Origin of the sequence: Hoylesella timonensis S9-PR14 (assembly GCF_000762405.1) — a bacterium.
Classification (GTDB): Bacteria; Bacteroidota; Bacteroidia; order Bacteroidales; family Bacteroidaceae; genus Prevotella; species Prevotella timonensis_A.
Genome location: NZ_JRPQ01000068.1, coordinates 1 through 43,890, shown reverse-complemented (window position 1 = coordinate 43,890; position 43,890 = coordinate 1). Strand labels below are relative to the sequence as shown.

Sequence of the window (43,890 nt, the reverse complement as noted above, 5' to 3'; positions counted from 1 at the left end):
AAAAAGAAGCCAAAAGATAACAAAACGTATTTCATAAACATTTAATGACTATGTGCGGCGGTAATTCATAGAACCAGCCTTTAATGAAAGAGCCATGTGTTATTTGATGTATTTGCGCATTTTCAATATTAAAATACGCAAATACGTATCTACCTTCAATAGAAAAGTACTAATTTCGCAACATTGAACCGAAGGTCTTAAAATCTAATAAGAAGTTTTCAACAATAAAAGAGAAATACAAGCAACTCATTTATCACGAATAGATTACAAAACTATGAAAAGAACAAGAACCGTATCTATTTTTACCCACTTATGCTAAAAATATAAGCTACGCTAATTATCTTTGCATGGCAAAAAGAGAAATCTAAATCAATTATACTATCACTATTAATTTCAACTGCATGAAGAAGTTTATTTTTTTAGTAGGCAACAAAAACAAGTTGTTCAAAGTCACCGCTTTAACAGCCCTGACACTGTGTTTGCCTACAATGGCATCTGCATATAATGCAAATGCAAACAAGGTAGAGATGAGTCAGCAGAAAGCTGACCACATTACAGGAACCGTAACCGATACTAATGGAGAACCAGTTATTGGTGCTACCATTAAAATTGTAGGTAGCAGCAACGGTACAGTCACAGACGTGAATGGTAAATTTACATTAAACGCCACTCAGAACACAATACTACACGTCTCATCTGTCGGCTTTTCCCCAAAAGAGGTGAAAGTTGTTGGTAGTTCACTGAATATCGTATTGAAAGAAGATACCAACATGTTGTCTGAGGTGGTCGCCATAGGCTACGGAAACCAACGTAAACAAGACCTCTCAACAGCTGTCGCATCTGTAAAGATAGATCAATCCATGAAGAGTCGTCCTTCAAATTTGGCATCCATGTTACAGGGAGCAATGCCTGGAGTAATGGTCCAGAATAATGGTGGAGACCCTCTCTCGGAAGCTTCTCTATCTATTCGAGGACGAGGGTCACGAGGCACTGACCATAGCTATAACAGTGGTGATGGCGTATTATACATTGTAGACGGAGTTCCTGGTGCACCTTACAACATTGAAGATATTGAAACCATCACAGTGTTAAAAGACGCAGCATCAGCAGCCATCTATGGCGCAAGTGTAGGTTCGGGCGGTGTTGTCGTTATCACAACAAAGCAAGCTAAAGAGGGAAAGATAAAGGTGAACTTTAATATATCGAAAAGTATAAAAAGTGCCATCAACCTACCAACTACACTTACAGCCGAACAATACAATAAAGTATGGGCTGATGCTGTTAAAATTTATGGTGGCAAACTTCCCTCTACTGCTAACCCTGCCATATATCCATATGGAAATGTAACACGAACAGATTGGGTAGATGCTATCTTTAGAAAAGGGTACCTTGAGCACTATGCCATCTCTTTTTCAGGAGGAGCAGGCAATCTAAAAGGATTTGCATCAATTAGTTATGACAAGGATACAGGCATTCTGAATAATACATTCGCCAATAAATTGGGAAGCAAGGGAAACATAGACTTTCAAATAAACAAATGGCTAAAACTTAGTGAGCAAGTTACATACCAGCTAACGAATGGACAAGGAAACATAGGAACAGGACACGAAGGAGTTTTACCAAATGCTATTTTCTTTCCACGTTCTGCTACGCTCTATGACACCGATGAAGAAGGTAACATCCTCTACGATGAATATAAGCATCCTCTTTATCATGGAACCACACCAAGATGGGCTGCAGCAAAAGGTATCAGTGGCTACGGTGAATTTAGAAATCCTTTAGCCATGCTGCAAAGGTTAGACCAAAAACGTCCAACACATAAATTATTTTCCACCACATCACTGGAACTCAAACCTATCACTGCATTGACATTAAAATCTCAGTTTACATCTGGACTTATAGACACTGAATTTGATGAATTTATACACAAAATACCCGAGCCAGGAAACCAATCGGAAGAGAATAGACACAACATCGAGCATAGCCGTCTGAGCAACTGGCTATGGGAGAATACAGCCACCTATGCAGAGGTATTCGGCAAACACCATTTAAGTGTCATGGCCGGCTTCACCATGAAATATGACAAATATAAATCTTATGGCATTTACACTACGGGATACGATCAAGAAGACCGTCACTCTTCGACACTCGGACAAGCAAGTGATTGGAGTAAATATAAACCTTCTGAAAACTTATGGGAAGAATCAATGATGTCTTTCTTTGGGAGAATAGGTTACTCGTGGAAAGACAGATATTTTGCGACTACCAGCGTGAGAAGAGATGCCACGTCTAAACTATATAAAAACAATAACTCTGGTATATTCCCTGCTTTGTCAGGATCATGGAAAATCTCATCCGAACCTTTCTTCGCACCGATAAAAAACATTGTTAGTCTCTTTAAGTTACGAGCAAGCTGGGGGCAGGTGGGTAATGTTGCATTAGTACCCAGATATTCATGGAATGTCCCGTTAGGAACAACAGAATGGCCGATTATCTATGGCAAAAATTTGGACAATATCGTATACGGAACTTACGCAGAATCTATAGGAACCAAAAACTTAAAATGGGAAACTACTGAACAATGGGGTGTAGGACTGGACTTAGGCCTATTCAACAACGAGCTGAGCTTAACCATTGACTATTTCAACAAGCATACCAAAGACTTAATTGAGAAAGTGCCAGTCACCTCTGTTGCAGGTATTGCCGTGGAACCATACGGAAACGTAGGTAATGTTGTTAATAAGGGTTGGGAATTCGGTGCCAACTACCAAAAGAAAATACACGGCTTTACATTTGGCCTCAATGCCAACCTTGCTACCGTCCATAACGAAGTGCTTGACTTAGGAGCAAGAAGCACATTGGAACACGATGTCGTGATAAACAGCCAACGTCCACTTCGTTCTACAGTTGGCCATCCTTGGTATTCGTTTTATGTTTTGAAAACAAATGGTATTTTCCAGACGCAAGATGAAATAAACAATTACAAATGGACAGACCCAAAAACAGGCATAAGTAACATTATACAGCCTAACGCTAAACCTGGAGATTTGAAATATGTTGATTTCAATAACGATGGAAAAATTAATGCAGATGACAACCAATATATGGGGAGTTATATGCCAAAAATAACTTTTGGCTTTGGAGGTAATGCATCCTACAAAGGCGTAGATTTCAGTATCCAATTCCAAGGAGTAGGACTATCTACAATTTATAACGGATTCAAGCAAATGACACTCACGGGAAGACAGCAAGGAGGGAACATGTTGAGTTCTATATTAAATGCATGGGATTACGATAAGACTTCAGGCATTCCACGTTTGGCATTAATAAGTGACCCTAATGGTAACTTCACCAATCCATCGGACTTTTATTTGGAAAATGGAAGCTATCTAAGATTGAAGAACATAACTGTAGGCTATACTTGTCCAAAGTCTGTCACACAACTATTGGGTTTCACAAATACCACTATCAGATTCTATCTAAATTGCGAAAATCTCTTAACCATTACAGATTACACTGGTATAGATCCTGAAGTTGGAAACTTTGGCATTGACGCGGGTACATATCCTATTTCACGATCATTTAATTTCGGGCTTAATTTTAATTTCTAACCTTACTAAAATCATCTATAAAATGAATATAAGAAACATCACATTTGCAATATTACTTACTGTACTTGCAAGTAGTTGCAATGACTTTTTAGAATTCGAGCCTTATGGACTGCAGGGTTCTGTCAACTTTTGGAAAACAGAATCAGATGTAGACAAAGCTCTTAATGCGTTCCACGAATTTACATACAAAGAAGGAGTCACTGGACGTGGATTTATGTGGTTTGAAAATTGCAGCGACAATATAGTGACAGGACGTCCCCAAGCAGAAGCCGCACAAATAAAAAACTTTCAAATGTCTGCATCTAATGGTCGCGATGCAAAAGACAACTGGCCCTATATGTATCAATTAATAGCAAAGGCAAACGATGTCTTACGTAATGTTCCCGAGATGAATATATCCAATACGAAAAAAGACAACGCTATTGGACAAGCCCTTTTCTACCGTGCTTTTGCATATTTGTGGTTGGCTCCCTTCTATGGAGACAATGGTCCTAATGGTGGAATTCCTATTGTTACAGAAAAAACGCCAACGGCAGAATTAGACCAACCTCGACCTTCTTCCGTATTGGCAAACTACGACATGATAATTCAGGATATGGAGCAGGCAGCAAGCCTTCTACCCTATTTCTCTGAGCTACCTGAATCAGAATACGGTCGCCCACACAAAGCTGCGGCATGGGCCTTTGCTGCACGTGCGGCACTATATGCGGCACAATTCAATTCTAAGTATTATGATAAAGTAATCGCACTGTGTGACAAAGTCATTAACATGAGCGGAAAAGACAAACGAGGTTTATATCCTAACTATGCTCAGCTATTTCGACCAGAAAACAATTTTTGCCAAGAATACATATTCTCATTGTTGGGCAATGCCAAAGAAGGACCTAAATTCCATGGAATGTCTTTCCAAAACGGAGGTTGGGGATATTTCAACACATGGGGGTACTTTCAGCCAACCTTAGAATTGTATAAAGCTTACGAAAAGAACGACCAGCGGAGAGATGCTACAATATTATACCCTGGACAACACATTCAATTTATTGGTCATAACATACAGTTAGGCGTTAATCCACGTGAGATATCAAGCACCTCTGGTATGCTCTTCAAAAAATTTATGGCACCTTTTGAATCGGCTGACTGTATTGGAAAGACACTTAATCCAAGTGGCAACAATGCCAGCAATACTCTGGGCATGACACTTATACGCTATGCAGATATTATTCTGATGAAAGCAGAGGCACTTATTTGGACTAAAGGAGAAGGAAATTCCGAGGCCATTGGGTTAATAAACCAAATACGTCAACGAGCAGGACTACCTCTTAACTCGCATGCAACAAAAGCCCAATTGAAAAATGAAAGAAGATGTGAACTTGCTTTTGAATTCCAGCCAAGTCGCCATCTCGACCTTGTAAGATGGGGAGATGCGAAGACAGCATACGCCAAGCCTTTACATGGCATCATCTCATCTACTGATGGAATGAAAATTACAAGTATTCAAGAATGCGAAATATGGCCTGCCAGAAACTTCGACCCCGTCAAGAACCAAGTCTTCCCTATTCCAGATTCGGAAGTAAAGAAAAGCAATGGAGGAAATTTAAAGCAAAATAAAGGTTATTAATACATACTGACATGAAAAAGATACTATTAGGAATATTATTACTGTGCGTCATTCCTATTTACGCGCAAGAGACAGTAAAGGTAATCACATTCAACGTCAGGTCATTTGAACCTGATTTTGATACAAAACCTTACGCTGATTTACTAAAAGGAGAACAAGCCGACTTCATCTGTTTAAACGAAGTGGAAAACCGTAGCTCTCGACAACAAAAGAATGGTAAATTCAGGGATGTTGTTCAAGAACTCGCATTAAATCTTCATATGTTTGGAACGTTCGGTTATTCTTATAATCTTTCTAACAAACAAGGTGAATATCCTGAAGCAAATTACAAGTATTGTATGAACGAATTGTATGGCAACGCCATTCTCAGCCGTTATCCCATCATGAACGTCATAAGTAAACAGTTACCTCGCCCTAAAGGTTCTGCCGACCAACGTAGCGTTATCGCTGCAGACGTATTGTTACCATCGGGCAAAACAATCCGCATTATTTCAACTCACCTTGACCATATTGGCGGGCAATTGGAACAAGCAAAAGTAATCACTTCTGACGAAATAACGAGTTCTAACCTCCCAACCATCTTAACTGGCGATATGAATCAGGGAGTTGGTTCTTCAGTCATCAATCAATATCTCACTCGTTACGAAAGAATGGATAACGACAATGGTACATATATGGGAGTGTCCAAAATAGATTTTATCTTTGGTTCGAAAGGACAATGGTATTTACAATCATGCAAAGTTCTTGAGAGATTTCTAAACCAAAAAGAATTATCAGACCACTGTCCTGTATTGTCTATTTTACAACTTAAATAATCATGTCTTATGAAAATTCAATATATCGCAATTGCTTTCGGTTGTCTACTTTTATCCTCATGCCTAAAAGAAGAATGGGGAGTAATACCCAACAATCAGTCCATAGAAGAAAAGAAGGAATGGGACAAGAACAAAACTGTTGATTTTTATTTCATTTCTGAACTTAAAGATAAACCCATAGAAAATTATGGAGAAGTGTCAAACTATATAAACTCCAACGGCAAGAAGATATCCATCGCTGTCGTTGACCGTTCAGACGTCATAAACTACCCACAAGTCTATAATGCTCAGGTAGGTACGACAATACTCGCTGTAAATACTAACCGTTTTAGCAGCTTTGCTTTCCAAAAATATGCAGGAATGAACATAGAGGGGAGTACAATTCTTTTCAACCATAAGATTAATGAAGAAAAAAGCATCCATATTTCAAGTGAATGCAACCTGAAGTATCTTCCTATCATGACAAAAACAAATGTTGAAAAACCTCTTGACATATTGGTGCCATTCTCAACCATACGTTTCAATACCTCTAAACAGATTCGGACAGCTGCTCCTATTCTCAACAGTTTCGCCTCAAAAGAAAAGAATATTATTATAGGAACAGTAAAGAGCAATATTGTTGACGAGTTAAATGGATTGGCAAAAGACATAGTGGGATACAATCTGTCAATTGCTTGCAAAAATACGGATTATGCCATTTTCGTCCTTGCCCCTGCATCCTGGGTCTTAAGAGAAACCGTTCCTGAGAGCATTGGGAAGTTGACTGCATACAAAATTTCTATAGAAGCGAGTGTAGAGTAAAAACCTTAGGACAACTTGACTACTACAAATGTACGTACGGTCAAGTTGTCCTTTCTTATTTGAAAAAAATGAAGATACAACTATCAATTATATTATATTTACTCCTTGGAAGCATCCATTATGGATTTGCACAAAATACCAACATGCAAACATACACCATGGAGCACCCATACAAGGTTGAAAAGCTCAAAGCTCCCAAAGGTAAGAAAGTAAAAAATGTTATCTTAATGATAGGCGACGGCATGTCGCTGATGGATGTCTATGCCGCTTGGGTGTGCAATCGAGGACGTTTATGGCTCGACAACGCACAATACATTGGACTGTCGGCTACTCATTGCACCGATAAGCTCATCACCGACTCGGGCGCAGGTGGCACAGCATTGGCAACAGGACACAAAACGAAATACCATGCTGTAGGGGTTGACCCAGAAGGGAAACCGCTTACAACAATCATAGATCTTGCAAAACGAAAAGGCAAAGATGCGGGAATTGCTGTGACATGTCGCTTATGGGATGCCACGCCTGCCGATTTCTGCTGCCATAACATCAACAGGGATAACGAACAGGAAATCGTAGCTGACTATCCAACCAGTGGCGTTGACTTTGCTTTTGGTGGTGGAGCCAAGTATTTCACGAACAGGAAAGATGGTCGTAACATCTTCGAAGAGTTGAAAAATCAAGGCTACTACATTGCCAGGACGTGGGAGGAATTAGAAAAATGGGAAAGCGGAAAGGTATTCTGCGTGCCTTACGAGGTGGACACTCCCCTTCCTGATGAGCGTGGCGACTTACTTGCTCGCGCTACCATGAAAGGTATCAGCTTAATGAATCAAAACAAGAATGGCTTTTTCATGATGGTTGAAGGGTCACAATTAGACGACTATGGACATTTTAATCAACTGGATATGCTCATGAAAGAACTGCACGACTTTGACCGTACCATTGGTGAAGTCATGAAATGGGCTGCCAAAGATGGTGAAACGTTAGTTGTCGTAACTGCTGACCATGAAACGGGAGGTCTTACTTTACACGGGGGTGACTTAGCAACTGGACGCATTGAAGCAAAATTTGCAAGCACTGGTCACACTGGCGTTATGGTTCCCGTATACGCTTTCGGCCCTGGTGCAGAAGAATTTACTGGATTCATGGACAATACGGAAATCTTCTGGAAGATTAAAAAACTGATGCGACTATAATTGTGGATTGCTCTATTCGTCTCAAAAATCGTCAATACTCTAAATTACACTTACCAGTCACACATAAGATACAAACAAAAAACTGGAATGTACTATAAAGAAATCCTATCGCAAGATAACTTATCAAAGCTTACATCATCAATTATGCTGAAAAAACTTAATCAACTTCTTCTCTTCCTCGGTATCATGTTGCCACTGAACATGATGGCACAAAACCTAATATCGTCGGGGTCACCTTTGTACAAACTTCCTTACAAGAACACCTACGTCATGGAAACGTTAGTGGCAGAGAACAGTTTTCGTACGGCTAAGGTTGAGAAGACCCAACCGGGAACCTTTGCACAAGCCAAAAAAGTGTTGCCATCTCCCTATTGGGAAGGGCACAACAAGGAAATAGAGATGTACTGGAAGGCATGGGAAATAGGGATTAAAAACATCTGTCAGCCGTTAGATGACTCTGGATTTGTAACCAGTTATATCGCTCCAGCCTACAATGGAAACATCTTTATGTGGGACAATGCCTTTATCACGATGTTCTGCCGATATGGTAAAAACTTCTTCCCATTTCAAAAAAGCTTAGACAACTTTTATGCCAAGCAACATCCCGACGGCTTTATTTGTAGAGAGATACGTGCCGATGGTAGCGATTGTTTCGGCAGATACGACCCTACCAGCACGGGTCCCAATATTCTGCCATGGTCCGAATGGCTGTATTATACACAGTTTGGCGATGACAATCGGCTCAACAAGGTCTTCCCTGTACTGGCAGCATACTACAAATGGTTAAAGCTAAATCGTACTTGGCGCAATGGTACTTATTGGTCGAGTGGCTGGGGAACGGGCATGGATAACATGCCACGAGTACAAGACGGATACAACACCATCTACAGTCATGGACACATGATATGGTTAGATGCCTGCTTGCAACAAATTATGGTGGCTAAGATTTTGTTGAAAATGGGCTTCTACTTGGAACGTTGGCAAGAGATAGAAACCTTCGAAGATGACATAAAGCACCTTTCACAATACATTAACGACAACATGTGGAGCGACAAAGATGGCTTTCTCTATGACCAATATGCAGACAACAGTCTTAGCACTACACAAGGTATCTATGCCTATTGGGCGCTACATACCGACGTGTTGTCCAAAGAACGGTTGGACAAACTGGTTGCTCACTTGACCGATACCACGAAGTTTAATCGTCCGCATCGCATCCCTTCCCTCTCGCATAGTCATCCTAAATACAAGGCTAATGGGCGTTATTGGGTTGGAGGCGTATGGCCAGGCACCAATTACATGATCATCTCCGGGCTCGTAGACAAAGGATATCGGCAGTTGGCATGGGATATTACCATGAATCATTATAACAACGTGCTGGAGGTATACAAGAAGACTGGTACTTTCTTTGAATATTATGCACCCGAAAGTAGCAATCCCGGCTTCATGGCTCGCAAGGACTTTGTGGGTTGGACAGGGCTTCCTCCCATTGCCGAGCTCATCGAATACATCTTTGGCATTAGAGCTAACCATGAACAGAACACCATTACCATGGATGTCAACCTGTTAGATGCTTATGGCATTGATAAGTATCCTTATGGTCAGGATGGACTTATTTCCTTCAAAGTACAAAAACGCAACTCTAAAGAGGAGAAGCCTAAGGTCACTATTCAAACGAACGTACCCTTTAAAGTCATCTTACTTTGGAGTGACAAAAAATTAGAACAACAGGTTGGGGTTGGTAAACATTCCCTCTAACACTTTTATTGATAAAAAAAACAAACATGTATCAAACAACGACAACATGTATAGCCATCGACCTTGGTGGCACCAATCTTAGAGCTGCGAGAGTAAGAAATGGGCAAATTGAAGCCTCCTTGCAAGAGCCATGCCTTGCCAACGGAACTCAAAATGAAGTGTTAGAGCAAATCGCACAAATGATAACACGGCTCAACCAATCATCAGTTGAACGCATAGGCATAGCAGTACCCTCCATTGTAGATTACAAGAAGGGCATTGTGTACCATGTTCAAAACATACCTTCGTGGACAGAGGTACATCTAAAGGAAATTCTTGAACAACGCTTTAACTTGGAAACAAGGGTAGACAATGACGTGAATTGCTTTGTTGCCGCAGAGAATGTGCTGGGAGCGGGGCAACCTTTCAGAGACTTTGTAGGCATCACCTTGGGAACAGGTGTCGGTGCCGGCATCGTTATCAACAAAGAGGTGTACCGAGGAGTTCATACTGGTGCTGGCGAAATCGGCTGTATTCCTTATTTGGATAGCATCTACGAAGACTACACCAGCAGTCAGTTGTTCAACAAATGGCATACAACGGGGCAGCAAGAAGCATTGAAAGCCGCACAAGGAGACCAAGCCGCACTCGAAAAATGGAAAGAATTAGGCTTCCATTTAGGAAAATTATTGCAAGTAATTCTGTACGCATACAACCCAGAAGCCATCATCATCGGAGGCGGAATCTCTTTGTCGCACTCTCTCTTTGAGCAATCAATGTATGAGTCGATGCACGAAAATTTCTTGTTCCCGAAAGAAGCCGAAGGCGTTCAAATCATCTTTTCTAAGCTCAAAGACAGTAATATTTTAGGCGCTGCCCAATTATAAAATTTATTCATTTATCCATTCTTACAAATAATGAAAAAGTCACTTTTCTTGTCATTGCTATTGACATTCCTAACCACCTTTAATGTATGGAGTCAACACACGTTCCGTTTCCATGACGGAAAGTTTAGGATAGCTCAATTTACAGACATTCACTGGGATGCGAAATCAGCTAATTGTAAGCAAACTTCAGCAATCATTCAGGAGGTCATACAAACTGAAAAGCCCGACATCGCCATTCTTACAGGCGACATTGTAACCGAACAACCTGCCGCAGAAGGTTGGAAATCAATCATCCAAATCTTTGAAAATTCTCATCTGCCCTTTGTGGTTGTAATGGGAAATCATGATGCCGAGGTGAGGAGTAAAAAAGAAATATACCAACAGCTTACAGCCTCTCCCTATTACGCAGGATGTATAGGGGCAACCAACATCACGGGGTATGGCAACTGTTCTATTCCTATTTATTCTTCAAATAAGAGCAGCGACAAACCAGCAGCCTTGATTTATTGCATTGACTCCAACGACTATCAGCCAATCAAAGAGTATGGTGCATACGATTGGATACACTTTGACCAAATACAATGGTATCGGACAGAAAGTAAGAAATATACCCAAGCCAACAGTAATAAGCCACTCCCAGCACTTGCTTTCTTTCATATACCGCTGGTAGAGTTCAAGCATGTCGTGGCTCGCAACGATTACTTGGGGAACTATGGAGACGGTGAGGTCTGTTCATCCAATATCAATTCGGGCATGTTTGCTTCCTTCATCGACATGAAAGATGTAATGGGCGTGTTTTGCGGACACGACCACGACAACGATTTTATCGGCATGGAATATAATATTGCCTTAGGTTATGGTCGTGCGAGTGGTCTTGATGCGTATGGAAAAGTAGACCGTGGCGGTAGAATCATCGAGCTATACGAAGGTCAGCGCAAATTTGACACATGGGTACGGACAGCCAAGAAGAAAGAAGACACTTTCTACTATCCGTCTGCACTCACATCGAAAGATGAACGAACGATGAACTATCTGCCAGCAAAACCTGTGAAGCCATCCAAGCAGGGGGTAGCATACACGTATTTTGAAGGTAAGATTAAGCACACCAAAGACATTCACACGTTGAAAAAGGTAGAGAGTGGAACAATGAAAAACTTCTTTATCAGCAACGCAAAGCAAAACGACCATTTTGCTTATATCTTCCGTGCATACATCCAAATAAAAGAACGTGGCGTATATCGCTTCTACACCTACTCAGACGACGGTAGCAAATTATTGATTGATAACCAATTGGTTGTTGACAACGATGGCGGACACAGTGCACGAAGAGCTGAAGGAAAAGTGGCACTCGAGCCAGGTTTTCATGAAATTGAGGTTCGATACTTTGAAGACTACATGGGACAGGAATTGCAGGTAGGCTATGCCAGTCGCAATATCACGGAGCGTCCATTACCCGACAACATCCTTTTCTTGCCACAACCGTAAAGCAAACCATATCCCTCAAGAAAAATGCGTATGAACAAAAATCCCACCGTTTCGGTTTGTTCATACGCATTGCATTTTTGTAATGTTACAGGCAAACAAGTCTATTTTGCAATCTTCTTTGCCGAATTGCTCTTCTGTATATACACGCCATGCACAGGTGCTTTATCCAAATGCCTGCCATGCAAATCATAAAAAACAGGTTGCCCCACACTATCTGTTTCCACCTGTTCAATGTCAGTTAAGTCATTCTCAACCTGCAAGATAGCATCCACTATCACACCTCCATTGGTCAGTATGCCATTGTACCCCGTACAAGTGCCGTCAACTGCCTTGCGTCCACCAGCATCTACACTGTTCCAGTCAATCTTGAACCGCATGCGATAGTCGCCAGTCTTCTTGGGAGCCGTGAACGATGGTGGATTAAGAATGTTACGCGCATTGCCACTAATGTTCTCTCCTAAGGAATTTACTCCCGATTCATCTTGAAACGCATTGCCCGAGTAAAAGCTAAAAGCACGTAGCTCGCTGCCTTGCTGATTGGTATTTTCCTCTAAGAAGGAGAACTGCTTGTCATGGTCTTCATCAACATACACATAGCCATGCATCCAAGTACCAGCATAATCAAATTTTACCGTCAGTGTCGCTCCAGTCTTGCAAACAAAACGCTTGGCGTCGTCGGCAGTAAGGTCTACATAAGGCATCCTACTGCCAATCGTCACCAGTTGCGCCGTGTTGTTGTCCGCTGTGAGTGAGATTGCGTTCAAATGCCTTTGTGTATTTACTGGCTGTGTCTGTTTGTCAAAGTTCACGGCATATGGTTGCTGCTCACCTATCGTCGCCTTCACTACTTCTATCTCGATTTCTGTCTCCACGCCCGAGCCGTCCAATGCCATCGCTTTTATCATTACTTTTCCTGGCTTCAGTCCTTTTACACAACCGTTGTACACAGTTGCCGTCCCTGTGTCGCTCGATGTCCACGCACAGACGGGATAAGTAGCATCGGTGGGCAACACATTGGTTCGCAGCACAAAGGTCTTGCCAACTTCTACCTGTCTATTGTCACGCTCAGCGACAAGGGCGATGGATGTCACATTTACGGCAGACACCGAAGCATCCAAGCCTTCGAAACTATACACGCTGCTGCCTGGTAATTTTACGATAAGGGAGCGGTCTATGTCAATGGATACACCCTCCTTCAGCCCATTCAAAGCAGCTTGTTCGCCAAACGATTTGCGCAATACTACACTTCCATTCACGTTGGCAGGAATGTTAAGCGCCTCACGAAGTGTAAACTGGTATGTTTGCTCGTCATTTCCACCATTGCGAAGCGTCAACACCGACTTTGTTCCATTCCATGCAGCCCAACCATAAACCGCTGTCTTGACGCCATTCCAAGGATTGTCACCAACCCAATGTATATCGGGCAAGACATCGGCATTGCGTTTCTGCCATTGTATGCACTCTGCTAAGTCGCTCCACAATTTGCCGTCAGCGATATTGTTCATCAAGGCATAGTCGTTGTACAGTTCCACCATACCCGATCCACAGGCAAAGGCGCAACGCAACTCACGTCTGCATGCCTCATAGTCCATATTCTTGCTCACCTGTCCAAAGCGGGTGAGAATGAACCCATGAGTCATCAAGGTATTGATAGGACACAGCGGTGAACTCGCCACATAGTTTTGGTACACCAGTCTGTCGCGATAAGTAATCCAGTTTTCTCGATCAATAGCGTTGTTGCCAATGGTTCCATAATCGCCCTCCTGTCGCCAAGTAGCATCCGTAAAATGATACCAAAAAGGACTGGCCCAGGTACCTACCGTAGTGTTGAAAAAGATATCGCGCTTGAGTCTTTCACGCACATAACGCTCCAAACGGATGATACCTTCAGCATTTTCATTGCCCACATCACCCTTGTCTGGACCTGTTGCAGAGAACTGTGCGGAGATGCCATCAAACTTGAAAAAGTTGAAGTTTCCGTTGTTTTGAGTGAGATTGGTAGCCGCATCCAAGAACACTTTGTAGTAGGCAGGGTTTGAAAGCACCATGCCACCCTTGCTTTTCCAATAGTTTCTGCGGTATTCTCCGCTTTGTCCATATCCGCCAACGGGTCCTAACCATGCACCAACACCTGCACCCATTGTAGCTGCTTTGGCTGCAATGTCACGCATTTCGTTAGGAAAGCCTGCATGAAACGTCCACGTTCCGTAGTTATCCCATCCATCATCAATCACAAAACTATTGGGGGCTACGCCATAACGGTCGTAGAGTTTTTCTTTCCATTGATTAAGTATGTTCAGCACCTGACTGGCTTTCATGTTGCCTGTGGGGTCCAAAGCGTTGTTGCGATCAATGTTCAGTTCGTACCATGAGATGTAAACTGGGTTAGAATGCCATGGTACTGCGCGCTCACGTTCGGAGTAAGCAAGGAACGAACGGCGTTTCTGTGTCTTATTTATGTCGTTATTGGCTTGTTGCCCATCTTGCGCAACTAATCCCACAACACTTGATATTTTCCACGTTTCTCCATTTTTCAAGGTAGTGTTTCTACTCCAAAGTCCCTGTATTGGCACCAAGTCTTGTTGCACTACGATGTTTTCCTTGGGCGAGAAAATATCTACTGTCAGTTTGCTGGTAGCCGTTATCGTCTCGGTCTTTGTCTCCGCAAAGACACGCAAGTTAAATGTCCCGTCGTAAGGAGCAATGAAAGAAAACGCATTATCTTTCTCGGTAGAACCCGTATATCCCTTGTGATAATCGCTGGCAGCAACGTCACCGTGAGCATCCAGCAAGTCGGCTCCACCTAAGTTTAGCCGATGCGAACCGCCAGTATAGCTAACCGTTACCGACACCTTTTGATTCTTCTTCAATACAAAGTCGTGCATGGTATAGGCATTAACCTGCGGATAAGCTGCACCTGTAGCTTCAATTACTCGCATGGGCAGACGAGCCTCATCTACCTGCAACCATGATGCCACCTGCAAATTCTCCTCTTTGTTGCTCACCAACTCGTACGCATGGTCGTTTCCTACCGCATTGCCCACGGTATTGTATCCAACGGGATTCTCCAATCCTGCAAACAACTGATTACTCAAAATCACAGCGCCACGGGTGTTTCCCACCACCTGTGGCACACTACCAGCGGCTTTTGTATCTACCATATATGAAAGAGGTATCACGCTGTGCATATCTACATCGCCCAGACCCGTCATCTCCATTTCGCTTCTTAGGTAGTGACTACCGTCCCTTAGTACGGCTTTCCATACCGTTTGCAGGGTGGCATCGCCAAACTGGTATTCATATTTTGCCACCAATACCTTGCCGGGATAATGTTCCGCACCACCCACCGCTTGCGGGTTGGCAGGCAAGTTTACAAGTTCAACGCTCCTTAACTTCATGGCTGAGGCAGGAACACGCATGCCATTACCAAAAGCCACCACAAAGAGTTCGGTGCCTGGTTGTAGACTCATGGCTTTGCATCCAGCAAAATACAGTTGTTCATCTACTTTCATGAACGAAGCAGCCAACACATTGTTGCTCAAGGTGTACACTCCATTTTCCTCTGTTGCAACAGCCATTCCAACATTGTTTTGTTGTGTAGGGTACACCACGGCGTTGGCATAAGTGGCAACGGCTGGATGCACGGGAGTATTGGCATAAGCTACCGTGATGCGATGCAATGCGTCGTTGATGGATATAACGGCAAACTTGCCTGTTTGACGTGGTGCGACAATATCGGATTGCTGCAATGGTTGCAGGGTGGTGTAAACATCGCCAGAGACATAGTTCTCACCCCTGATTTGTATCTTTTCCGCTCCAGTTACCTTGATAGTATAGCTATAGCGTACCATTTCCTTGATGTTCCACTTACTTCCGTTGTCTCGATTGCCACCATCTGTCCAAAGTCCTACGGCCACCTTGCCGTCCAAGGGATTGCTTGCACCAATGCCCTGAAACCAGTTCAAGTATAATGCCGCCTTGTCTCCTTGTGCCGTGACAGGTGAGAATTCATAGCCATCGTTACCAACGGGCGAAGTAACAAAATAGCAGTGTTCGTTTTTCTGCTCGCTGAGCGTGACGAACGCTGTACCTGTTCCATACGATGCGCCTACTGCATAGGTGAGCCACTTCTTGGCTCCGTAGCTGTAAATATAGTAGCTTCCAGTCTTTCCATCAACCGCATAGAAGGCAAACAGGCCGCAGTTCGCATTGGTTTGTGTAGGAGCAGTTAGTGTATTCATGCTGTAACCGTTGCCATTGGTAATGGTGTAAAGATGTTCGGGACAACCATCGGCAGGCAAGGTGGTCGACGGTTGCAACACTTCGGCGCTGCCATGCAACGCAAAGAGGTTCACCATCAAGGTAAATAATAACAATGTTTTCTGAATCATAGAAATGAAAATATTTAGGTTTAGAATGTTTGTACGATTGATACTGCCACCAGATTTCATGGCAGTGCCAGCTATCTGTACACTGTTGCTCCAAAAAGAAACGTGCCTTTCCTGCACATTAGCAGGAAAGGTACGCATCAATTATTTTGTCAAATGTGATTGGGTTACTTCACCACTTTCACAGTCTTGGCACCCTTACGGATAAATACGCCATGGGTAGGTTCACCTTTGAGGCGGCGACCAGACAAGTCGTAGTATTCTACAGGCTTGTTGTTGCTCTTCTCAACACCAGCAATGCTCATAACCTCATCTGTTACACGTAGTATGGCATCGATAATTTTTCCACGATTTGCCAATATACCATTTTCTCCGTAGCATGTGCCGTCTTTACCAATCTGACCACCTGCGTCGACACTATTCCAGTCTACTTTCAGACGAATAACATAATCGCCAGGCTCTGCAGGAGCATTGAATGCCGGTGGATTCAGTACGTTGCGGTCATTGCCCGTGAGGCTTTCGCCCTTAGAGTTCACACCTTGGTTGTCATCGCTGAAGTTACCCGAATAGAAGCTGTACGCATAAAGCTCTGTACCCGTTTGGTCGGTTTGACCATCCTTGAAGCTGAACTGCTTGTCTTTATTGGTGTCGATGTACACATAGCTATTCATCCATGCACCAGCAAATTGGAATTTAACCGTCAACTCTTCACTTCTCTTACAGGTAATCACTGTCTTAGAAGAGCCCTCCATTAAATTTACATACGGCTTAATGCTTTCTATGGCAACAGTTTGTTCAGCGGTCTTCGTTCCTGCAACAGAGAAACCAGTAACCTTACGGTCGGTGTTGACAGGATCAATTTCTTTGCCGAAGTTCACCTTGAAATCACCATCTACAGGATTGGGGTTAGGCTCGTCTGCTTCAAGGGTAAGCACCCACTTGCTACCTGGATCTACTCTGGCTGGATCCTTCCACAAACCTACTGTAACTGTACCATTCAATGGAGTTTGTTCTCCTACACCTCCATACCAGTTAAGGAACTGCTCTGCTTTGTCGCCTCCTGCCGTTGCGGGAGCAAAGTCGTATGCGCCATCGTCTGTCTTGCTTGCGAAGAAATAGCACGCATCAACCTTTTCAGCACCTAAAGTCACAAATGCCTTTCCGCCCTCATACTCGTCGGCAGCCTCGTAAGTAATCCACTTACTCTCTGTAGTGCTGTAAATGTAGTAGGCGTTGTCTTTTCCTTCCACTGCATAAAATGCAAACTTCCCGTATTTGTCATACGTGTTGGTAGGACAGGTCAGACCATTCATGTGAGTACCCTTGGCACTTTTAATGGTAAATACATGCTCAGGAGTTCCTGCAGTAGGCAACGTAGTAGATGCCACCAAATCGGCTGCAAATCCCTGTGCAGAACAAAAGGCTACAAACATAGCCAACAAAAGTAAAGTTTTTCTCATCACTTGTTTTGATTAAAAGATTAATAATAAATGTTTGGTTAATTATTTGCTTTTGCAAAAAAGTTTCACATCTCGTCTGTTTAGGTTATCTCTTGATAGCAAGAGAAACTGTACACTGTGGTGATATGGCGCTGCACCTTCCCCACGGTACACTCAACAGTTCAAAACGTCTATAATGCAAAAATAACAATAAAAAGGACATAACCACACTTTTTTGCAATCTTTTTTTTATCAACGAATGTTTTATTGCAATTTTTCTCATACGCTGACACAAAAATAGTGATTCGGATTATCAATTTGATGTTTGCCAAAAAGCCCTTCAATATCGAGCGTAATAATTATGAAAAATTAGGACAAGGGCGTCCAAAACTTGCATATTTGCAACCACCCTCTTACTTGGTCGCAAATACGCGAAAAATACAATCGTCTGATTATCAGCGACTATCGTCACTATCGTGCTTCACACGTCCTATTATATCAATGTTTCAACCTGCTTAAAGCATGACAATAGCACAACAAGTACAATGGAATTGTCCCACTATTCTCATGTTCTGGGAGCGTTATCTCAATGAGTTAGTGAAATTGAGACGAAAAAACACTCAAATAAAGGCTATCAAAGAGGAATAAAAACTCTATTTTGAAAAAATAAAAATGTCAAAATATTGTACAAATCTTCATTTTTTCTAAGGCTTTTACACCAAAATTTTTCATGGTTTTTGCTTACACACATAAGCGGCAAAAAGCAGCACAACAGCATATCCCACCAAAGGAACAACAAATGGTACTAACATATTGGTGGTGTCTGCAAGATAACCCATCAACAGGAAGCCACAACCTCCGATAGGCGTCATCATCAATAATGACGATGCACTTTTTGTTAGATTGCCTAAATGGCTCAATGAAAGCGCAAAGATAGTGGGAAACATGATTGCCTCAAACAGATAGTTAGCAATGAGGGCTATCATCGAAACTTTTCCAATATCCATTAATACCAGTGCTACACTGCACACACTCCCCACTGCACAATACAAGAGCATTTTTTGGGGAAGGATGTGACGCATGAGCCAACTTCCTAAGAATCGCCCTACCATGAAGAACGCTAAAGCTGCCGTCAAGACTATGGAAGCTTGATTATCAGACATCCACCCTTGTCCTGTCACAAAGTTGATGAAATAACTGTTGATAGAGATTTCTGCCACTTCGTATGCCAAGAGAGCCAATAACCCGAACACAAACAGGGGATGCTTGCAAAGTTTGATAAAATGATTACCTTGGGCTTGGTCTTCTGCTGTGACCTCATGCTGGATTTCGGGCAAATCAACACGCATAAAAACGACAGCGATACCCAACACCAAAATACCTAAAATGGTATAAGGAATCACTACGTTACCCCCATTAGAAGTACCATTAAAGAGGAATTGACCTACCGCCAAAGTTGCAAAAAGACTTCCCAATCCGTTGAAACTCTGTGACAAGTTAAGCCTACTGGTCGCTGTTTGCACTGGACCAAGCTCCGTGACGTAAGGATTGGCAGCCGTCTCCAAGAACACCAAACCGCAACCGATGACAAATAACGCACCCAAATAGGCATAAAACTGACCTATCTCTGCACTGGGAATGAACAGCAACGCCCCCACTCCAAACAACAATAACCCGAATACCACACCTCTCCTATAACCGAACTTATTGATAAACAAACCTGCAGGAATTGCCATCAGGAAGTAGCCTAAATACGTAGTTACCTGTATCCAAGCCGATTGCGTAATGGTAATATCAAGCGTGTTTTGGAAATGCTTGTTCAGCACATCAAGGATGGCACGTGAAAATCCCCACAGAAAAAACAGTGAGGTGATGAGTACAAAGGGTATAAGGTAACGCTTATTGGTGAGTTGAGGGTTGTTAGATTTCATCGTTTGTTTATTCATAAATATGCGGTTCTGTCACTCGATGACTGGCACTGGGCTGTCATCCACTACGTCTTATAACAAAGAGATAGTAGGGCAAAGGTAGTAAAAATGTGTACAACACCCGCATTTACGCACAATAAAAATAAATAATGTGTACACAGACCACATTCCAAACAAGAGGAACACGACTTATTCAACAAGCTCACCTGCATCAACTGCTTTCGCTAAAAGTAGTTATACCCCAAAAAGGAGCAACAAGAAAATACCCATTTTTGGGTATGGACATTATTTTTCTATATCAATAAGTTGAAATACCTTTGCACTCCAAAAGGATAATTAATATAAAATCAATCATTAAAATAGAAAAATGTCGAAAAAAGAACAACGAACGCAAAAGATTCTATCGGCTCGAGACTCCCTTTTCAAGGGATGCTTGCTAATGCTGACGATGCTGTTTCTAAGCATCGCTGCCACGAAGGCATACAATGGCACAAACGTAAGCACAGAAAAAGCCGAGGAGGGTAGCGTGACCCTTCAAGTTACAGATGCGCTAACGGGCGAGCCTATATTAGGAGCTGTTGTGAAAGATAGCAACGGTAAGACATACGTCACCAACGAGTCGGGAACCTGCATTATGAAGTTAGGCAACAGCGATAAGAAGGTGAAAATCACTGTCACATTCGTAGGCTATAAGAGTTACATTTCTTATGTATCAACTCAAACACGCACACTGAACATCAAACTAAAGGAAGACGCTCAGCTATTAAGTGGTGTAACGGTGACATCTAAAAAGAGACACACCGACATCATGCAGCAAGCCAAGACTCTGGATCAAAGCATACTTGAAAAAGGTGGTGCCACCTCGTTGGCAAAAATGTTGGAGTCCATTCCTGGTGTGAGTTCTATCAGTGCTGGTAGTACGGTGGCTAAACCAGTTATTCAAGGTATGCACAGTAGCCGTATTCTATTGATGAACAACGGTGTGAAATTAGAGAGCCAGAGTTGGGGTAACGATCATGCGCCAGAAATTGACTATACAGGTGCCAGCATGGTAGAGGTTGTAAAGGGTGCTGAATGTATCCGTTACGGTTTTGGTGCCATGGGAGGTGTGGTATTGCTCAATGATGCGCCCCTACCCTATGGACATAACAAGCCTATCGTGAAAGGAGTTACCAACATCGGCTATGACACCAATGCCCGAGGGATAAGCGGTTCGGGAAGCATTGAGGCAGGTTGGAAGAATTTCGGTTTGCGCCTGCACGGCAACTATACCCGTGGTGGTGACTACCATACGCCCGAATACATTATGAATAACACGGGTTACAACAACATCAGCATGTCTGCCATGGGTGGTTTTGAGAACAAGCGCATCACGGCAACAGTGCTTACAAGTTTGTTCTACCAACGCTCTGGTATCTATTTTGGCAGTCAAATATCCGACTTGGCACAACTACAAGAACGTTTCCGCATTGGTCGTCCAACAGAGTCGTCATTGCAACCATTCAGTTATGAAATTGGTATACCCTTCCAGCAATCACAACACTTCACGCTGAAGGGCGAGGTGAAATATCGCATCAACCCAAAGCAATCGCTGGATTTGACCTTGTCGTTCCAAGAAAACTTGCGACAGGAGTACGAGAACCGTATGAAAAAGGAGTGGAGCGTCATCCCGATGCAAGACCTTATATTGAAAACATACAAGGGCGACTTGTCATATCGTGCTTCATGGAAGCCTTACAAAATGTCTACCTTTGCAGGTGTAGCAAATACATACCAAATCAACTACAACTTCCCAGGCACCAAGAATCCTGCCTTTGTACCAAACTTTGCGGCTCTCACCATGGGTGGCTTCTTGTTGCAAAAGGCGACTTTCTTTGAAAAATTGCAATGCGAATTGGGCTTGCGTTACGACTTTAGAGTAATGAGCGTGAGCGGTTACACCACGTTGAACAAGTACGACTATTACGATGACTTCAAGGTTTACAGCAATTTCACCTCGAGCTTTGCCACTCACTATCAGTTTAACGACAACTGGGACATGCGTGCGAACATCGGTTGGTCATGGCGTCCACCAGACATCAACGAACTTTATGCCGTCGGATTACAAGAAGGTTCTTACTGGGTAGTGGGCAATAGAAACCTAAAGAGTGAACGTGGATGGAAGTCCATCTTAGGCGCAAGATATCGCAACACATGGGTATCTGTAGAACCAAGTATGTTCTACCAACACATCAATAGTTATATATACGACCATATCGGTTATGGCGCTAATCGTTTTCATAACAGTCCAAGTGGAAAATACGCCAAGTTTATGTACGATCAGGACGATGTGAGACTGTATGGTGGCGATATAGAGGCTACAGTAAATCCTGTTAAAGGACTCAGTATCGTAGCTAAAGGCGAATGGATATTTGCACGCAACATTACACGAGACGACTGGTTGCCTTTCATGCCATCAGACAAATATGGGCTGTCAGCCAACTATGAACATATCTTCGGTGCGGAGAAAAAGATAAAGGCATCGTTCTCTCTCTCTGGCAACTATGTCACAAAACAGGAACGCTTCGATCCCAACAAGGATTTAGTGGCAGTATCGCCCGACCCTTACTTCTTGCTTGGCACCACAGCAGACGTTGCTTTCAAGCTGCCCAGCAACAGGGAAATAAAGGTAATGTTAGTAGGCGACAACATTCTCAACACATTATATAAGGAATATACAGACCGATTTAGATATTATGCGCATGAACGTGGCATGAACTACTCTTTGCGCACAATCATTAAATTTTAAGAAAATGAAGTTACAATATAAGACAATAATGCGTTCAACTATTTTAGCTGTAGGATGCTGCTGCATGCTTGCCGCATGTTCTACCAATGATGTTGATGATTTCTTGAAAACAGTAGTAAAAGCTCCTCCTGCTTCTATTGAGTACAATGGCAAGGGACACTCACAGATATATGCAGTGAGCGCCGTACTTAGAATGGGGTTCAAGGGCGGTAACATAAAGGTTGGAAACTTTGGTGCAGACAACAGTATAGACAACACCTACGAACAAGACTCGTACAACATGATAAGCGTGAACACGGATAAACCGACAAACTATCCGCTCATGCAACAAATTGAGATAAGCAAGGGCGACAACGGACAAATGCAAATTACCAGTCAGCGCGACCATTTTGATGTAGTTGCGTCAGATGACGTTTATTACGGACTTGAGCTTACGTATTATGGAGCCAACCACCAACAAATAAATGGTGAGTTCATACAGTTCTATTACAAGAAAAATGGAGACCCAGACCTCGATAACTCCACGCTGGTACAGCACCAACACTTCTTTACCATTGGCAACGAAGTATTGGAACACAGTTACACTATAGACGGTAAAACCATATCCAAGAACAGTAAGCAGGGTTTTTATCCACACACACTGGATGAGAAATCCACTTATTATCCGGAGCTTACCTTTGAGATGGAGGGCGACAAGTTAAAGACCTGTGACATCACCACTACCAATGCACTGCTTGCACCTGAAAGTGGAAACAAATCAGAAATCATGCCGTATGACAGCACTCTGATAGACAAAGCGATAAATATATTCCCTACGCTGAAAAGAGATCAAGCCACATGGACTGAAAATGGCTATAAATTCTTTCAAACACTCACCATGCCACATGCAGCAGAACTTGCCAACAAGTTGTTTACATACCAATACCGAGATACCGACCCATTTGAAAAACAATTGGGATATGAATATCAAGAAGGTAGCGGTGACGGTGGCGTAGTTGACGATGGTACAAATGCACTGAGACAAAGACAAGGCGACTTCGTGGAATTGCTGCATCAATGCCGGAGAATAGGTAAGGGTCCAAACAATTTGGACAGAATGGGATTCAAGGGCGTGTTGCAGTTTAGCCAAGCCAACACCGAATTTGCGATGCAAATAAGTCTATGCAACATCGTATCACAAATGGATAAATCAAAGAATACTATTTGGCCCAAATATGGAAATGATAATCCAGATGCCGACTCAAAGACTTGTTCTGAAATTCCAACATTCGGTAATGGAGAAGGTAGAGGACTTTATAATTTTAATGAAATAAAATCAGAATGGAGTAATCACGACATTGATATTCCTTTAACATTCCGTGTCATTGCGGACATGAAAGATGGAGACGAGAAGTTCGTGGAAGATTTCAAAAAGTTCTATCCTCACATGGATAACAATGAAATCAAGAATTATTTCTTCAATCCTCAATATTTGTTGTCCAGAAATCGCAAGAATATATTCGTCATGTAGACTTCAGCTAAATGGAAGGCTTTTGCGCATCATCATTCCTCAGATGGCTGACACGTTCTCCTAACTAAAGAAAATTTACATACACGGCTAAAAGGAGTGAGAGTATTTAGCAAAGTGCCAATTATACTGGACTTTCTAATCAAGACATTTACAATAAAATAATAAAATGAAAAAATATAGTTTTTGTTTCGTTCTTATATTGATGCTATGTACATCATGTGATGATTTCATCTTTGGAAACATGAACATCAATTACAACGAAAACCCACTTGAACACAAAGAAGTACCACACAGCGGTGCAGATGCCATGGTTGACAGCTTGAAGAAAAAAGCTCCCTTTGGTGATGCCATGAGTAACCCCGACCAAGATGGCGCATTCAACAACTGGGCTCGTTGCTTAGTCATGTTCAAGGAAGGACACTCACACGGAGATGAAAAATTTCATGGCAATTATGTTTACCCAGCAGCGCCATGGAGACAAGAAGAATTTGTAATAGTAGAAAACAACTCACAAAAGTTTCCTACTGTAAAGGTGGAGTGGGAAAAGAGTATTCAAACTGTTTTTGAAAAGAAGTTAGGCAAACCTACTCCCCAGCAACCTTACATTCGTCTTATAGGTGGAGATAAAAACCTTTGGGGTATATGCTTGTACTTCTTGGATAAAGATGGAAAGTTGCTTAACGATGAGATATACAAACACTCTGATGAGTATCAAATATTCTTTACTATCAGCGATGTTGACGATAAGGGTAACCCATACAAGATTGAAGACTGTAGAGGTACATGGGAAGTTGACAAAAATGGGAAAGATGGCAAAGTAGACGATCATCCTGTCGTATCACCTTATTTCGAAGGAGTAGATAAGGATGAAACTTTAGGTCACGATATCTTCATGCGTAGACAAAATGCAACCAAGAATTTGTTTGAATATGCCTACCGTGACACATGGCATCAGAATGCCATGGCTGACGGTATGCGCGAGTTTTACAACATTAGGTTGCTGCCGCCCCTTGATGCCACCGATGCTAATTCATGCGTTTCTTATGACAAGGACTGTGTAGGACTAAAAGGACATATCAACTTTTACTATGAGGCTAACGAGCCTTCATCTAACTTTAGACCTGAAATAGATGGACGATATGGGTCTGGAGAGAAAAAAGACACATGGCCTTTCATGGTTAAAGGTTTTTCTGGTGAGTCTGTAGTGTATAGCCGTCCTTCATATATATTGCCCTACTTCTATCTTTCCGTAAGAGTTATGAAATGTCAAAAGGGAAAGAAGGCATATATTCCTAAGGCCACCATTGCCAAGAAGGAACTTGACTATGCTGGATATTGGGACTGGATGAAGAGCGAAAAAGCCTGCGCACCTTTCTATAATCCTTTCTGGCAATCGAAGAATACAACCCTCGAGGTTCCTGAATGGAAAGAACTTATACGCTTCAACATACCTATCAAGGTATATTGCAACAGGTTCGACTCAGATCCTACAAATGTTTCTCCTTCAGAACCATATTATTTTTACTTAGGTAGAGAGATTGGGTTGACAGGAAAACAAGCATACGAAGCAAGCCAAAATGTTAAGACGCATGGCTTTGGCGCATTTGGCAACTGGTTCCTCTAACTCATACAATTATTATAAACAACAAAAATTATCAGAACAAATAAACAAAACAAGAATATGAAAAAAATAAATTATACCTTGATGCTAGCGTTCATGGCTTTATCATCTCTATTCACTGCATGCCAGAGAAATGGAGACATGCCTGACAGAACAGATGCTAATTCAACAGTGGATCACCTCATTTTCAAAGAAGTTTTTTACATTGGTTACTGTACTTACAGGGATTTGTCTTCCTTGGGCTTCAAAAGCCAATATGAAAGATACGAAGATGCCAACTATCTGGTGATATACAATCCTACCAATCAACCGATATCGCTTGCTAATATGGCACTTGCTTATCATGTTGTCGACCCAAGTATACAATATTCATTCCAAAAAGACGGTAATGGAGATTTCACAAAGCGATACTATGGCATTGGAGGAATGTCGTACTTCCCCAATGACCCTGTGACAAAAAAGCCACATGTCATACAGCCTGGTGATAGTGTTATCGTAGTGAAGTATGCGTGTGATCACAAGAAGAAATTCCTTGCCGAGAATGAGACCACAGAAGAGCAGGCAAAGAAAGATTACTGTGGCTGGGAGGCTTTGCCCGACTATAGTAAACTTCCAAAGGACAAAACCTTTGAATTGTGCAACCAATATAAACCGAAAAACGGAATGTATGACCCTGACGACAAATTTGACAACAAGGATATTCCAAACATGCGTGACCTTGTTTTGTGGGATGGACTTCCATTTAAGGGACCAAGCCAGAGTATGCGCATTGCTTTGGTGAAATTGCCTGATGGCGATGCTTCCAAGCCTCATGAAAAAGACAAAAACGGATTTTATCCTGACGAATCGCCACGCTCACGCAACAATTGGTATCGACTATATGATTTGTACGGAACCGAGCAGGACCAAATTAATGACGAGACAGATCCGCTGAAGAAAAGAGAATTAGAAAAGAACAGAAAATACCCAACGGCATACTACCACATGATATATAACACAACTGGCATGGCTGGCGTCAATGCTATTGAGCTGAATTACAATTGGGTTGTCGACTTCCTTACTATTTGTCCTTCGACAGAGAAGAAAATGGACTTGCTGACAGGTCCAAGCTCTGTAACAGTATATGATGCGACAGGACACGCTGTAATGGAAGGAACAGAAGAAAAGAAAGAAAAAGTATGGTGGTACGACAGAGGAACGGCAAGTGTCTGCAAGCGGATTTTTGGAATTAACGACTTTTCTAATCCTTCATTCGATCCTTCGCAATTACAAGGTGCGCTGATCCGTCGCACCAACGGAAAGGGATTTGTAGCTGAAATGAGTTCCGCACTGAACTACACGAAAGGTGTACCATCACTGTGCAGACGTGACAGCAAGGGCAAACCGTTAGACATGACCGCATACTGGAAGATTAACTCCATCAATGCACGTACCAAGAAGAAATAAGAGTTGAGACATACAAGAATAACTAAACAACAATAACTGATAAAAAGAAAAACTAACAAATGAAAAAGATGATGCTATGCGCATTGGCAACAATTGCGCTTTTCGCAAACTGTACACGTGACGGACAACCAGAAGAAAAGAAAAATACCGCTGAGACAGAAAGCGCGGACCTAATTATAAAGGACATATACTATGCCGGAGACTTCGTGGAGACACCCTACGGTAACAAATCTGAAGAAACGGACGACAAGTTTATTTCCGTCTACAACCCTACGGACCATGACATAAGCCTTGAGAACATGGCTCTGGCTCTATGTCAGTACAACGCCGTTGACAATGTCAACTTTGAAAAGCCTAATTGCGATTACAGGCAGAAAGGATTCGGCGTTTCCAATATGATTGGCTTCCCTAAAGATAAAAGTGGCATGCCATACATCGTAAAGGCAGGCAAAACCATCGTTATTGCCATGAGAGCCATCAATCATGCGGAAGGATACAAGAAGTATTTGACAGAGTATGGAGAAGATCCAACCAAATACAAAGGTATCGAAAAGCTTATCGACCTTTCCAAAGCCGACTTTGAATGGGGACAGAATGGTAACGAAAACGTTCCACACATGACCTTCCTCTATTGCAAGGAAAACGACAAAGAGCAGGAAAAAAGAATGAAAGAGGACAAATCGAAAGTCGGAGTATGGGATGAAGACGACGATGAGTATGTACCTTTCGGATTTGAGCGTAACTTCACCATTGCGCTGATACGTTTGGCAGAACCTATCGAGAAGATAAAAGAGAACATGAACAATGCCAAGGTAAATGAAGCGTTGCTTAAAGAAATTGAAGAGCCGACAGCAAAGTATGGACGCTATGTCATGTGGAACGAGAGTGGACATCACTCACATTCACAAATTCTCATGTTCTTACCGAACCAATGGGTCGTAGATGCTGTAAACGTAAGGTTCAAAGGAGTTACTACTGAAAAAAGTTTCCCTATATCGGGTACACTGGACAAAGGTTGGAATGGCGTGTACGACAAAGCTGACGACAAGTTAGAAGTCGGTGCGGGCAAGATGCTTACACGACGTTTCAATGGAAAAAGATTATCCGATACAAACAACTCATCGGTTGACTTTGAGGTCAAGAAAGTAGTTGTACCTACGAAATAAGAAGGCATGGGCATTACAAATGCCTGCCTTCGCTTGCTAAACATCATGAAATAGGTTTTACCTAAATATGTTTAATTTAATATTTTTATAGTATGAGAAAGATTTACATGTTAACAATGAGCCTGTTCATTTGCATGGGTGCACTGGCAGGCAACAACGGCTCTATTGGTGAAAATTTGAAATGGGCGTTTACTGATGATGGCACACTTACCATTAGCGGAACTGGAGAGATGGAACACGCAGATGGCAACTCTGGATATGCGTGGGGAACAGACAACCACACATTAGACCGTTCCTTAATCAAAAAGGTAGTCGTGGAAGTGGGGGTAACAACCCTTGGCGAATACATCTTCTGGGATTGCCAAAACCTTACGGAAGTGAGTTTGCCAAAGTCACTGACCGCACTTAAGAAAGAATGTTTCAAGAGTTGCCCCAAATTAAAGGAGATAACACTACCCGACAACATCACGTTGATTGACGAGAGTGCCTTTGAGGAGTGCAAGGCTTTAGAGACTGTTACTTTCCCGAAGAATCTAAAAGAGATAAAGGCAAAAGCATTCCACACCTGCAATCTTAAGAAGGTAGACCTTTCGCAAACACAAGTAGAAACAATTGGCATGGGAGCTTTTGCCCATAATGCCAAATGCACAGAGGTGTACTTGCCAAAGACGCTCACAACGTTCTTTGGTACCGATGAGGGTGCTTTTGGTGACTGCAGCAGTCTAAAGAAAGCGGTGTGCCTTGCCGTCAATCCACCCCAAACCCTTGACGGAGGTGAAGACTGGGTCTACGGAGGCATTAAAATGGATCCTGTTGATTATGTAAACATTTTCACTGGCACTGATGACGATTTCGTATTGGAAGTACCGGCAGGAAGTGAGGATAAGTACAGAAGCGCAAACGGCTGGAAAAATGTAGCCAGCAACATTACTACCGGCATTCGCGGCGTCAAGGCAGCCCAGGCAAAAGTTGGCGTGTACGACATTACTGGCAAGAGATATATGAACCATGCTGATGCACAAACAGTCAGCACATTGCAACATGGCGTTTATATCATCAACGGGAAAAAAGTGTTAGTTAAATAACACACTCATTTATCCCCACCCATAGAATGTATTAAAGATGTACATAGGAAAACGTGCATAGAAACATCACTTTCTGTGCACCATAAAACAAAGGTTATTCAATACATACTGGTGGTGGGGATTTTTTATTTTATCAAATTTACCTTAGGCTATACCTCGTGTTACACAAAAACACAAAATAAGAAAGACACACCTACCTACTCATCAATTATTGTTTCTAATATTTCCCTTAACAAGAAAGTGGCATTTTGGTTATGCGCCACGCCGGGCGTTACTTTGTACGAGTAAGACACCTTTGCGCCCAATGCTATCTCGAAGCAATAATTGTGAAACCGTTCTCCCTCCATTTTCGACAATTCCAAATCGTGTGTGGCAATGACACCCGTAACAGGCAATGCCGACACTGCTTGTAAAAACAGGCGCGATCCATTGAGCTTGTCCGCCGAGTTGGTTCCTTTCAATATCTCATCCAGAATAATCAGCGTTTGCGAATTGTGCTGACACGCCGTAAGAAGTTGTTTCAGACGCAGCAATTCGGCATTGAAATAAGAGATGCCATGCGCCAAGTCGTCAGTGGTACGCATACTACTGAACAGGCTATATGCCGACACACGCAGCGATGTAGCAAACACCGGCATGCCGTTCATTGCTAAGATGTAGTTGATACCCAACGCCCTAAGGAAAGTACTCTTACCTGCCATGTTGGCTCCCGTAATGATATAATAGTGACGATGCTGCAATGTAAAATCGTTCCGCACCGCCTTTGCACCCAAGAAAGGGTGGTACAGCCCCACCGCCTCGTACACCATTTCCTCGCTCTCTACCACTTCTGCCCTACCCGCTTGTGGCTCGTTGTAACGAAAAGTCGCCATGCTCACCAAACCATCTATCTCGCTAATGGCATCTATCCACACAGGTACTTGACCTAAATACTGCCTTTGCCACCGCAGAAAACGACGCACCAAGAAGTAATCGCTCAAGAACAGCGCATCCATCAGGAAGAGCCCAAGGATGTTGCCACGCCTGTCCAAGCCGTTCAGAATGTCATTCAGCTGGTCGAACGACTGTCTTGCTCCTTGCAACACATTGACAATGGCGGCGTTTTGTGGCGTGGTAAAGGTCGTTGTCTCACCCACCTGCCGTATCAACTGTACATAGACCTGCAACTGTGCATGCAACTTGTCAACCACCTTACTAATGACTCTGCAAGCGCCCGAACAAACAAAAAATACACCAAAGAAATGCAAGATGCCCCACCATAAAGGCAGTTGGGCACTCACTAAGCCTGCCACGGATGCCACGACAGCTGCAAACAGTCCGACAATGAGCAGCCACGCCAGTACGAAAGTCCATCGCTTTGCGGCAAAAGTGGGTATTTGCAACGATTTTATCTCTTGCAGTGCCTGCCGTATCAAGGCAGAATCAATCCTCCCGTCAGCACCTAACGCCATGAATGCGGCTCGCCATGGTTCCATAGAAGCCAACTCATCAACGGCATCAGCACGTGCAGACCGATTGGCAACCGACGACAGTTGAGCCGCCAACCAGTCACTACCGCCCGTGGTCACCGTGCGGTTGATGCGCTGAAACAACGAATCTTTCCCAAACACATCCAAATCGAACGTAAACGAATGTAGCGCATCCACGTACCGTTCTCCGTCATCGAAGCACGAAAAGTCGCCTGAGAGATACTGTAGTTCTTGCGTATATACTTTGCGAAGTGCCTCTTGATGATGAATCGTTCGCTCATTTTTCACATCATAATAACGCACCAGTGCATACACACCCAACGATACGAAGGACAGAATCAGCAAAACATTCCCCCAATCTATAATGGTGTACCCTACCAAAAATCCTAAGAATACGACAAAGGTAAATATTTCTCCAGCAACAAACCATTTGTTTTTCCTTTTGAGTTGTCTAATGGCAGCCGCCAGTTGTTGTTCCTTTTCGAGATAATATGACTTCAAATTATTCATCACGTATTAAAATATTTACAGCTAAATGTATAGTGAGTCTTCTCAATATTCAATCAATGCTGTAAGTTATCAAAAGCAAATATCTCTATAAAGGTAATGCTTTTCAGGGATTAGCAAATACGCAAATTCGGCTATTAACAATCTTTAATCGTTCTATCCATGGTAGCTATCAAAACAAAACAGGCTATTTTGCGCACCAAAACAATCTGTTTTACAGCACAAAATAGCCTGTTTTCCATTACTGCCTCATGCAATCAGTGTACATCAAAACGAGTTGTACACCAACCGCTGAAGGAGTATTCTATGAAAGTGCTATCACTTCACAACCACTTTTTGAACCTGCTTACCTGTTTTCACCATGTAAACACCGGCTGGTAAGCCTTGGCATGTTCTTCCCACATATTGCCCACGAAGATTGTAAACGTAAGTAGGCTCAGAGGAATTTGCTACTATTGACTGAACACCAGTAACCACTTTCTTAGGATACATAGAAACCGTAGTAGTCTTGTCTGCTTTTGTTACAACTGCTACTACATTGTTATTGGTAGCCATAGAAGCCACTGCATCGTTAGCAGCTGGTTTAATCTTTCCATCTGCCGTAAACCAATAGTTGAGATAATTTACAACCTTTCTGTCGCTCTTTTGTTCAACAAAAGTTGCCAACAAAAGTTCTCCCTTATTCTCTACCATACCCGATACCTGCTGCGTATAGGTCTTTACTTCCCCTTCATCGTAGCTATCGGTAGTACACCAATTTACAGAAAGGTCATTGACATTAAGCTGTGCTGCAAACACTGCTGCCCCTACCACCTCTGGACAAGTTGCCACCAGTGGATTATGTCCTTCTACTGTTCCACACATATACAGTTTTCCGTCCGACACTTTCATACCAGAAATACTGTAGTTAGGTGCCAACGTCGCCTCTGTTGGAGTGTGATAATCCTTTACAACCACTTGAGAACCTTGGATAGAAGCCAAGATAAAAGCTCGCGCCAAATTACCATTGTCATTCTTCATCTCAAACTTATCTTCGCCCTTGGCTGTTTCCAAAACTAATTTGCCATCGCCTATGGCTGAAATATAAACACAGTCACCACTCACGGTGAAAGCAAAATCAGCTACTAACGACTGTGTTTCAGATTGCTTTTCCATAGCTCCGATAGTAGCTACAGAAGTAGCATTCTTCAAATCTGCTGCATCTAAGGTTAGCAAACCAAAACTCGCATTATCTTGCATGAATACTCCTGGAAAACCAGTATAACAGCCTTTCCAAGAAACTTTATCAAACTTCACATCACCCAAATAGCGACAAGAAAGATAAACCTTACTGCCCACAACAGCTAACTGAGAAGGAATGACCTTTACTTCTGTGTTAGAATAGATTCCCGAAGCCATTAATTCTGCATCGGGTGTTGCCTCAATGGTATGTACCACCTTGAGGTTTCCGTCTTTGTCGTATTTGGCTATAAAGGCAGCACGGCGTTCAGGCGTGAACGTTCCATCAATCTTCATGCCTTGAACGCTCTGTGAATTGTCATCAACCGACTCAAACGTAACGTCTTCTGCCAAAGTTCCCAAAAGGTAAACATTGCCGTCAGCATCAGTAGCAAGGTCGGTAATGAGTGAATTACCTACCAATCCTACAGCCCACTTTTCATTGCCGTTAGCATCATATTTTGCCAAATAAGCAGGTGTCAGGCCATCAGGGTCTAATGAGGAAGTCCCAAAAGTAACCTCTTGGTTATAAGTACCAGTGACAAACACGCTCCCATCGGCTGCTACAACGGTGTGGATGCCAGAGAGCTTGGTAGCATCGGTAACAGGAGTCATCGACTTCGACCACGTAGCGGTCGTATTAGACAACTGGGCTTGTGCTGTGAGACTTGCCACAACAGCTACAAACATGAGTAAAAACTTTTTCATACGCTTAAATATTAAAGTGTTCATAATTTATTAAAATGTGTGGGGTGCCTATTTTATAGGCCACACCTCTAATTCAGGATTGGCTGCCACGGCATCGGCAGGGAAACGAAGGGTATAACGTGCATCATGCTCCTTCAACTGGAAAGTCTCGTCCTTGTAGGTCTTGGTCAGCATGGGTTGAGTGGTTCTACGTAGGTCGTCCCAACGGAATCCCTCAAAAGCAAGTTCCCTAAAACGCTCGTCATAGATTTCAGCAAGAAGTTGCTGCTGATTCATGGCATTCAGCTCGTCCACATACTTGGCGCAAACAGCGGGTTTGTACCGCTTCTCCATCAGTGCAGAAAGATATTGGCGAGCCTCGGAAAGCTGTCCCATTTGAGCGGTAGCTTCTGCTGCAATGAGGTATGCCTCTGCCGATCGGAAGGAGCAACGATACTCATTACTACCCCCTTTGAGCAGTAGGTAAGTCTGCGAACCCTTGCGTTCCATATACCGTAACTTACGCTGGTCGCCCTTTTTATAAATACCGATGACACTTTCTGACGGTCTTCCTACCTTTTTATAGTTATTCGTCATCACCTGCTCAAGCGCTACAATCGATTCAACCGACTTGTAGTGGTTGGGCAACACGCCGCCCGAAGCATTGAGATCTTCCAGTTCGCCATGCTTCGCCATCACTTCTTGAGCCGCCTTTAACGCTCCCTGCCAGTCGCCTTTGTACAGACAAACACGCGCCTTGAGTGCTTGTGCCGATATAACATTGAAACGGTAGGTCTGACCTTCGTCCCATTTCTCTACATTGAGGTGCTTGGCTGCCTCGTCAATATCGCTCAGTACCTGCTCATAAACGGCTTTCAGACTACTACAATGTGGAATGGTTTTCACATCTGCCAGCAACTGCAACGGCACTCCTCGCGTTGTCTCAGGATTTACCTTAGTATAGGGTTGGGCAAACAGGTTAGCCAACAAGAAATGACAATAGGCACGGAGCATATAGCATTCGCCCACCAACTGTTCTATTTCTTTCTTGCTTGCGTGCGTTATCTGACCCTGGTTTTCAATGATATAATTAGCGATATAAATAACATGCCAGTAGCGACGCCAGTTAGGAGCAGCTGTAGAAGTGGAAGGAGCGGCATCATTCCACCGCCATATATCAAAATACGAACTGTAATCTTCGGGCGAAGTAGCGGTGGGAGACATCGTTAACTCATCACTTCGAAGGGAGGCAAAGCCACGATCTTCGGGAAATGTGGAATACTCATAGGTAAGCATCTGTCGATATTCCTCACCTGTCTTGGCAATCACTTTACCCGTGGGAGCGATGTCAAGAAAGTTGTCACAGCTTGTCAGCACTGCCAACAAGGCCAAACACAACGTGAATGTATGTAGTTTTCTCATCTTCTTTTCAACTTAAAAATTCATATTCAAACCAAAGATAACGCTTTTTGCCATAGGCTGGGCAAATGGGTTTCCCATGGTCTCGGGGTCGAGATAGTTGGTGTAGTCTGTAGCAACGACAAAGAGGTTGCGCCCTTCTAAAGACAGCGACGCATTGGTAACACCTACCTTGTTGAGCCATTTCGAGGGCAATTTGTAACCCAAGCGAAGGCTTTGCAGACGCATATAACTGCGGTCTTTCACCCAAGTATCGAGCATACTGTAGGTATTGTATTCAGAATATTGAATATGCTCGGGCACTCGCACATCCTTCGTCATCAACTTGGGGAAAGCTGTTTGGTTGTTGTTTGGCGTCCAACGTTGCAGGATGTCACGATTGACATTTAGCCCTCTGTCATACGTTGTGGGGTTATAAGAGGGTTGTACACGCACCTTCATGCCCAAGTTAAAAATGAAGTTGATGCCTAATTGCCAATCTTTATACTCAAAATGATTGATAAAACCACCAGACACTTTAGGGTCGGTACTACCCATATAGGTGTATAATGCTCGCTGTTCGGACGCCGAAAGTGTGCTGGCACCAGCATTATTCAGTTTCAGCAGTTCGGCAACGGTCACTTTATTACCCTCTTTGTTGACAAACAAGGGATATCCATCCTTATCCAAACCCGCTGTCTTGTAGGCAAACAAGGCACCCACAGGATAGCCTTCACGACTGGGATAGGTAGAGTTTTCTGCCACGCTCTCATTCAAAATCTTATTGGTGTTGAAGCCTAAGTTCAGGTTGGTGGTCCACTTGAAATTCTTGGTGTAAATGTTTCTTGACCCCAAGGCTATCTCCCAACCGCTATTCTCCATGCTTGCCCAGTTGATAGTAGTAGCCGAGAACCCTGTTTCTTGTGGCAACATACGCATCCCGATGAGGTCGCTACTGCGGCGATAGTAATAGTCTGCCGACAGCGTTATGGCGTTGTTCCACAAACCAAGGTCTACTCCAAAGTTCACGTTTTTCGTCTTTTCCCAACGCAAATCAGGGTTGGGAGCTGTCTCTGCCTTTATCATTTGTTCACCCTTTCCAGGCAATATCGACGTTTTGTCATAAAAGCCAATGAGATAAGGCGAGGTGTTTTTATCGATGTTTCCTTGGATTCCGTAGGATGCACGCAGCGACAAGTTGCTAAGCCATTTAGCCTTTTTGGCGAAACGCTCTTGGTGTACGCGCCACAACCCACTCACTGAATATAGTGGCAGATAACGATATTTCTTGGCAACACCGAACACATCGGAGCCGTCGAAGCGCACACTGCCTCCCAAAGTGTAACGATAAAACAGCGTGTACGAACCAGTCGCAAACCACGACACATAAGCATTCACGGCTTGATTCTCACGATGGAGCGGACGACTCTCTGCCGTTGTTTCATTTGGAAATATCACAGGATGCGTGGTAAGCGTACGGGCATCGTAACCGTATGCTGCTGAATAAACAGAAGAAGAATTGATGTGGCGTACCTCTGTACCTGCCAAAAGCTCAACATCGTGAACCTTATTAAAGCGGTGTGCATACTCTAAAAGAGCCTTCCACGTCCACTGCAAACTATTATAGGAGGTAGTTTTGTGCATTCCTCCTTCTGGAAGATACGAGCGTTTGCCGTCTTTATAAGCATAAGTAGCATTGAAGTGTTCCTTTCTCATCGCAAAACTGTTCTCGCCAGCGTACTTCTCTAATGAGTAGTTGTCATACTGCAAGCCAAATTGCGAGGTGAGTTTCAAGTCGGGTGTGAATTGCAATTCACCGTCAAAGATAGCCATGAGCGATCGGTCGGTACGCTTGTGCGAAGTGTTTTCTCGCTCTTCAAAGATGTTGAAGTCGAGCGACGAGTCTTCCTTTCCCTGCACATTGACATCGTAATGATACTTACCCTCCACAAAAGGCAGGAAGTATGGGTTTGCCAAACGTGAGTAATACACCGGGTTAGTAAATCCATTGGTGTCGGTGAGATAGCTGTTTTGCTTCCGTTGGTTGGCGTAAACGGACGCACCCAACTTTAACATTTTATTGATACGGTAATCGGCTTTCAATGTCATGTTAAAGCGTTTGTTGTCAACACCTTTCACATTGCCTTGCTCATCGTAATAGCCCACCGATGTATAATAACCAGAACGGTTGCTCCCTCCTGCAATACTTGCATTGTATTCTTGGTTCATGGCATGGCGGAAAAGTATGTCATTCCAATCAGTATGAATGTTGCGAAGTGCATTGATCTGCGTTTGTGCCAATGCTGAAAGCGCATTCCTGCCTTCTCTTTTATATGTCTCAATCTCGTTGAGTGTTTTCAAAATGTTCGCCACCTCACCTTTATGCTCACGATAGGTGTAGTCTGAAGCTAACAAGCCTAACTCTAAATCCACTTTTTCGTCAGCATTCAATAGGTTCAGACGGTCGATATTCAACTTTGGACTATAGGTGTATTTGGCAGAAAAGTTAATAACTGGTCTGCCCTCCTTGCCTTTCTTAGTGGTGATGACAATAACTCCATTGGCAGCACGAGCACCATAAATGGCTGTGGCGGCTGCATCTTTCAGCACCGTGATGTTCTCAATGTCTGAGGGATTGATGCCTGCAATGGACGTTTGATACATGTCATCGATGTCGTTGAGGTTTTCCATAGACGGAATGTCCGTACCCTCCAAAGGAATACCATCCAATACCCACAGCGGTTCCTGCGTGCCATTGATGGAAGCAGTACCACGAATACGTATCTTCACTGGTGCGCCTGGAGCACCCGAACTGTTTACGGTAGACAGTCCGGCTATCTGTCCTGCCAAGGCTTGGTCAATGTTCTTCACCGCTCCCACAGCCTTATCTGAGATATCGACTGTCGTTACAGAGGCTGTCAGTTTGCGTCTGTCAATGCGCTGATAACCTGTTACAACTACTTCGTTGATAGAATGTGCATCGGGCATCAGCACGATTTTGTAATGATTAACGCCTGGCTTCAGACTAATAGTTTGCGTTGTATAACCCACATAGCTAACGGATATAGCTTTTGTGTCCTTTCCAACAGACAGCTTAAACTTTCCTTCGTAGTCGGTTACCGTACCCGTTGACACCTTACCTGCGCCCTTTCCCACCGTTGCACCAATGAGCGGTTCGTCCTTGAGGTCGCCATCAAGCACCACACCAGTAATCACTCGCTCTTGTGCCTGCACCTGCAAGACACACGCCAGCAAGGCGATGAGCATGTATATCGTTTTCTTTTTCATTGTTATTCTTCTTATTTCGTTAATCCCAAAGCTGTTTGTATGCGTAATATCACGTCCTCATAGTGAAGACGAGTAGTAGTGTCTGAGCGGTGTAACCTACTCTTCAATAGTTTCATGACACGAATCATCTCGCCTCGTTTCAAACTCAACGCATCGCTGTTACGTGTTACCTGCGTATTCGTCATTTGTATGTTTCTTGATTTACTGCTCAAGTAAGTTTCCTCCTGACAGCCCAATTGCTTGTCGGGTTGGTCAAGGAAAGTGTTTTCATATAGATTCTTGTTGATTTTCACACCCTTTCCTTCGGCTGCTGCAGTAATGAGTGCATCGATAAAACTCTTTTGTAAATTGCGCTCCAAGAGATTGGGCGACTTTGCTGCCAAGGTAGTCTTAAAGATATGTCGATGCAACATATCCATAAATTCTACAGGTGTGAACGCTTTTTTGCCATTCTCATATTCGTTTTCATACATTCGCATTAAGCGGTCGTTATTGAGCAAATCCCACAAAATGTAATTCTGCTGATTCTTCAACATATAGAAAGGTTGCTGCTCTTCTACACCCAATGGGGTCTTACGTTGTAAGTAAGTCAACTTCGAGAGCGGTGTGTCGAATAGCCATTTTGGCTCAGTCAGCACCTCATCCAACAAGAATTGCAATGCCTGGCGCTGCTTGTCTTTCTCGACAAAGTGGAATGATGTCTGTCCGTCGCCAACCGTAAGGTTCTCCAAGTACATGCCTCCCACATTTGCCATGACATGATATAGGTACAAACTCCACTGATAGATAACCGCCGAATAAAGGTTGGAAGCCTCATCGTAGTCTTGTCCTGGCTCGCCTGTAGTGGTCCACTTGACGATGTTCGGCACAATGCGTTTGAGGTTGGCAATACCATATCGTGCCGACTTTACAGCGTCGTCGCCCAAATCTTCGCTCAAGGCACGTGGGTCGATGGCAGTACGCTGCGGCTGCGCCTCACTATATTTATACAAACGTCCACGATGTTTTCCTAAAAAATCGTTCAACTTCTGCTGTTCATCTGTGCCTTGCGGATACCAGCGATAGCCCCACTCTATTGCCATGAGGTCGTAAGGTCCGATATGAGGCGACATCACTTTCACCCCGTCACCCGGTTGGGCAACATAATTGAAACGCGCATAATCCATAATTGACGAGGAGGTGCCGCCCATTCGTTGAGTGAAACTTACAGACCGAAGCGAATCGGTGGGATAGGCATTTGAGGCGATCATGTTGTGTCGTAAGCCCAAAGAATGCCCCACTTCATGACAGGCTACGAAGCGTACAGCATCGCCAATCAACTCTTCGGGCAATTGCATACGGCGCGCTTGTGGGTTCTGCGCCCCCGTTTGTACCTTGATCCACTCACTGATGAGAGATTGTACGTTATGCCACCAAACGATATCTGCTTCCAATATCTCGCCTGTACGAGGGTCAATGACCGATGGTCCCATGGCATTGGCTTTGGTAGATGCAGCATAAGTCAACACCGAGTAGCCCATATCATCGCCCACTTGCGCCAAACTATCGGTATAATCGAACACCTGAATGGCATTCTTAAAACCAGCCCGCTCAAATGCCTTATTCCAATCTGTCATACCTTTTTTAATATATGGGCGCAAGTGTTTGGGGACGGCTTGGTCGATATAAAACACGATGGGTTGAACGGGTTCTACCAATTCGCCACGCAGATAGGCGGCTGTATCCGAAGGAACGAGACGCCAACGAGTGATATAGTTTTTGGGTTCTACCTTGTTTTGATAGTCGTTGTATTGGATGTTTGAGGTGGTGAAATATCCCACACAGGCATCCTCCTCACGACCTTGCATGGGATATTTTGGCAAGAGAGAGAGCGAAGAACTCACCACTACCGTCACGTTTACCTTACTATTCCCCTCATGAACGGTCGTTGTTAGCTCAGAGGTGGCTGTGACATTGTTCTTAAACGCCTTGATATCAATAATTCGTGACAAGTTTGCAATAGGACTTGTGCCTAAGTTAATATTATTGAACACATCATTTAGGAAATTCTCCTTGCCGTTGTACAAGTCATTGACCTTCACAATCACGGTAGAAGAGTCGTTCGCCATGCCTTCTATCTTCAAGTTAGCAAGTATGGGATCAATGTAATTATCCTTCACCGAACCAGCCATTGCCGCAGATGCAGGAACTTCGGGCGTGATGCGTTGTTGTCGAACAATGAGTCTTTTCTGTCGTTTGTCCCATTCAAAGCGCACCGTCTGATTTTCATAATTGATACCCTTGTTCACTCCCGACTCGTTGAGTTCGGAAGGAACTCTTTGCAAACGGTTCACTACAAGGAACTCACGTCCCATCAACCTGGTGGGAATTTCGTAATAAATCGTATCCCCTTTCTTGATAACATTGAACACACCGTGCATCTCTACCGAGTCACGACCTGTAAGACGCTTGTAGGCAGAGATGGGCTTCTCTGTTTTTTTCTTCTTTTTGGAGAATGGCCAAATTTGACAGGCTGCACGCATTTCCATGGAAGTGGCTGAAAACATGAAACCTGCACATATTATTATGAATAAGGATTTACCTTTATGACGAAAACATCTCTTTAGCATTGATTTGATAATTTTATAACAAAATAAATAGAGAAACCGTTATCCTATTCTGCAAACTGTATATTTACAGTTTTTGATTTATCTCACATATTCTGTTTGCAAAATTAATCTTTTTCTTCCAAAATGCCAAGATTTTAACGTATAAAGAGCTATTTTCTTTATTTCTCTTGTGAAAGATTGACAGTTACTTAATCACATTCACTCGCCAAGTAACCCCAAGGTCAAGAATGGAATGTTTGTCTTGCAGGTAACCAGTAGGATTGGTGTTCTTACCAAAGCAGTAACTATAGTTGGCATGTAGACGCACATTCTTGTTTTTCAGTGGATAGTACTCCAATCCTGCACCTACACGTGTGATTTCGGTTCCTTCATATAACACCAGATCTGCGCGAGGTTTGGATTGTTCTGCGGTCTTTTGATTGGGTGCGGTCAAAGGAGTTGCTGTCTCGGGATTGGTGTCTACGCCTGCATGATTCACGTCATAACTCGCCTTAGCCCAGAGGTTAACCTGTGGTGTAGGTTGGTAATCGACACGAGCGGTCATGGAGCAATCCTTGAAAAGGAACGTCTGCCCCTTGGTGGCACGGTTCATGTAATCCACTCCTATTTGCAGATTGTCAGCCACATCGAAACGATTACCAAAAGAAAGGTAATTGATAAATTTCCCTGGCGCATACTCCATCAAGTTGACAGACCAATCGGTGTGCAAGATACCATGACTCCCATACCATATCAGGTTGTAGGCATACATCTCTGAAGATATGCCACTATTTCGCTTATATACTTTCCGGAACGGGCTTTCCACCATTTGCAAGAAGAATTGGTCTTTTTTATTCGTCGTTTGATAGCCCAACCACAGTCCCCACTCGTAGCAGGGAAAGTTGTAACAGAATTCAAAGAGTTGAAAACAATCAATAGGAGCTGGGTCGAACTCCCACGGTCCACATAGCACAGCCCACTTACCACCAGAGAGAGTCCAATTTTGGTTAGCGTGATAAGTAAGGAAGAGCCAGTCGGTAGCATCAAAAAATGTATAATCTTTGTTAATGCCATTCAGGCGTTGTCGATACTTAAAAGAGAACTTAGGTGAGAGATTTCCATTGATAATAAGGTTAAAAATGTTTCCCTTAAAGCCTGTTTTATCATTAACTTTCACACCGTCAATCGATTCACGTTGGTAGTCTGCTCGTGCTTCAACAGACAGATTTACATGCTGGGACTCTTGTGCATAGAGCGCCATGCCATAGAATGTTAGCAAAAGCAGATATATCTTTAATTTCATAGTAAGTACAAATTAGATTTCATGTTTACAGTGCAACTATCGTGCTCCGTTTCTGAAAAGGCGTGACAGTATCAATAATTTCCCGTACGTAGCAGTCCTTTCTTATTCCAAAGACCATATACTTCACTCACGGTATCAGAGGTAATAAATGTTTTGAGTCTTTCCTTACTCATGAAATCAATCAAAGTAGAAAATTCTTCTTTTGTCAAAACGATTTCCAACTGTATTTGCTTTTCATTAGAGTAGCCACCTATCACCTCGTGCATGGTCACACCACGACGAATGGTATGAAGGACAAAATCCAAAATCTTCTGGTAATCTTTGGAGATGATATACACACGAGTCTTAGAATTGATATCCGACATAAAATGATTAAGTATCAAACCATTGAGCCATGTTCCAATTAAACCAATGATTACTAAACTAACAGGATTAATTGCAAAAGCCGTACAACAGATTGCACCACCTGCTAACATTACGGCAGTACCAAGCTTAACATGGAGGTACTTATTGAAAATCTTCGCAAGAATATCCAATCCACCTGTAGAAGCATTGATACTGAACAAGATACTTTGTGAAGCACTCAGGATGAGAACGAAACAAAGAAGGTCAAACCAAGGATTGGCAATGGCTTGTCCTGCAACGTAAGTGGTGAAGAGAGATTCATGGATAGGAACGATGGAACCGATAAAGTCAATCATCGGACCTAATATCAACGCTGTATAGACGGTCTTGGCACAAACTCATTGCCGATGAGCAAAAACGAAAGCACAAGCAGTATCGCATTAATAACAAATATCATCGTTCCCACAGACACAAAAGGAAGTAATTTAGCGAGCACCAAGGACAAGCCAGTAATAGAGCCTATAATGAGTTTACTGGGTATCAAAAAAAAGTACACTCCCATGGCTGCCACAAACATTCCCACCGTCATAACGACTAATTCCACCCAAAATTTACGAGTACAGACAATCTGTTTGATTCGATTCGGTGCGTTTTGTAACTTCTCAACGAAAGTCATTTCGCTTTCCTGCTTGTTATTCATAATGTTAAAATTTAAAGGTTGTCAGGTTAACTAACGAGAACTCATGGTGTTCACGCTTCATTCTGTGTTTCTCTGCTGCCACCTTTTCTTATTTTAGGTAGCAACAATTATTTAAGTTTTGCAAATTTAATTGATTTTTATGAATACACAAGTTTTTAGATAATTTTTTTACTTGAATGCGAAAAGTTAGGATAGTCTTGTTCCCTCAAAATAGAAAAATGGGACAAAACTTTGAAGAGTACACCTAATATTGCTTATGGATAAAAGCAAATCATCTATCATAAGACGAAGGAAAGACAACAAGTCAATTTATATCACTCTTTTCCTCAATATACTGTTGAGCCTTCCTATCTGAACAAAATCTTGGATACGAACCGATATAGATAAATAAAAAAAGGACTACCGCTGTAGTCCAATCTTTGTTAACCTTAAATCTAATACCATGAAAAACACGATGCAAAGATAGAGGTTATCTCCTTATATTGCAAGCACCTAAGGGTGTTTTGTCAAAAACAACTTGCTTTTCTTGATGTATATCAAAGTATATAGCCAAGATTTATCGCACATTGTTGCAGATAGCAAGAAGCTATTTGCCTGCCCACATGGTTCATGAACATACACGGCTCATTCCCTAAAGAAAGATTTTCATACTACGAAAAGCACTAAAAAAGCAGCATCTGTCAAATTGTTGGTTCGCTGCATGGACGGATCATAAATACTGAATTTTCTTTACAAAGTGTCTCTCATAACTCGCGTGTAAATCACCAACATCAAAGTTGGTCGCAAATACGCGAGAAATGAGCAAGGTTTGTAATTTGTTGACATTGAAGACGTTACGTTTAAGACAACACTTTTCTTTCCTGTTT

24 protein-coding genes and 1 pseudogene are annotated in these 43,890 nt (G+C 42.9%); 15 read left to right on the top strand and 10 right to left on the bottom strand.

The window, feature by feature from the left end:
* The first annotated feature begins 401 nt into the window (after positions 1-401).
* From HMPREF9304_RS03915 to HMPREF9304_RS03880, 8 genes are all read left to right on the top strand, one after another.
* Entirely contained in the window at positions 402-3,611 is a 3,210-nt protein-coding gene (locus HMPREF9304_RS03915) for a SusC/RagA family TonB-linked outer membrane protein (protein WP_036926639.1), read from the top strand.
* 22 nt (positions 3,612-3,633) lie between these two features.
* Positions 3,634-5,229, top strand: coding sequence for a RagB/SusD family nutrient uptake outer membrane protein (locus HMPREF9304_RS03910; RefSeq protein WP_036926638.1), 1,596 nt, complete (start codon positions 3,634-3,636; stop codon positions 5,227-5,229).
* Positions 5,230-5,240: 11 nt separating this feature from the next.
* The gene (locus HMPREF9304_RS03905) at positions 5,241-6,044 is read left to right on the top strand and encodes an endonuclease/exonuclease/phosphatase family protein (protein ID WP_036926635.1); all 804 of its coding nucleotides are present in this window, start codon (positions 5,241-5,243) and stop codon (positions 6,042-6,044) included.
* 9 nt (positions 6,045-6,053) lie between these two features.
* Positions 6,054-6,845: a hypothetical protein gene (locus HMPREF9304_RS03900; RefSeq protein ID WP_036926633.1), complete on the top strand. Its 792-nt coding sequence runs from the start codon at positions 6,054-6,056 to the stop codon at positions 6,843-6,845.
* Positions 6,846-6,913: 68 nt separating this feature from the next.
* Positions 6,914-8,041: an alkaline phosphatase gene (locus HMPREF9304_RS03895; RefSeq protein WP_036926631.1), complete on the top strand. Its 1,128-nt coding sequence runs from the start codon at positions 6,914-6,916 to the stop codon at positions 8,039-8,041.
* A gap of 144 nt (positions 8,042-8,185) precedes the next feature.
* Positions 8,186-9,799 carry an MGH1-like glycoside hydrolase domain-containing protein gene (locus tag HMPREF9304_RS03890; protein ID WP_036926628.1) on the top strand — a complete coding sequence of 538 codons (1,614 nt, stop codon included), beginning with the start codon at positions 8,186-8,188 and terminating at the stop codon, positions 9,797-9,799.
* 26 nt (positions 9,800-9,825) lie between these two features.
* On the top strand, positions 9,826-10,665 hold the full coding sequence (locus HMPREF9304_RS03885) for an ROK family protein (RefSeq protein ID WP_036926627.1): 840 nt from the start codon (positions 9,826-9,828) through the stop codon (positions 10,663-10,665).
* A gap of 30 nt (positions 10,666-10,695) precedes the next feature.
* Positions 10,696-12,150, top strand: coding sequence for a PA14 domain-containing metallophosphoesterase (locus HMPREF9304_RS03880; RefSeq protein ID WP_036926625.1), 1,455 nt, complete (start codon positions 10,696-10,698; stop codon positions 12,148-12,150).
* A gap of 101 nt (positions 12,151-12,251) precedes the next feature.
* Here the strand turns inward: HMPREF9304_RS03880 and HMPREF9304_RS03875 are convergent, their stop codons facing one another.
* Positions 12,252-16,679, bottom strand: coding sequence for an Ig-like domain-containing protein (locus HMPREF9304_RS03875; RefSeq protein WP_036926623.1), 4,428 nt, complete (start codon positions 16,677-16,679; stop codon positions 12,252-12,254).
* Between the two features lie 26 nt (positions 16,680-16,705).
* Entirely contained in the window at positions 16,706-17,998 is a 1,293-nt protein-coding gene (locus HMPREF9304_RS03870) for a hypothetical protein (RefSeq protein WP_156104754.1), read from the bottom strand.
* Positions 17,999-18,499: 501 nt separating this feature from the next.
* Between HMPREF9304_RS03870 and HMPREF9304_RS15155 the strand changes: the two genes are divergently transcribed.
* A complete protein-coding gene (locus tag HMPREF9304_RS15155) occupies positions 18,500-18,625 on the top strand; it encodes a hypothetical protein (RefSeq protein ID WP_257995988.1) in 126 nt (41 codons plus the stop codon).
* Between the two features lie 80 nt (positions 18,626-18,705).
* On the opposite strand, the gene HMPREF9304_RS03865 is transcribed toward HMPREF9304_RS15155, so the two are convergent.
* Positions 18,706-19,908, bottom strand: coding sequence for a sugar MFS transporter (locus HMPREF9304_RS03865; RefSeq protein ID WP_036926619.1), 1,203 nt, complete (start codon positions 19,906-19,908; stop codon positions 18,706-18,708).
* A gap of 364 nt (positions 19,909-20,272) precedes the next feature.
* Between HMPREF9304_RS03865 and HMPREF9304_RS03860 the strand changes: the two genes are divergently transcribed.
* The 6 genes from HMPREF9304_RS03860 (at position 20,273) to HMPREF9304_RS03835 (ending at position 29,521) form a co-directional block, all read left to right on the top strand.
* Positions 20,273-22,693 (top strand): TonB-dependent receptor, encoded by a 2,421-nt coding sequence (locus HMPREF9304_RS03860; protein ID WP_036926618.1) that lies wholly within the window; start codon positions 20,273-20,275, stop codon positions 22,691-22,693.
* Positions 22,694-22,757: 64 nt separating this feature from the next.
* Complete coding sequence (locus HMPREF9304_RS03855; RefSeq protein ID WP_036926641.1) at positions 22,758-24,203, top strand: hypothetical protein; 1,446 nt, start codon at positions 22,758-22,760, stop codon at positions 24,201-24,203.
* 166 nt (positions 24,204-24,369) lie between these two features.
* Positions 24,370-25,827, top strand: coding sequence for a hypothetical protein (locus tag HMPREF9304_RS03850; protein ID WP_036926615.1), 1,458 nt, complete (start codon positions 24,370-24,372; stop codon positions 25,825-25,827).
* 57 nt (positions 25,828-25,884) lie between these two features.
* Entirely contained in the window at positions 25,885-27,270 is a 1,386-nt protein-coding gene (locus HMPREF9304_RS03845) for a hypothetical protein (protein WP_036926613.1), read from the top strand.
* A 59-nt stretch (positions 27,271-27,329) separates the two neighbouring features.
* A complete protein-coding gene (locus HMPREF9304_RS03840; protein WP_036926610.1) occupies positions 27,330-28,436 on the top strand; it encodes a DUF4876 domain-containing protein in 1,107 nt (368 codons plus the stop codon).
* Positions 28,437-28,528: 92 nt separating this feature from the next.
* The gene (locus tag HMPREF9304_RS03835; protein ID WP_036926608.1) at positions 28,529-29,521 is read left to right on the top strand and encodes a leucine-rich repeat domain-containing protein; all 993 of its coding nucleotides are present in this window, start codon (positions 28,529-28,531) and stop codon (positions 29,519-29,521) included.
* A 197-nt stretch (positions 29,522-29,718) separates the two neighbouring features.
* On the opposite strand, the gene HMPREF9304_RS03830 is transcribed toward HMPREF9304_RS03835, so the two are convergent.
* The 7 genes and pseudogenes from HMPREF9304_RS03830 to HMPREF9304_RS15150 form a co-directional block, all read right to left on the bottom strand.
* Entirely contained in the window at positions 29,719-31,500 is a 1,782-nt protein-coding gene (locus tag HMPREF9304_RS03830; RefSeq protein ID WP_008122981.1) for a MutS-related protein, read from the bottom strand.
* A 315-nt stretch (positions 31,501-31,815) separates the two neighbouring features.
* Complete coding sequence (locus HMPREF9304_RS03825) at positions 31,816-33,423, bottom strand: hypothetical protein (RefSeq protein WP_036926606.1); 1,608 nt, start codon at positions 33,421-33,423, stop codon at positions 31,816-31,818.
* Positions 33,424-33,471: 48 nt separating this feature from the next.
* The gene (locus HMPREF9304_RS03820; RefSeq protein WP_036926603.1) at positions 33,472-34,824 is read right to left on the bottom strand and encodes a RagB/SusD family nutrient uptake outer membrane protein; all 1,353 of its coding nucleotides are present in this window, start codon (positions 34,822-34,824) and stop codon (positions 33,472-33,474) included.
* 12 nt (positions 34,825-34,836) lie between these two features.
* Positions 34,837-38,088: a SusC/RagA family TonB-linked outer membrane protein gene (locus tag HMPREF9304_RS03815; protein WP_036926601.1), complete on the bottom strand. Its 3,252-nt coding sequence runs from the start codon at positions 38,086-38,088 to the stop codon at positions 34,837-34,839.
* Positions 38,089-38,099: 11 nt separating this feature from the next.
* Positions 38,100-40,616, bottom strand: coding sequence for a zinc-dependent metalloprotease (locus HMPREF9304_RS03810; RefSeq protein ID WP_231564457.1), 2,517 nt, complete (start codon positions 40,614-40,616; stop codon positions 38,100-38,102).
* Between the two features lie 265 nt (positions 40,617-40,881).
* On the bottom strand, positions 40,882-41,979 hold the full coding sequence (locus tag HMPREF9304_RS03805; RefSeq protein WP_036926595.1) for a porin: 1,098 nt from the start codon (positions 41,977-41,979) through the stop codon (positions 40,882-40,884).
* A gap of 71 nt (positions 41,980-42,050) precedes the next feature.
* Positions 42,051-43,024, bottom strand: a pseudogene (locus tag HMPREF9304_RS15150) (YitT family protein).
* Positions 43,025-43,890 lie beyond the last annotated feature (866 nt).

Bases quoted from the DNA above. Each gene is read 5' to 3' on its own strand.
- HMPREF9304_RS03855 (WP_036926641.1), top strand. From the start codon at position 22,758: ATGCTTGCCGCATGTTCTACCAATGATGTTGATGATTTCTTGAAAACA.
- HMPREF9304_RS03830 (WP_008122981.1), bottom strand. From the start codon at position 31,500: ATGAATAATTTGAAGTCATATTATCTCGAAAAGGAACAACAACTGGCG.
- HMPREF9304_RS03880 (WP_036926625.1), top strand. From the start codon at position 10,696: ATGAAAAAGTCACTTTTCTTGTCATTGCTATTGACATTCCTAACCACC.
- HMPREF9304_RS03815 (WP_036926601.1), bottom strand. From the start codon at position 38,088: ATGAAAAAGAAAACGATATACATGCTCATCGCCTTGCTGGCGTGTGTC.
- HMPREF9304_RS03845 (WP_036926613.1), top strand. From the start codon at position 25,885: ATGAAAAAAATAAATTATACCTTGATGCTAGCGTTCATGGCTTTATCA.
- HMPREF9304_RS03905 (WP_036926635.1), top strand. From the start codon at position 5,241: ATGAAAAAGATACTATTAGGAATATTATTACTGTGCGTCATTCCTATT.
- HMPREF9304_RS03875 (WP_036926623.1), bottom strand. From the start codon at position 16,679: ATGCGTACCTTTCCTGCTAATGTGCAGGAAAGGCACGTTTCTTTTTGG.
- HMPREF9304_RS03820 (WP_036926603.1), bottom strand. From the start codon at position 34,824: ATGAGAAAACTACATACATTCACGTTGTGTTTGGCCTTGTTGGCAGTG.
- HMPREF9304_RS03870 (WP_156104754.1), bottom strand. From the start codon at position 17,998: ATGAGAAAAACTTTACTTTTGTTGGCTATGTTTGTAGCCTTTTGTTCT.
- HMPREF9304_RS03865 (WP_036926619.1), bottom strand. From the start codon at position 19,908: ATGAAATCTAACAACCCTCAACTCACCAATAAGCGTTACCTTATACCC.
- HMPREF9304_RS03825 (WP_036926606.1), bottom strand. From the start codon at position 33,423: ATGAAAAAGTTTTTACTCATGTTTGTAGCTGTTGTGGCAAGTCTCACA.
- HMPREF9304_RS03910 (WP_036926638.1), top strand. From the start codon at position 3,634: ATGAATATAAGAAACATCACATTTGCAATATTACTTACTGTACTTGCA.
- HMPREF9304_RS03895 (WP_036926631.1), top strand. From the start codon at position 6,914: ATGAAGATACAACTATCAATTATATTATATTTACTCCTTGGAAGCATC.
- HMPREF9304_RS03885 (WP_036926627.1), top strand. From the start codon at position 9,826: ATGTATCAAACAACGACAACATGTATAGCCATCGACCTTGGTGGCACC.
- HMPREF9304_RS03810 (WP_231564457.1), bottom strand. From the start codon at position 40,616: ATGGAAATGCGTGCAGCCTGTCAAATTTGGCCATTCTCCAAAAAGAAG.
- HMPREF9304_RS03915 (WP_036926639.1), top strand. From the start codon at position 402: ATGAAGAAGTTTATTTTTTTAGTAGGCAACAAAAACAAGTTGTTCAAA.
- HMPREF9304_RS03860 (WP_036926618.1), top strand. From the start codon at position 20,273: ATGTCGAAAAAAGAACAACGAACGCAAAAGATTCTATCGGCTCGAGAC.
- HMPREF9304_RS03805 (WP_036926595.1), bottom strand. From the start codon at position 41,979: ATGAAATTAAAGATATATCTGCTTTTGCTAACATTCTATGGCATGGCG.
- HMPREF9304_RS03890 (WP_036926628.1), top strand. From the start codon at position 8,186: ATGCTGAAAAAACTTAATCAACTTCTTCTCTTCCTCGGTATCATGTTG.
- HMPREF9304_RS03900 (WP_036926633.1), top strand. From the start codon at position 6,054: ATGAAAATTCAATATATCGCAATTGCTTTCGGTTGTCTACTTTTATCC.
- HMPREF9304_RS03850 (WP_036926615.1), top strand. From the start codon at position 24,370: ATGAAAAAATATAGTTTTTGTTTCGTTCTTATATTGATGCTATGTACA.
- HMPREF9304_RS15155 (WP_257995988.1), top strand. From the start codon at position 18,500: ATGACAATAGCACAACAAGTACAATGGAATTGTCCCACTATTCTCATG.
- HMPREF9304_RS03840 (WP_036926610.1), top strand. From the start codon at position 27,330: ATGAAAAAGATGATGCTATGCGCATTGGCAACAATTGCGCTTTTCGCA.
- HMPREF9304_RS03835 (WP_036926608.1), top strand. From the start codon at position 28,529: ATGAGAAAGATTTACATGTTAACAATGAGCCTGTTCATTTGCATGGGT.